The organism is Halomonas sp. TA22 (assembly GCF_013009075.1).
Classification (GTDB): domain Bacteria; phylum Pseudomonadota; class Gammaproteobacteria; order Pseudomonadales; family Halomonadaceae; genus TA22.
Window position 1 is genome coordinate 3,193,890 of sequence record NZ_CP053108.1, and the last position, 55,756, is coordinate 3,249,645.

The window sequence follows — 55,756 nt, forward strand, 5'->3', positions numbered from 1 at the left end:
GACCCGCTCAATGACAGTGACAAGCCGTTCTACCGTCTGCCCAGCCTGAGTGCCAGTGCCCGCTGGTCGCAGGACAACGGCTTCTATCAGCAGTGGCGCTCCAATGCGACCTACTTCTGGCGAGATGTGGACGAGAACCGGGTGCCGTTGCGTGAAGCGGCGACCGGCGGGCGGATGCATCTATCGCCGGCGTTGGGCTGGCGAGCCTCGCCCAGCTGGGGTTTTCTCGAGCCGCGCATGGAGATGCTGCACACCGCTTACGAGCTAGACTACGGCGATCGCGACACCGAGCGCTCGACCAGCCTGACCCGTACGGTACCGGTCACCTCGATCGATGGCGGCTTGGTCTTCGAGCGCGAGCTGGACCTCGGCCAGAGGAGCTATCGTCAGACCCTTGAGCCGCGGCTCAACTACGCCTATGTGCCGGCTCGCGATCAGCGCGAATTTCCCGATTTCGATTCCGATGAGCGGGCCTTCTCCTGGGATCAGCTCTGGTCGCCCCATCGCTTCTCCGGGGCGGATCGGATCGGTGACCTCAACCGTCTCTCCTACGGTGCGGCGACGCGTTTCCTGGAAGATGAGAGCGGACGCCAGCGGCTGTCGCTGGCGATGGGACAGGCCGTCTATTTCGACGACCGCCACATCGATCTGAATGGCGATCCGCACACCCTGCCCAATCCCGAGGAGGGCGGCGGCGAGCGCTACTACCAGGCCACCCGCTCGCGCTCGCCTCTGGTCACGCGCCTCGACTGGCAGATCAACCAGCGCTGGAGCACCGGCTACGAGTGGCTCTACGACGACAGTCGCAATCGCACCGAGCGCACCACCCTGGATCTTCGCTATCGCGATCCGCGCGGCCACGTATTGAACCTTGGCTATCGTTGGGAACTCGAAGGGTTCGATCCTTCCGGCGAGCCCGAGGATCGGCTCGATTACAATCGCGAGGAGTATGATGTCTCCTTCGCCTACCGGCTCAATCCACGCCTGGACGTGATCGGTCGCTACACTCACGACTACACCAACGATAGAGCGCTGGAGCAGCTTGCCGGGGTGCAGTGGAACGACTGCTGCTACGGCCTGCAGCTGGTGTGGCGTGAGTGGATCGACGATAACGATACCGCGCAGATCGAGGATGATTTCAATGATCGCGGGATCTTCCTGCGCTTTATCTTCAAAGGGTTGGGCGGGGTCGGTCAGGAAGCCGATAGCTATTTCGAACGTACCATTCCCGGCTACCGTCCGGTCAGCTTCTGAGGCCTTGCGGGCATGAGCGAACCATTAAGAGAATCACGATGAGAGCAAATGAGGTAACTATGCGCAGTCGATCAATCATCCAGCAAGGCAGGGCACTGCTCACTGCCGGTGTTCTGGGAGTGGCTCTACTCACCCTGTCGCAGGGGGCGCTGGCGCAAGCCATCCAGCCGCTGGATCGTATCGTGGCGGTGGTCAATCAGGATGCCATCATGGCAAGTGAACTCGAGGAGCGAGTCATCCAGACCCGTAGCCAGCTTGAGGCGCGTGGCATTGCCACACCTCCTATTCAAACCCTGCGTAGCCAAGTGCTCGAGCGCATGGTGGTCGAGGAACTTCAACTGCAGATGGCCGATGGTGCCAACCTGCGCATCGACGATACCGAGCTGAACCGCGCCGTGCGTAGCATCGCCGAGAGCAACAACATGACGCTCGAGCAGTTTGCCGATGCGCTGGAGGCCGATGGCCTGACGCTCGCCGCGATTCGCGAAGAGGTGCGCCGCGAGATGATCATTCGTGAGGTGCAGCAGCGCCAGGTGGCCAGCCGCGTCAATGTCAGCGACCGCGAGGTGGATCGCTTCCTCGATCAGCAAGGCTCGAGCCTCGGTGAACGCTACCGTCTGGCGCATATCCTGGTAGCGCTGCCGCAGTCGCCCTCTCCCGAGCAGGTCAGTGAGGCGCAGCAGAAGATTCAGCGCCTGGCCAACGAGTTAGACAACGGCGCCGACTTCGCCCAGCTGGCGGCGGCCGAGTCGGATGGCGGACAGGCCCTCGATGGCGGCGAGCTTGGCTGGAGAAGCGCCGGCGAGGTACCAAGCGTATTTGCAAGCGTCGTGCCCAACCTCGGGGTGGGCGAGGTCAGCGAGCCGCTGCGCAGCCCCAGTGGCTTCCATCTGGTCAAGATGATCGATCATGATGGCGGTACGCAGCAAGTGGGCGGCCCGAACCAGCGCGAACGCGCTCGCCAGGAGTTGTTCCAGCGCAAGGCCAACGATGAGCTGGATCTGTGGCTGCAGGAGGTGCATGCCGACGCCTTCATCCAGATGCGGCTCTGAGGCGCCGTATGACAGATCCTCTTACGATAGCGCCCCGGCCGCTCGCCCTGACCTGTGGCGAGCCCGCCGGTATCGGCCCCGATCTGGTGGTGCAACTGGCCTGCAAGGAGAGCCCGCTGGCCATGCCATGGGTGGCCGTCGGCGACCCCGAGCTGCTGGTGCAGCGCGCAGCGCGGCTCGGACTTTCGCTAGAGGTGAGGGTGCTAGCCCAGGGTGAGATGCCTGGGTCACCCCGGCGAGGCGTGCTGCCGGTGTGGCCGGTAGCGCTGCGCGCACCCTGCACGCCGGGTGAACTCGATCTCGCCAATGCCGGCTACGTGCTTGAGACGCTCGATGTGGCGATCGCCGCCTGTCGCGAAGGGCGCGCCAGCGGCATGGTCACGGCCCCTCTCCACAAGGGAGTGATCATCGAAGGCGGACATGCCGGCTTCACTGGGCATACCGAGTATCTGCGCGATGCCTGTGGTGTCGAGGAGGTGGTGATGATGCTCGCCACCGACAGCGCGCTGCATGCCGGTGACGCGCAGCGGCAGAGCAGTCGCGCCCTGCGGGTAGCGCTGGCCACGACCCATCTGCCCCTTCGCCAGGTCGCCGAGGCGATCACTTCTGCATCACTCTCCCGGGTACTGCGCATTCTCGAGCAGGATCTCAAGCGCTTCTTCGGCATATCCAACCCGCGCATCGTGGTGTGTGGGCTCAATCCCCATGCCGGGGAGGAGGGCCATCTCGGCCGCGAGGAGATCGAGGTGATCACGCCGACACTCGAGCGGCTGCGCAGCGAGGGGCTGAACCTGGTCGGCCCGCTGCCCGCCGACACGCTGTTCACGCCTCGCCATCTGGCAGGCGCCGATGCGGTGCTGGCGATGTATCATGATCAGGGACTGCCAGTGCTCAAGTACGCCGGGTTCGGGCGTGCCGCCAATATCACCCTGGGTTTGCCACTGGTGAGGACCTCGGTGGATCACGGTACCGCGCTCGATCTTGCCGGCACTGGCCGGGCCGATGCCGGCAGCCTCAAGGTGGCCCTGGCCCTGGCCGGCGACATGGCCGGTCACCGATGACCTCTTCGCCCTTTTGCTCGTGACTCAGTAAGGACACCCAATCGCATGTCATCACGCCCTCCCGTTCACCGGGCCCGTAAGCGTTTCGGTCAGAACTTCCTGCGCGATACGGGCATCATTTCCCGCATCGTGCGCGCCATTGCGCCACGTCCCGGTGAGCGGGTCGTGGAGATCGGCCCAGGCCAGGGTGCCTTGACCCAGCCGCTGCTGGAGGCTGCCGGCGCGCTTGAAGTGATCGAGCTCGACCGCGACCTGATTCCGGGGCTGCGTGTGCAGTTCTTCAACTACCCCGATTTCATCATTCATGAAGGCGATGCGTTGAAGTTCGATTTCGCGGCGCTGAAGGGGGAGGGGGCTGCGCTGCGGGTGGTGGGTAACCTGCCCTACAATATCTCCACGCCACTGATCGTCCATCTGCTCACCGCTGGCAACGCCATCTCCGACATGCACTTCATGCTGCAGAAGGAGGTGGTGGATCGCCTGGCAGCACAGCCCGGCGGTCCCGACTGGGGGCGGCTGTCGGTGATGGCCCAGTACCGTTGCCGGGTCGAATCGCTGTTTCTGGTGCCGCCGGAAGCCTTCGTGCCACGCCCCAAGGTCGATTCGGCGATCGTGCGCCTGATACCTCACGATGCCTTGCCCCATCCCGCCAATGACGAGAGGCTGCTGTTCGAGGTGGTGCGCGACGCCTTCGGCCAGCGGCGCAAGACGCTGCGCAACAATCTCAAGGGGCGCATCGAGGCCGCCGAACTGGAAACGTTGGGAATCGATCCCGGGCGTCGTCCCCAGACCCTGAGCGTCGAGGAGTTCGTGCGTATCGCCAATCATCTCAGCGGAGCAGAGGCATGAAACGGGACGACCTGGACGGCGCCGTGCGCGTGGATATCGAACCTCACTATCGTGAGGAGGAGTCCTCGCTCGGCGAGCAGCGCTTCGTGTTCAGCTACACCGTCACCGTGCACAACCGCTCGCCGGGCAGCGTCCAGTTGCTGGCGCGCTACTGGAAGATCACCCAGGGCAGCGGCAAGGTGCAGGAGGTGCGCGGCAAGGGAGTGGTGGGCAAGCAACCGCTTATTGGCCCTGGGCAATCCTTTCGCTACACCAGTCGCGCGGTGCTCGAGTGCCCGGTGGGGGTCATGGAGGGTGCCTATACCTGTATCGATACTACCGCGCAGCGCGCCTTCGATGTGGCGATCCCCCCTTTTCGCCTGGCCGGCCCCAACCAGGTGCACTGAATTGACGACCCGGATCGGTCCTGCAAGGCTGTAATATCACGACATGGAGAGCGAGCATATGGCGACCTATGCCATCGGCGATCTGCAGGGTTGCCATGCGGAGTTCATGGAGCTGCTCGAACGTCTGAATTTCGACCCGTTACACGACTGCCTGTGGCTTGCGGGGGATCTGGTCAATCGCGGCCCCGACTCCCTCGAGTGCCTGCGCACGGTCAAGGCGCTGGGCGATGCGGCGAAGGTGGTGCTAGGCAATCACGATCTGCACCTGTTGGCGGTGGCGCGTGGTGGCGCGGGGATGAAACGCTCGGATACGCTCGAGGCGATACTCAACGCCCCCGACCGCGAAGCGCTGCTTGATTGGTTGCAGGCACAGCCACTGCTGGTGACGCAGGATGAGTGGCTGATGACCCATGCCGGGTTGCTGCCCTCCTGGTCGCCCACCCAGGCCGCCGACTTGGCCGAGGAGGTGCGTCGCTGCCTGATTGGAGAGGGTGGCACGGCCTTTCTCGAGGCGATGTACGGCAACAGCCCGGCCCGCTGGCGCGACGACTTGGAAGGTCTCGATCGGTTGCGCGCCATCGTCAACGTCTTCACGCGCATGCGCTTCATCGATGCCGCGGGAACTCTCGACTTTGCCGCCAAGGAGGGGCTCGACTCCGCACCGCCAGGTTTTGCCCCCTGGTTCACCTTTACCCGCAAGGATGACCCGCATCTGCTATTTGGCCACTGGGCAGCCCTGCAGGGACAAACGCCGGGTAGCCGCGTGCATGCCGAAGCGCTGGATACCGGCTGTGTGTGGGGCGGAACGCTGACCGCGTTTAACCTTCATTCGGGTGAGCGCGTCAGCGTGCCCAGCCGCCAGCGCCACTGACCTCATCGATCCAGGAGCCTGACATGAGTCAATCCTTCGAACATCTCGACCACGCTACCCTGGCCAGTTGGCTCGATGCCGAGCAGCCACTGACCCTGGTCGATATCCGCGATCCGGTGAGTTTCTCCCAGGGACATATCCCCGGCAGTCGTCATCTCGACAATGCCACGGTGGGGGCGCTACTCGACGAAACCCCCGCCGACCAGCCGCTGGTGGTGGTCTGCTATCACGGCCACTCCAGCCAGCAGGCGGCGGCCTGGCTCGCCGGTCAGGGGTATCAACGCGTCTATAGCCTCGATGGTGGCTTTACCGACTGGTCGGTACGTCACCCGACCCGGGTCTCCTGACCGGCCATGGCCGCACCAGCGGATCGCCATATCGAGGGGCTCGAGGTCTATCGGGTCGGTGGCGCAGTGCGCGATGCTCGCCTTGGCTGGCCGGTGAAGGACAACGACTGGGTCGTGGTCGGCGCAAGCGTCGAGGAGATGCTTGCGCGTGGCTTCAAGCCGGTCGGACGCGATTTCCCGGTCTTCCTGCACCCCGTGACGCACGAGGAGTACGGCCTGGCGCGCACCGAGCGCAAGGCCGGACATGGCTATGCCGGCTTCGAGGTGCACGCAAGCCCGGAGGTTACGCTTGAGGAGGATCTCGAGCGACGCGACCTGACACTCAATGCCATGGCCGAGACCGCAGATGGCCAACTGGTCGACCCCTATGGCGGCCATCGTGATCTCGAGGCGCGGCGGCTGCGCCATGTGTCGCCCGCCTTCAGCGAGGATCCGCTGCGCGTGCTGCGTACGGCGCGCTTCCTGGCGCGCTATCGAGGGCTTGAGTTTACCATCGCCGAGGAGACCTGGGCGCTGATGCGAAAGCTCGCCGCGAGTGGCGAGATCGCGCATCTGGTTGCAGAGCGGGTCTGGGTCGAAACGGAAAAAGCGTTGGGTGAGCCGCACCCGGAGGCCTATTTCCAAGTGCTGGATGAGTGCGGTGCACTGGCTGTCTTGATGCCCGAGCTGATGGAAGCCCCCGAGGCGTTCGAGGTGGCACTGGCACGTTTGCATCAGGTGCCGGAGGAGTCGCTCGAGAGTGATGTCTCGACTACCTTGCCGCGCTGGCGCTGGGCACGCCTTGTCGAACATCTTGATGAGGCGCGGCGCAACTCGCTGGCCCAGCGTCTACGGCTGCCCAATGCCTATGTCGACCTGGCGCGTCAGGTAGCGCTGACGCGTCTGCTCTGGCAGGAGCCGGCCCCCGGAGCCGAGCGCATCGTGACCTGGCTTGATGGCATCGACGCCTGGCGTCGCAGCGAGCGGGTGGTGCCGCTGATCTCGCTGGTGAGCCTCGCGCATCCGCTACTGGCGCGAGACCTGGCGCAGGCCTGGCGAATGGCCCAGCAGATCGTGCCGCGTCAATTGCTCAACGAGGGGTTCAGCGGCAAGGCATTGGGCGAGGAGGTACGCCGCAGGCGCTGCGCAGTAATCGCTGCTGCATTAATCGAGGCTCGGGTGCCGGAGGAGACGCCGAAGCGCTGAGCGCTGGCTGGTTCAGGTGGGTTGCGAGATCGCTCGACCTTGCCAGATAAAGTCCACCGGCCACAGGGTCTGGGACTTGTCGGTAAAGCTAGCCCACAACTCGGCATAGCGCCGGCCACTGATGGGGTGGCGCTGATCGGGGAGCAGCTCGGCCAGCGGTTGCAGCACGAAGGCGTGCTTGTCGATCTCGTCGCGGGGCAGCGTCACTCCCTCCACGCAACCGACCTGATCGCCGACTGTCAGCAGATCGATATCCAGTGTGCGCGGGCTGAACTTGGCGCTCTGCCGGCTTCGCCCGTTGGCGAACTCGAGCTGCTTGCACCATGCCTGCAGCTCACCCACCGACAGGTCGCTTTCGAACACGGCGACCAAATTGTAGAAGTTGCGTCCATCCTCGAACCCCACCGGCTTGCTCTCGAACACCCTGGAGATGCGCAGGTCGCCGAAGCGTTCGGCGAGCGCATCGAGACATAGGCGGACATGGCGTTCGCGGTCGATGTTGCTGCCGATGCTCGCCGTGATCTGCGTCATGAGTTCTCGCCCCGTTCGATGATCACGCCGACTGCGGCGGCGGCGCGTACCGCACCGGGCTTGCGTACGCACAGACGCAGCCAGGCAATGGAGAACTCCTCCTGCAGCAGCCTGGCCAGGCGCTCGGCGAAGGTCTCCACCAGCGCGAAGGCATTCTCGTCGGCGAAGCGTGCGATGCGTTCGCAGATCGCGGCATAGTCGAGCGTGAGAGTGAGGTCATCACAAGCGGCGGCAGGGCGGATGTCGGTCGCCAGTTCGAGGTCGAGTGACAAACGTTGATGTATCTTGCGCTCCCAGTCGTAGACCCCGATCACGGTATCCACTTCCAATGCTTCGATGATGACGCGATCCATGGTCACGATGGCGATTTCCGTTACGGCGGATGCAGCGGCAATTATACTTAACCACTTCGGCTTGCGATAGGAAGGCGGTGGCTCCTCCCGCGCATGGCTGGCAGAATCGAGTCTTTACCCACTGGCGCCTGCCATGACCCACTCCGCTCTATTGGCCACGACGATGCTGATGCTGCTGGGCTATCTCAGCGGTAGCTGGCTGAGCGCACTGACGGTCTGCCGGCTGGCCGGGGTGCGCGACCCGCGCTTTGCCGGCTCGCGCAATCCTGGCTTTTCCAATGTGCTGCGCCTGTATGGCAGCCACCTGGCGCTGGTCACGCTGATGCTCGACGCTGCCAAGGGCATGCCGGTGCTGTGGCTGGCCAAGTGGCAGGAATTGCCTCCCTGGGCGCAGGGAGTGGTGGGATTTTGCGTACTGCTGGGGCATAGCTACCCCGTGTGGCATCGCTGGCGCGGGGGCAAGGCGGTCGCCAGCGCCTTCGGCGTGCTGCTGGTGCTGACACCCCTGGTGGCGCTGTGCTGTGCGGCGCTATGGTCACTGCTGGCCTGGCGGGTGCGCACCGCTGCGGTTGCCTCGCTTGCGGTAGCAACGCTGGCACCGCTGATGAGTTTGTGGCTTGCGCCCGAGTATGTCTGGGTCGTGACGGGGTTCGCGCTATTGGTGCTGGTTCGCCACGTGCTCAACATCCGCCGCCTGACACATGGGCGCGAGCCGCAGCTGTCGACGCGAAGCAGGCGCATCACGCCCCCGGAGGAGTGAGCTCGGCCAGCGGCCAGCGCGGTACTGCCAACATGGCGCTGTCGTCGCGCTCTCCGGCGGCTAGGCGCTGGGCACCGGCATAGGCGATCATCGCGCCATTATCGGTGCAGAAGCGCCCGCGTGGGTAGTAGGCACGAGCGTCGCGCTTGGCGGTCTCGGCATCGAGGCGTTCGCGCAAACGCACATTGGCGCTGACCCCGCCGGCCACCACGAGACGCTTGTGACCGGTAGCATCCAAGGCACGACGACACTTGATGACCAGCGTATCGACCACCGCCTCCTCGAAGGCTCGCGCGATATCGGCGCGATCCTGCTCGAGCAGGGCGCCCTTGTCATCGCGCAGGGCATTGGCAGCGGTCAAGGTGTGGGTCTTTAGGCCCGAGAAGCTGAAGTCCAGCCCCGGTCGGTCGGTCATGGGGCGTGGAAAGCGGAAGCGCGAGGGGTCGCCCTGTTCGGCGAGCTTGGCCACGTTGGGGCCGCCGGGGTAAGCGAGGCCGAGCATCTTGGCGGCCTTGTCGAAGGCTTCGCCGGCGGCATCGTCCACCGACTCGCCGAGCAGTCGATAGTCGCCTAACCCGAGCACCTCGATCAGTTGGGTGTGGCCCCCCGAGACCAGCAGCGCCACGAATGGAAACTCGGGTGCCTGATCCTCGAGCATGGGGGCCAGCAGGTGCCCCTCCATATGGTGCACGCCAAGTACCGGGATATTGAGGGCACGCGCCATGCCGTGAGCGGTGGCGGCACCGACCATCAGCGCCCCGACCAGGCCGGGGCCGGCGGTATAGGCGATGCCGTCGATATCATGGCGGGTCATGCCGGCCTCGGCCAGTACCTCGCCGATCAGTGGAAGCAGTTTGCGGGTATGGTCCCGCGAGGCGAGTTCCGGCACCACGCCGCCGTAGTCGGCATGCATGGCGATCTGGCTATAGAGCCGATCGGCCAGCAGGCCGCGTTCGGTGTCGAACAGGGCGACGCCGGTTTCGTCGCAGGAGGTTTCGATGCCCAATACGCGCATGAGGACGGCTCGAGGTCGGAGAGAAAGGCGCCATTCTACGTGTTTTGCCGGATCGGTGGCAGAGATCGTCCGGTAAATTTGCAAAGCCTACCCTGCACGACTAAACTACTGTGCGCTGTAAGACTGGGTCGTGCGCTCGGGCTCATTTTTCTTTCGCTTCTCCTTTCACTGCAATGGTTACCCGCTCCGGCGGCGTGCGTTCGGTGGCGAGACAAGTGAGAGGCGTGATTCTCCACGGGCGTGCGTTCAAACCGAACTCATGATTCCAAGGTAGGTGAGTGCTTAATGCCTTCTGTCAAAGTACGTGATAACGAGCCGTTCGACGTCGCCCTGCGGCGCTTCAAGCGTTCCTGTGAAAAAGCCGGTGTTCTCTCCGAAGTGCGTCGTCGCGAGCACTATGAGAAGCCGACGGCTGAACGCAAGCGCAAGGCTGCCGCGGCAGTGAAGCGTCACGCCAAGAAGCTGCAGCGTGAGCGCAAGCGTTTCGAACGGTTGTATTGATCCGTACTGGGGGCGGTCGAGACCTCGTCTCGCCGTTCCAGAGGGACGCCAAGCGGCCGCCTAACGGTGGCCGTTTGTTTTTCCCGCTCCCGCACGCCGTCACTTCGCAATGAGCGACACCTATGGCTGGCCAGATTCCGCAACGTTTCATCGATGACCTGCTGGCGCGGGTCGATGTGGTCGAGGTGGTCGGCGAGCGGGTGCAGCTCAAGAAGAGCGGACGCAACTTCTCGGGACTGTGTCCTTTTCATCAGGAGAAGTCGCCCTCGTTCACCGTGAGCCAGGACAAGCAGTTCTATCACTGCTTCGGCTGTGGCGCCCACGGCAATGCCCTGCGGTTCCTGATGGAGTACGACAACCTGCGCTTTCCCGAGGCGGTCGAGCAGCTGGCCTCCCGTCAGGGTATCGAGGTGCCGCGTGAGGGGGCCGACGACCCCCGGGCCCAGGCCCGCGAGAAGAAGCGCAAGGAGGGCGTGAACCTGCTTGAGGTGGCAGCGAGCTTCTTTCGTACTAGGCTGAAGATGGCCGAGGGGCAGGCGGCTCGCGCCTACCTCGAACGGCGCGGGCTCTCCGGCGATATCCAGGCCGACTTCGCCATCGGCTATGCGCCGGATGTGTGGGATGCCCTCAAGCGTCATCTCGTCGAACAGGGGATCGGCGAGGCGGTGCAGGTCGAATATGGCTTACTGGTGCATCGCGAGGAGAGCGGGCGCACCTATGACCGCTTCCGCGATCGGGTGATGTTCCCGATCCGTGATATCAAGGGGCGTACCATCGCCTTCGGCGGGCGGGTACTTGGGGATGCCAAGCCCAAGTACCTCAACTCCCCCGAGACCCCGGTGTTTCACAAGGGGCGGGAGCTGTACGGCCTCTACGAGGCGCGCCAGGCCAATCGTCAGCTCGAGAGGATGCTGATCGTCGAGGGCTACATGGACGTGGTGGCGCTTGCCCAGTTCGGCATTCGCAACGCCTGCGCCACGCTTGGTACCTCCACCAGCGAGGAGCATCTGCAGCGGTTGTTTCGTGTGGTCAGCGAGGTGGTGTTCTGCTTCGATGGCGACCGCGCCGGACGCCAGGCAGCCAGCCGAGCGCTGGAGACCGTGCTGCCGCTGATGATCGATGGACGCCAGGCGCGGTTCCTGTTTCTGCCCGAGGGCGAGGATCCCGATACCTTGGTCCGCGATGAGGGGGCCGAGGCGTTCCAGAAGCGGGTGACCTGCGCCACGCCGTTATCGGAATTTCTGTTCGACCAGGCGGCGACGGGGCGTGACCTGGCGCGCATCGAGGATCGCGAGCGCTTCGCCAGCAGCGTGCTCAAGGCGCTCGGCAAGCTTCCCGAAGGCGTGCTCAAGTCGCTGATGCTCAGCGAACTTGCGTCGCGTACCGGTGTCGATCAGTCGCGCTTCGAGGCGCTGATGGTGCCGCCATCCGAGCCGGAACCGCCGCCTTCGCCGCCCGATGAGACGCCATGGTCCTCCGCCGATTCGGAGATGATAGCAGCCGATGCCAGGGAGAGCCGGGGCAAGGGTGGCGCGTTGAGCCTGGCCGCCAGAGCGCTGCAGTTGCTGGTGCATGAGCCGGCACTGGCCGGGCGCTTGCCGGAAAGCGACGACTGGTGTCCGGAGGATGCGGATGGGACCCTGTGCCGCGAGGTGATCAAGCTGCTGAAGGCCGGCCGTTATCGCAGTGGCCAGGTACTGCTGGCGCACTTTCACGGCAGCCGTGAGGGGGAGCGTCTGGCGCAGCTGGCCAGGCGCGAACTGTTGATTCCTAGGGCGGATCGCGGCACCGAGCTCGATGGTCTGGTGGAGTATTTCGTGCAACGCCGCTCGCGGATGACGCCGCGGCATGAGTATGACGCACTGCTGGCGAAGGAGCGTCAGGGTGAGCGATTGAGTCGGGAAGAGAAGCAGCGTTTGCTTGAATTGCTGCCCCTGCTGGGTCGCTGACTCAGGGACGAGGAGAGGGGCCGAGAGTGCCGGGGTTGAATTATTGCCCATCGCCGCCATCTAAAGGGGCAGGGCGAAACCGCGGCAACAGGCCTAACCGGATAAACTAACACACCTAAACGTCGGCGCAAATGGAGCGCTGGCGGATTGGCATGGCAAGCCGCTATAATGGTTGGCTTTATGGATGCTATCGCCTACACGTTTGGGTGCTTCATTCTTCTTCGTCGAGATAGGGTTTCTATGGCTGGAAATGCGCAGCAGCAGTCACGTCTGAAGGAGTTGATCGCGCGCGGCAAGGAGCAGGGTTACCTGACCTATGCCGAGGTCAACGACCACCTTCCCGAGGATATCGCCGACCCGGATCAAGTGGAAGACATCATCGGCATGATCAACGACATGGGGATCAGTGTCGTTGAGGAAGCGCCCGATGAAGACACCTTGATGATGGCCGATCACTCCACCGATGAGCACGCCGCTGAAGAAGCGGTTGCCGCGCTCGCCGCCGTGGAGAGCGACGTGGGCCGCACCACGGACCCCGTACGCATGTACATGCGTGAGATGGGCACCGTCGAGCTGCTGACCCGCGAGGGCGAGATCGAAATCGCCAAGCGCATCGAGGAAGGGACCCGAGAGGTGATGTCCTCCCTGGCGTTCCTGCCCGGTGCGGTCGATTCGATCCTTGAGGCCTACGATGCTACCCAGGATGAGGAGGCGCCGGGGCGTCTTTCCGATCTGTTCTCGGGGTTCATCGATCCCGACGAGGGGATTCCTGGCGTTGCCGAGGCCGAGGTGCCCGAACCCGAAATCAGTGACGAGCTCGACACTGACGACGAGGGCGATGGCGACGACGATGACGGGGACGAGGAGGAGACCAACACCAACGAGGGTGGTCCCGACCCCGAAGAGGCCAAGGCGCGCTTCGAGCAGATTCGCGAGCAGAACGAGGTAGTCAAGGCGATTCTCGCCAAGCACGGTCGCGGCTCCAAGGAGGTCTTCGAGGAGCAGGCGCGCCTGGCGGAGCTGTTCTCGCCGATCAAGCTGGTGCCCAAGCATTTCGAGCGCTTGGTCAGCCAGGTGCGGATCAGCGTCGAGCAGGTTCGTGAGCAGGAGAAGATGATCATGCAGGTCTTTGTCAAGAAAGGCAAAGTCCCGCGCAAGACATTCATCAAGTCGTTCCCGGGCAATGAGTCGCGTGCCGACTGGATGGATGACTTCCTGGCGGCCCACGCCAAGTATAGCGAACGCCTCGGACCGTTCCGTAGCGATATCGCCCGTGCCCAGCGCAAGATTGCCTTCGAAGAGCAGATGGTCCAGCTGCCGGTCACCGAATTGAAGGAGATCAATCGTCGCCTGTCGATCGGTGAAGCCAAGGCGCGCCGGGCCAAGAAGGAGATGGTCGAGGCCAACCTGCGACTGGTGATCTCGATCGCCAAGAAGTACACCAACCGGGGGCTGCAGTTCCTCGACCTGATTCAGGAGGGCAATATCGGCCTGATGAAGGCGGTGGACAAGTTCGAATACCGTCGCGGTTACAAGTTCTCGACGTATGCCACTTGGTGGATTCGTCAGGCGATCACGCGCTCGATCGCCGACCAGGCACGCACCATCCGCATTCCGGTACATATGATCGAGACCATCAACAAGCTCAACCGCGTTTCTCGGCAGATGCTGCAGGAGATGGGCCGCGAGCCGACGCCTGAGGAGCTCGGCGAGCGCCTCGAGATGCCGGAAGACAAGGTTCGCAAGGTGCTCAAGATTGCCAAGGAGCCGATCTCCATGGAGACGCCGATCGGTGATGATGACGACTCCCACTTGGGTGACTTCATCGAGGACGGTACCATGCTGTTGCCGATCGACATGGCCACCGGCGAGGGCCTGATCGAGGCCACGCGCAATGTGCTGGGCGGCCTTACGGCTCGTGAAGCCAAGGTGCTGCGCATGCGCTTTGGCATCGACATGAATACCGATCACACGCTGGAGGAAGTCGGCAAGCAGTTCGACGTCACCCGCGAGCGCATTCGGCAGATAGAAGCCAAGGCGCTGCGCAAGCTACGCCACCCCAGCCGCTCCGAACCGCTGCGCTCGTTCCTAGACGATTAAGCGCAAGCAAGGCTGGAAACACCAACGCCCGCAGGTGATGCCTGCGGGCGTTTTTATTGCCGAGCGCCTGGAGGCCGGCGTTTAGAGCGTATAGTGAGTGGCCGAGCCGGGGCCGACCGGCAGACCAAGCACGAAGACCCAGATAAAGAACAAAAGACTCCAACCTATCAGCATGAACAGCGTGTAGGGGAGAATCAAAGCGACTAGCGTGCCGATGCCGAGATCCTTTCGATAGCGTGCGGCCACCGCCATGATCAGCCCAGTGCGAACAGCGCCGGGCCGCGTAACCCATCGACTCGAGCGCATCGGCACCGGCCACCACGATCACCACGATGCCGCTCAGGAAGGGCGAGCCGCTGATCGCGCCGGTCTCGGGTGGCGCAGCCCCCCCACTCGGGTACCACCATGATCGCCAGTACCGCAACGACTGTGAGGGCCGCCAGGCCGGAGCCCTTGAGTGCCCGTTTCTCACCGTCAGTGAGGCCTTCCAAGCGCTGGTCGTCGATATCGCCCTCGGCGTAGGTTGCGTCGAACTTGCCGAGCTTGGGTTCGACGATACGCTCGGTGACCAGATCGCCGATCAGCGTGACCACGAAAGTACTGACGATCATGCAGAACCAGTTGGCCTCGGCGCCGACGTGTAGGTCGGGTCGAGCAGGCGGGCCGCTTCCTGGGTGATGCCCGAGAGCAGCGGATCGACGGTGCCGATCAGCAGGTTGGCGCTATAACCGCCGGAGACACCGCAGAAGGCGGCCGCCAGACCGGCCAGTGGGTGGCGGCCGAGCGAGTGGAAAAGCATTGCTGCCAGCGGGATCAGTACCACGTAGCCCAGTTCGGCGGCCATGTTGGACATGATGCCGGCGAATACCACCGCATAGGTGACGATACGCGGCGAGCGGTTCAGCACCAGGGCACGCATGCTCGAGGAGAGCAGTCCCGAGTGCTCGGCCACGCCAACGCCGAGCATCGCCACCAGCACTGTGCCGAGCGGGGCGAAGCCGGTGAAATTACCGACCATTTCGGTGACCAGGCAGCGAAGCCCCTCGGCGTTGAGTAGGAGGTTGTCTCTTTTATCGAATGGTTTTTAGTTGATTGGTTTGCCTGTTACGGCATGGCGCGGGACATTGCGTCGAATGCGCGTCAACTGCAAACGTCTTCCCGGAGATATCGCGATAAAAATGAAAACGGCCTCCCGCAGGTGGCCGTCTTGGCAGGGCGGTGCATGGGATCAGCCGGGCTGGCGGGCCAGGGTCCAGCGCCTTGCAAGCAACGTAAGCTCGATCACGGCAATCAAGATCAGCGCGTAGCCGAGCAGTTCCACCACCTCCTCGGCGGCATCCTTGAAGGTGCGCACATAGCTCTCCTCCAGTACCGCAAGCCAGAAGTCCTGGCGGCCGTAGAGGCGCGAAAAGACGTAGGTCACCAGTACGCCGGCGGCAAACAGGCCGAAGGAGAAGCTGTTGCTGTAGTGGGCAAACTCCTCGATGAAGCGGCGCCGATGGCGGATGACCCAATAGAGGCTGGGTAGGACCACCAAGGCGACCAGCACCTTCCAAGTATGCCGAGCCACATAGGTGTCCAGCCAGTAGTCCTGCTCGCGGATCAATGAGCTGAAGACGAAGGCGAACATCAACAGGGTCAGGGTGGGCATCACCTTCAGCACCTGGCGCGTGTAGAGCAGCAGCAGCGATGCGCTCAGCAGCAGGGCGCTCTGCGCGAGCTCGGTGAAGCCATACTCGGTAAAACTCACCTCCGGGAAGTGCAGTGCCTCGATATAGGCCCCCTGGGCCAGGGCGGCGATAAGCAGCATGTAGAGTCCTGCACGAATGCAGGCGGCAGTGAAGCTGATGGGGCGGGTGACGGGTTCCGGGGGCATAGACTTTCCCTAGGTGAGATACATACAAAAGCGAATGTTATTTTATCGCTATTCCATTTGGCTTGCCAGCCTACCACTGCGGTTGGCCTCTTCGACCAGCCAGTCATGCACGGCCTTGATGCGTCGGTCGTCGAGCGCGCCCGGCACGTGGACGATACCGTAGCGCTTGCCAGTGGCGACACGTTGAGCAAAGGGGGCGATCAAGACACCATTCTTGAGCTCGTCGGTGATCAATGCTTGGCGGGCGATCGCCACGCCCATGCCGGCAATGGCGGCATCCATGGTCAATTGATGGCGATTGAAAGTATAACCGCGGCGGACATTGATATGCTCGGCATCGCAGGCATCAAGATAGTGCTCCCACTCCGCGTAGTCACGGCTGCCGCGCCAGGCGGTGACATCATGCAGCAGTGGGTACCAGGCGAGATCCTCCAGACGGCGAAGTGGCGGCTTGCCACGCATCAGCCCAGGAGCACAGACGGGGAAGATCGTTTCATCGATCAGCGGCGTGATCGCGAGTCCAGGATAGTGGCCGTCGTTGAGATCGAGGGCGAGATCGTAATCGCCATCGCGCAGCGAGATATTGCTGTCCTCGGCGATCAGGTCGAGTTCGATGTCGGGAAAGCGTGCCTGCAGCCGGGGCAGGCGTGGCATCAGCCACTTGGCAAGAAAGGCCGGCACCGAGCGTAGCCGGATGATGCCGCTCATCACGCCACTGCGCAGACGGCGCACTTCGAGTCCTACGGAGAGATAGGCTTCGTCGACGACAGCAGCTAGTCGTTGCCCCTCGTCGGTCAGCTGCAGCTGGCGGGGCAGGCGGCGAAACAGCTTGAACCCCAGACGCTCCTCGAGCTGCTTGATCTGCTGGCTGACCGCGCCGGTGGTCACGTGAAGCTCCTCTGCAGCACGGGTGAAGGAGAGGTGGCGTGCACTCACCGCGAAGACTTTCAGCCAGGCATGCGTCTGGGCGTTGAGATGTCGGCTCATGGTTAAGCTATTCTAAACTAAGGGCGAGATATTCTGGATTGAGAAGCGTTGGTGACTTGCCCAACATAGCGGAAAAGCGCTGTCGGGGCACGCTTCCTTTTTAGACAGTTTAGTTGTCTTGATTCGTCGTCCCGCCACGCGCCACTTCTTCAGCCTGCTTCGAGGTGATTGCATGGCGATCAGCGTCTTCGATCTGTTCAGAATCGGCATCGGGCCCTCGAGCTCGCATACCGTTGGCCCGATGCGGGCGGCGCACGATTTCGTCGCCGCGCTCGATGAAAAAGGTGAGCTTGCACAGGTGAGTCGAGTCGAAGTGCATCTGTATGGCTCGCTTTCGGCGACCGGCAAGGGGCACAGCACCGATCGTGCGATTCTCATGGGGCTGATGGGAGAGCTTCCCGAGCGTATCGATCCGGCGAACATCGATCCGGCGATCGAGGCGCTTCACTCCTCCGCCACGCTGTGCCTGGGCGGCACCCAGACGGTCGAGTTTCGCTGGGAACGCGATCTGCAGTGGCATGAGGAGTGCCTGCCGCACCACCCCAACGCCATGCGCTTGATCGCCCACGGCCAGGAGGGGGAGTTCTACCGCAATACCTACTACTCGGTGGGGGGCGGCTTTGTCATCGACGAGCAGCAAGTGCAGTCGGGAAAGCTCGATAGCGACACCACGCAACTGCCCTACGACTTCAACAGTGCGGCCGAATTGATGACGCTGTGCCGAGAGCACGACATGCGCATCAGCGAGCTGATGCTGGCCAACGAGAAGGCCTGGCGTAGCGAGCAGCAGATTCGCGATGGCCTGGCCGAAATCTGGCAGGCGATGCAGGCGTGTGTCGAGGTTGGTCTTGCCGGAGAGGGGGTGCTGCCGGGCGGGCTTAATGTGAAACGGCGCGCCGCGGCGCTCTACCGACGCCTGCAGGCGATGGAGGGGGATCGTGGGTTGATCGCCACCACCTTCTCGGCAATGGATTGGGTCAATCTCTTCGCGCTGGCGGTCAACGAGGAGAATGCCGCCGGAGGACGGATGGTGACGGCGCCGACCAACGGCGCGGCGGGCATCATCCCGGCGGTGCTGCACTACTACATGAAGTTCCAGCCCGGCGCCTGTGCTCGCGATGTCGTCGATTTCCTGCTGGCTGCCGGTGCAGTGGGCATCCTGTGCAAGAAGAACGCCTCGATCTCCGGCGCCGAGGTGGGCTGCCAGGGCGAGGTGGGCTCGGCCTGTGCCATGGCCGCGGCGGGGCTCGCCGAGTTGATGGGTGGCAGTGTCGAACAGGTGGAAAACGCCGCCGAAATCGGCCTCGAGCATAATCTGGGGCTGACCTGCGACCCGGTCGGCGGACTGGTGCAGGTGCCCTGCATCGAGCGCAACGCCATCGCCTCGGTGAAGGCGATCAATGCCGCCCAGATGGCGCTGCGTGGCGATGGCGAGCATTTCATCTCGCTGGACAAGGCGATACGCACCATGCGCGATACCGGACGTGACATGCAGGATAAGTACAAGGAGACCTCGCGCGGCGGTCTGGCGGTGAATGCCATCGAGTGCTGAGCCGGGGTTGTTCACCGTTTTGCTGGGGCGCCGTTCGGCGCCCTTGGCGTTTTCACGGCCCGGTTGCGTCTACTCCATTGGTCGAGTCGGGCCAGGGAACGATTGCGAGGTCGTCTAAGCTGCTCTAGCTTACGTTAACGTAAGCTTCTTCCGAGGCACTCGCCCCGGAGATGACAATAACGACAACGACTGCACGGGGTGTGTCGCGCCCCGGAGGACGCCACATGACCCAAGAGTTGATTCTCGAGACTCGCGGTCTGACCAAGACGTTTCGCGGCTTTACTGCCGTGGATAGCGTCAATCTCAAGGTCAGGGAGGGCCACATCCACGCCTTGATCGGCCCCAACGGGGCCGGTAAGACCACCGTCTTCAATCTGCTCACCAAATTTCTGCCGCCGAGCCAGGGGGAAATTCTCTACCGCGGCAAGCCGATCACCCGCCTCAAGCCCAATGAGATCGCACGTCTCGGGCTGGTGCGCTCGTTTCAGATTTCCGCGGTATTCGCGCATATGACCGCACTGGAGAACGTGCGCGTGGCGTTGCAGCGCAGCCTGGGTACCTCCTTTCACTTCTGGAAATCGGAACGCAGCCTCGAACCGCTCAACGAGCGGGCCATGGATCTACTCGAACAGGTGGGCCTCAAGGAATACGCCAATGTGCTGACCGTGGAGATGCCCTACGGTCGCAAGCGGGCGCTGGAAGTGGCCACCACCCTGGCGCTCGAGCCCACGGTGATGCTGCTCGATGAGCCGACCCAGGGCATGGGTGCCGAGGACGTCGACCGTATCGTCGAGCTGATCCGTCGCGTCTCGCTGGGGCGCACGGTGCTGATGGTAGAGCATAACCTCAGCGTGGTCAGCCGGCTATGCGACCGGATCACCGTGCTGGCGCGCGGGGCGGTACTCGCCGAGGGCGATTACGAGACGGTCTCGTGCGATACCCGTGTCAAGGAGGCCTACATGGGGCGCGAAGCGGCAGCCGAGGAGGCCAGCGCATGAGTGCACAAGCAGCAGCGATCTACGATTACGACGGTGCAGAGCAGCTCAGAGTCGCCGATCTGCACGCCTTCTATGGTGAGTCGCACATTCTCCACGGGGTCAATTTCTCGGTCAGCCGGGGTGAGCTGGTCACCCTGCTTGGGCGCAACGGCGCGGGGCGCAGCACCACCCTCAAGGCAATCATGAACATGGTCGGTCGGCGTACCGGCTCGATCGTCATCAACGGCACCGAGACGCTTGGCGTGCCGGCACACCATATCGCCCGGCTCGGAGTGGGTTATTGCCCGGAGGAGCGAGGCATCTTCGCCAGTCTCGATGTCGAGGAGAACCTGCTGCTGCCCCCCACGGTGCGCAGCGGCGGCATGAGCCTGGACGAAATCTACGAGATGTTTCCCAACCTCTATGAGCGGCGGCGCAGCCAGGGCATGCAACTCTCCGGCGGTGAGCAGCAGATGCTGGCGATGGCGCGGATTCTGCGCACCGGCGCGCGCCTGCTGCTGCTCGATGAGATCACCGAGGGGTTGGCACCGGTCATCGTCCAGGCGCTGGGCGAGGTGCTGGTCAAGCTCAAGGCGCGTGGCATGACCATCGTGCTGGTGGAGCAGAACTTCCGCTTCGCCGCACCGCTCGCCGACCGCCACTATCTGATGGAGCACGGACGTATCGTCGAGCAGATTAGTGCCGCCGAGCTGCCCGGACGCCGCGACCACCTGCACAGGATGCTCGGCGTGTAGTGGCCCGTAGCCACTGCAGTCTTATCCCGTCACTACAACAACAAGGCCCACTTGGGCCGTGGAGAAATGCATGAACTCACCCAAGCAAGCCAACAAAATGACCTCCAAGTGCCTCCTGCTCAAGCGCGCCCTGGTCAGCGGCATCGTCTTGGCCGCTGCCGGTGGCCTGGTGACTGCGGCTCACGCCGAGATCAGCGATGGCGAAATCCGCATTGGCTATCTGGCCGACATGTCCGGTACCTATCGTGACCTGGCTGGCCCCGGTGGGCTGGCGGCACTCGAGATGGCGGTGGAGGATTTCGGCGGCAGTGTCGATGGCGCGCCGATCGTGCTGTTCAGCGCCGACGATCGCAATAGCGCCGACGTTGGTGCCAATACCGTGCGCGAGTGGATCGACCAGCGCAACGTCGACATGGTCGCGGGGCTGGTCGCCTCGTCGGTGGTGATCGCCGTCACGCGGATCCTCGAGGAGAACGACGGGCTTGGCCTGGTCTCGGGGTCGGCGGCGTCGAGCATCACCAACGAGCACTGCACCGCCAACCATATCCACTGGGCCTACGACACCTATCCGCTGGCCAACGGCACCGCCAAGGCGATCGTCGACCAGGGTGGCGACAGCTGGTTCTTGCTGACCGCCGACTACGCCTTCGGCCATGCCCTAGAAGGGGACGTCGAGAAGGTGGTCAACGACAATGGCGGCAGCATCGTGGGTAAGGTGCGCCACCCCTTCCCGACCAGCGACTTCTCCTCTTACATCCTTCAGGCCCAGGGCTCCGGTGCCCAGATCGTCGGGCTGGCCAATGCCGGGGCCGATACCGTCAACGCGATCACGACGGCAAGCCAGTTCGGCCTCGTCCAGAGTGGCCAGCAGCTCGCCGGTCTGCTGGTGTTCCTCAATGACGTGCATGCCATGGGTCTCGAGTCGACCCAAGGGCTGCTGCTCACCACCGGCTGGTACTGGGACATGGACGACGAGAGCCGCGAATGGGCCGAGCGCTACTACGAGCGTGTGGGACGTATGCCGACCATGGTCCAGGCGGGCATCTACTCCAGCACCATGCACTACCTCAATGCGGTGCAGGCGATTGGCAGCGACGATACCGCCGCCGTGCGCGAGCAGATGATGGCGACTCCGGTGGAGGACTTCTTCTCCCGCAATGGCCGCATTCGCGAGGATGGCCGCATGGTGCACGACATGTACCTGGCCCAGGTCAAGACGCCCGGTGAATCGACCGGTGAGTGGGACCTCTACGAGATTCTCAGCACCATCCCCGCCGAAGAGGCCTACCGACCGCTCTCCGAAAGCGCGTGCAATCTGGTCGGCAACTGAGACGAACGGCAGCGGCGATGTCGGCTGCTGTCGGGTTTCGTGAGGCGAGGAGATTCGCGCAATGACAATGATATTCGGAGTGCCCTTGGCGGTTTTCATGGGACAGCTGCTGCTGGGGCTGATCAACGGCGCCTTCTATGCGCTGCTGAGTCTGGGACTTGCGGTGATCTTCGGATTGCTGAAGATCGTCAATTTCGCGCATGGTGCTCAGTACATGCTGGGCGCCTTCGCCGCGCTGCTGGGCTTTCGCTACTTGGGAATCAACTACTGGCTGGCGCTGGTGCTGGTACCACTGGTGATCGGCGCGCTGGGCGTGGTGCTCGAACGCTTGCTGCTGCGCCGCATCGCCCATCTCGATCATCTCTATGGGCTACTGCTCACCTTCGGTCTGGCGCTGATCTTCGAGGGAACGCTGGTCAACTTCTTCGGCGTCTCCGGCGCCAGCTATCCAATTCCCTCTGCACTGCAGGGCGGCTTCCAGCTTGGCTTCATGTTCCTGCCCACCTATCGGGCCTGGGTTTTGGTCGCCGCACTGCTGGTGTGTCTGTTCACCTGGTTCATGATTGAGCGCACGCGGCTGGGTGCCTACCTGCGTGCCGGGACCGAAAACTCGGCGTTGATGCAGGCCTTCGGCGTCAATGTGCCGCTACTGGTCACCCTGACCTACGGCTTCGGCGTGGCCCTGGCAGCCTTCGCCGGGGTACTCGCCGCACCGCTCTACCCGGTGTCGCCGACCATGGGCTCGAGCTTGCTGATCGTGGTCTTTGCGGTGGTGGTGATCGGCGGGATGGGCTCGATACTGGGGGCCATCGTCACCGGGCTTGCCATGGGGCTAATCGAGGGATTGACCAAGGTGTACTACCCCGAGGCGGCCAACACGGTGATTTTCCTGGTGATGATCCTGGTGTTGATGCTGCGTCCCGCAGGCCTGTTCGGCAAGGAGACATGAGATGATCAATAGTGCACAAATCCTGAGCCCGGCCATGCAGCGCCGCCGCAATGCGCGGCTGCGCCGGGGGCTGCTCTACGCAGCACTGATCGTGTTGGGGCTGGTGGCACCACTGCTGGCCTATCCGGTCTTCCTGATGAAGGTCCTGTGCTTCGCTCTGTTCGCCTCTGCCTTCAACCTGTTGCTGGGCTATGCCGGGCTACTCTCCTTCGGTCATGCGGCGTTCCTGGCCACTGGCGGCTATGTGACGGGCTACCTGCTGTCGAGCTATCCGGGCCTGACGCCGGAACTCGGCATCCTGGTGGGCACCCTGGCCGCCGTGGTGCTGGGCGGACTGTTCGGCGCCTTGGCGATACGCCGCCAGGGGATCTACTTCGCCATGGTGACCCTGGCACTTGCCCAGATGGTGTTCTTCTTCTATATCCAGGCTCCCTTTACCGGCGGCGAGGATGGCCTGCACGGGGTACCCCGGGGCCAGCTGTTCGGGATGATCAATCTGCGCAGCAATCTGGCGATGTACTACTTCGTCTTCGCGATCTTCCTGTTCGGCTTCGCACTGATCCAGCGTACCGTGCACTCGCCCTTTGGCCAGGTGCTCAAGGCGATCCGCGAAAACGAACCCCGGGCGATCTCGTTGGGCTATAACGTCGATGCCTACAAGCTGGTTGCCTTCGTGATCTCGGCAGGCGTGGCGGGTCTCGCGGGTGCCACCAAGACCGTGGTATTCCAGCTCGCCTCGCTGACCGACGCTCACTGGCACATGTCGGGTGAAGTGATCCTGATGACCCTGCTGGGTGGCGTGGGGACCCTGTTTGGACCAGTGGTCGGCGCCGGGTTGGTGGTCAGCTTGCAGCATCAGCTTGCTCAGTCGCCGCTGGGTGACTGGGTCAATGTGATTCTGGGCGCCATCTTCGTCCTCTGCGTGCTGAGCTTTCGCAGCGGTATCGTCGGCGAGGCGCTCAAGATGATCGGCAAGAACTTCAAGTAGTGAGCGATGAGTGGTAAACGTGTCTCGCGATGGCTCTCTCCTGGGGACATTCATGGCATGCCGACAATCGAAGGTTACACCATCGATGGTAGGTGCTTTCTTGCGCGGCTTGACATACCATGCGTGTTTTCGAAAAAGAAAAACGGTTGGTGAAAGAAGGCTTTACCGCCGTCAAGGCGCTGATTTCTTCGATACCGCCTTAACCAGGAGGGGGACTATCGTGGACGACCAGGGCAGCTGCATTATTCGCCATTTTAGTTATTACGGTTCCCTGTCGAAGCAAGACAAGGCGTTGTTGGAGGAGCTGGAAAAGAGCCCGAATGAGGTCAAGGGCGGCACGCAGCTATGGGCAGAGGGCGATCTCGCCAACGAGTTCTGTACCCTGAGAAGTGGCTGGGCCTTCTCGTTTCGCCACCTGGAGAACGGCAGTCGCCAGATCCTCGAGATCTACCTCCCCGGCGATATCATCGGCCTGAGCGAGTTCGCCTTCCACAAGCGGTTGTCCGGCGTCGAGATGATCGAGGATGGGGTGATATGCCGCTTCCCCCACGAGCGCCTGCTGGAGCTATTCCAGGCATCGCACACCCTGACCTCGGTGGTGTTTGCCGTGGCCAGCCGTCACCAGGTGATGCTGACCGAGCGCCTGGTCAATCTTGCCAGGCGCAGTGCACGCGAGCGGCTCGCCAACTTCCTGCTCGAGATGTACCTGCGCGTCAACCAGTTGGAGCCGGAAGCGGGCAACCACTTCAATCTGCCACTCTCCCAGGAGCAGCTGGCCGATATCATGGGATTGAGCCCGGTGCATGTCAGTCGCACCTTCTCGGCCTTGAGCGAGGCCAACCTAGTGCACCGCGATCGTCACCATGTAGAGATCCCCGACATCGATGCGCTCGCCTGCGAAGGCGACTTCGACGACTGCTATCTCAACGGCAACATGCGTTCTCTGTATAGCCTGGAGTCAGCGGAGCGCTCTTCCGCCTGAGACGTTCACGAAGGTGCTCCGCTAGATGGTCGACCAGCAAGCGCACCTTGGGTGAAAGATGGCGGTGTCGGGGGTAGACGGCCCACACCGCCGTATCGCTGTGCTGGTAGGCATCGAGTACTGAAACCAGCTCCCCGCTGCGTAGATAGGGCTTGACGTAGTAGTCCGGCAACTGGGCGAGCCCCAGCCCCTTGAGTGCTGCATCCAGTAGGGCAGGGCCGGAATTGGCCTGCCAGCGACCACTGATGCGTACCTCGCGGCGTACCCCCTCGATATCGAACAGCCAGTAATCCCTCGAGCCGGCCAGACACCGGTGCGTGGCCAGCTCGGCCAGCGAGTGGGGACGCGAGACCTGATCGAAGTAGGCCTTAGAGCCGACCACGTATTCGCGACGCTCGCAGAGCCGCTTGGCGATCAGTGTCGAATCCTTGAGCACCCCCATGCGGATGGCGATATCGAAGCCTTCGTCGATCAGCTCGACGCGGCGGTTGGTGAAGTGCATCTGCACCTCGAGCTGCGGATGCTGGCACTGGAAATCGTTGACCAAGGGGGCGATGTAGCGCTCGCCGAAGGTGGTGGCCGAGGTCAGACGCAGCAGCCCCCTGGGGCTTGCCTGCAGATCGTTGATGGCCGCCTCGGCGTCGCGAAAGCCATCGAATAGCGCGTGGCAGTGCTCGTAGTAGAGGGCGCCGGCATCGGTCAGGCGCGTCTGGCGGGTGGTGCGATAGAGCAGCTGGACACCAAGCTGGTTCTCCAATTGGCCGACCAGACGGCTGACGTGAGAATTGGAGACCTTGAGCTGGCGCGCCGCGGCGGAAAACGTGCCCAGGCGTACCACTTCGACAAAGGCTTCGATTCGATTCCAGCGTTGCATTGGATAGGCTCTCTTGATTATTGCTCATGGGCAACAATCTTATGCTGCCTGCCCGGTTTATCCCAGCGACCGCGCTCGCCTAGACTAGTCTATGTACCAAGGGTGACGCGCCTAGGCCGTTAAAGGTCGGCGCTGCGCGTCCACTACCTGCCAACAGGAGCGTCAGAAATGAAATCACGAGCCGCCATTGCACTGGAAGCCGGCAAGCCGCTGGAGCTGGTCGAAATCGATGTCGAGGGTCCCAAGGCCGGTGAAGTACTGGTGCGCATCAAGGCCACCAGTGTCTGTCATACCGATGCCTTCACGCTCTCCGGCGCCGACCCGGAAGGGCTATTTCCCTCGGTGCTGGGCCATGAGGGGGCCGGAGTCGTCGAGGAGGTGGGCGAGGGCGTCACCAGTCTCAAGCCCGGCGATCACGTCATCCCGCTCTATACCGCCGAGTGCGGCAAGTGCAAGTTCTGTCTCTCGGGCAAGACCAATCTCTGCCAGGCGGTGCGGGCGACCCAGGGCAAGGGGTTGATGCCCGATGGTACCTCGCGTTTCTCGCTGGAGGGCAAGACACTGCATCACTACATGGGCACCTCGACCTTCTCCGAGTACACCGTGGTTCCCGAGGTGTCGCTTGCCAAAGTCTCCAAGGAGGCGCCGCTGGACAAGATCTGCCTGCTCGGCTGCGGCGTGACCACCGGCATCGGTGCCGTGATGAACACCGCCAAGGTTGAGCCCGGCGCGACGGTGGCAGTGTTCGGTCTCGGCGCCATCGGTCTGGCGGTGATTCAGGGTGCGCAGATGGCCGGCGCCTCGAAGATCATCGCCATCGACGTCAATCCCGACAAGTTCGACATGGCGCGTCAGTTCGGTGCCACCGACTTCGTCAACCCCAAGGACTACTCCGATCCGATCCAGCAGGTCATCGTCGACCTCACTGACGGCGGGGTCGACTACTCCTTCGAGTGCATCGGCAACGTCAACGTGATGCGCTCGGCCCTGGAGTGCTGCCACAAGGGCTGGGGCGAATCGATCATCATCGGTGTGGCCGGCGCCGGCGAGGAGATCTCCACGCGGCCGTTCCAGCTGGTCACCGGAAGGGTCTGGAAGGGTTCGGCATTCGGCGGCGTCAAGGGCAGAAGCGAGCTGCCGGGCTATGTCGACCGCTACATGAACGGCGAGCTCAAGATCGACGAGTTCGTCACTCACGACATGCCGTTCGAACAGATCAACGAGGCCTTCGAGCTGCTGCACGCCGGCAAGAGCATCCGTACGGTGCTTCATTACTGAGCCGCTCTGGCACCGCCGGATGGCGGTGCCGCACGATGCCGTGCGCATGTCACAAGGAGGAGTTATGACCATGACCGAACACCTGGAGCTGGTCTCCGCTACCAAGAGCTTCGGGGGCTGGATCAAGCGCTACAAGCACCACTCCCGGGCGCTGGGTTGCGAGATGATCTTCGCCATCTACCTGCCGCCCCAGGCCGAGGAGGAGCGCGTGCCGCTGCTCTGGTGGCTGTCGGGACTCACCTGCAACGATGAGAACTTCATGCAGAAGTCCGGGGCTCAGCGCGTCGCCGCCGAACTCGGCATCGCCATCGTCTGTCCCGATACCAGCCCGCGCGGCACCGACCTGCCCGGCGAGCATGACGACTACGATTTCGGCAGTGGCGCCGGCTTCTATCTCAACGCCAAGCAGGAGCCCTGGGCGCGCCACTACCGGATGTACGACTATATCAACGATGAGTTGCCCTCAGTGGTGCGCCAGCACTTCCCTGTGAATGGTCGTGAGTCGATCAGCGGCCACTCCATGGGCGGGCACGGTGCACTGATCCTGGCGCTGCGCCAGCCGGGACGCTTCGCTTCGGTGTCGGCCTTCGCTCCTATCGTCAACCCGATGGGCGTGCCTTGGGGGCAGAAGGCGTTCAAGGGCTACCTCGGCGAGGAACGAGGCGATTGGCGCCAGTACGATGCCTGCGAGCTGGTCGCCAAGGGCGTGTCGCGCCAGCCGCTGTTCATCGACCAGGGCGAGGCGGATAATTTCCTCGAGGATCAGCTCAAGCCCGAGCGGCTGGAGACGGTGTGCAAGACCCACGATCATCCGCTGACCTTGCGGCGCCAACCCGGCTACGATCATAGCTACTTCTTCATCGCCACCTTCATCGAGGAGCACCTGCGCTACCACGCCGATTACCTATTCCGCTGAATGGTCATCCATCGCTCGGTCGGCGCCTGCCACGGGAGCCGGCCGATTGAATCCATGCAGACTGCATGCAACCATGGCATCGGAGGGAGCCGTTGCACATGGCCGATTAACTTGAAAACGCTGCAGGTAGTGGCCGTTTGGGCCATCTCATATGCTTCCGGCAAACGGGAATGGTGAATGATGCGACATGTGGTGTATCGCTCAGTACGCATCTTTGCCATCGCGCTGCTGGGTTTCGTGGGGATCTCCATTGTGCTGGTGCTGATGCTGCGTGTGGTACCGGTATTTGGCTCGATGGTGATGGTCGAACGCAAGGTGCAGTCGTGGGTGGCCCGCGAACCCATCAGCATCCAGCAACAGTGGCGCCCCTGGTCGGAGTTGTCGAGCCACGCCAAGCTGGCGGTGATCGCTGCCGAGGACCAGCGCTTCCCCTTTCATCGCGGTTTCGATCTCGATGCCATGCGCAGCGCCTGGGAGTCCAACCGCGCCGGTGGAAGCCTGCGTGGGGCGAGTACCATCAGCCAGCAGACCGCCAAGAACCTCTTCCTCTGGACCGGGCGTAGCTGGCTGCGCAAAGGCTTGGAAGCGTGGTTTACGGTATTGATCGAGCTGCTCTGGCCCAAGGAGCGCATCCTTGAGGTCTATCTCAATATCGCCGAATGGGATAGTGGCGTGTTCGGCCTGGAAGCGGCAGGTCAGCACTATTTCGGCGTGGACGCCCATCAGCTCACCGAAGTGCAGGCCAGCCGCCTGGCAGCCATCCTCCCCAACCCACGGGCCTGGGATGCCGCTCGCCCCGGGCCGCATGTCGAGCGGCGCAGTGGCTGGATTCGCCAGCAGATGCGCAACCTCGGGGGGGCGGCTTACCTCGAGCGTCTATAAATAAAGGCGCATGTCTTCAACGCTTCGGTAAGCAAGCCGGTGAATCCGTGTCAGAATGCCAGCGCCGAATATGCCTCTCTCCGATCACAAGGGCGCTATGGCTGCATGGGTATGCGGCGTTTAAGCATAATGTGACTTATTCCTATCTATCAAACCTTCGGCTATCGATTGATTGATCATCGTCATGATCGATGCGCCGGGACAGGGTAGACTCATGGCTCGCGAGCGAGTCGTGCTCGTCTTGAATCACCGTTGTGAAGGGGGAGAGGATGAGAGTGGATGTGGCCATTGTCGGCGCAGGCCCGGTGGGGTTGAGTTTTGCAGCCGCTCTCGCTGCCGACGGGGTGTCGGTGGCGCTGATCGAATGCCAGCCCCTCGATGCGCTGCATGACCCTCAGCCTGATGGCCGCGAGATCGCGCTGACCCATGCAACCCGCTCGCTGCTGCAGCGTCTGGGGATCTGGCAGCGAATCTCGCCGCAGGAAGTGTCTCCGCTGCGCGATGCGCGAGTCTTCAATGGCGCCTCGCCGTTCGCGATGACCATCTCCAGCGGACGCAGCGAGGAGCGTACACCGCTGGGCTTTCTGGTCTCCAACCACCTGATTCGCCGGGCGGCCTTCGAGGTGGCCTCGTCGTGCAAGGGGATTCACTGGCATCAGGCGAGCGTCGAGCGTATCGATAGCGATGACCGTTGCGCGCGGCTATGGCTGAGCGACGGCACGCATATCGAAGCGGCACTGGCGGTGGCCGCCGATAGCCGTTTCTCCGAGACTCGCCGCCAGATGGGCATCGCCGCACAGATGCGCGATAACGGCAGGACCATGCTGGTGTGCCGCATGACCCATGACAAGGCCCACGACCAGAGTGCCTGGGAGTGGTTCGACCATGGCCAGACGCTGGCGCTGCTGCCGCTTGGCGAGCACTGCTCGTCGGTGGTACTGACCCTGACCAAGCACGAAATGGATGAGCTGCAGGCGCTTGACGATAGCGCTTTTGCGGCGCAGATTGCCCGGCGCTTCGATTACCGCCTGGGCGAGATGCGCAAGCAGGGCGAGGCACACACCTATCCGCTGGTGAGTGTCTATGCCGAGCGCTTCGTGGCCCGGCGCTTCGCACTGATCGGTGATGCCGCGGTGGGCATGCACCCGGTCACGGCGCATGGCTTCAACCTGGGGGTGCAGGGGCAACAGCGGCTGGCGGACCGAGTGCTCGATGCACGCCGGCGTGGCCTCGACATCGGCGCATCGCGAGTCCTTTCCGGTTACCAGCGCGAACATCGCCTGGCGTCGCGTCCGCTCTATCTGGCGACCCAGGCGATCGTCTCGCTGTACACCGACGACCGGCTGCCGGCACGGCTGCTGCGCTACGCTGGACTGCGCCTCGCCGAGCATGCCGCGCCGCTCAAGGGCGCCATCGCCCATCACCTCATACAGGATAGTGGGACCCGCTAACCCTACTGCTCAGCAATGTCAATATGTTGACTTGCTCGCCATATGCACTACCATATCTGGTAACCGGTGCCTGCGATGTCGTCTATGCATCGCAGGCACCGGTTACGCTTCCTACGCGCCATTTCCGGCGTTTTTGGGCATGTGCCGATGATCGATTCGGCGCTTTTGTCATCCTCATTATTCGGAATGATGAACATGAAGATCGAGATTTACAGCAAGCCCGCCTGCGTGCAGTGCACCGCTACCTACCGCGCCCTGGACAAGCAGGGTCTCGACTACACGGTCATCGATCTCACCGAAGAGCCCAGCGCCCGTGAGACCGTGGAGAGCCTCGGCTATCGCCAGCTACCGGTGGTGGTGGTGGGTGAAGAGCACTGGTCGGGCTTCCGTCCCGATCGCATTCGCGAACTGGCCTGAGATAATCGGCCTCCGAGCGAGGCTTGGGAGCGACCGATGGGCGAACTCGTCTACTTCTCGACCAAGTCGGGCAATACGCATCGCTTCGTGGAGAAGCTCGGCTTGCCCGCCCAGCGCATCCCGCTCAGCCGCGAGGAGGAGGCGCTGCGAGTGGAGACACCCTATATCCTGGTCGTCCCCACCTACGGCGGCGGTAGTGCACAGGGCGCGGTGCCGGGCCAGGTGATCCGCTTTCTCAACGACGAGCACAACCGTGGCCTGATCCGCGGGGTGATCGCCTCGGGAAATACCAATTTCGGGGCGGCCTACTGCCTGGCAGGCCGCATCATCGCCGACAAGTGCCGGGTACCGGTGCTCTATCAATTCGAACTGCTTGGCACCGCCGAAGACGTGGCCAAGGTTCGCACGGGAGTGAACACGTTTTGGAAACAACAAGCCTAGCCGTGCCAACCCGGCACGCCAGCAGCGAGAAGAGCGCGCGGACGATGGACTACCATGCACTCAACGCGATGCTCAACCTCTATGGCCCGAACGGCGAGCTGCAGCTCGACCGCGACCGCGAGGCGGCGCGCCAGTACTTCCTGCAGCACGTCAACCAGAACACGGTGTTCTTCCACTCGCTGGAGGAGAAGCTCGACTACCTGGTGGAGGAGGAGTACTACGAGGCGCAGGTGCTGGAACAGTACGAGCGTGCCTTCATCAAGTCGCTGTTCGAGCAGGCCTACGCCTACAAGTTTCGTTTCCCGAGCTTTCTCGGTGCCTTCAAGTACTACACCAGCTACACGCTCAAGACCTTCGACGGCAAGCGCTACCTCGAGCGCTACGAGGATCGCGTGTGCCTGGTGGCGCTGACCCTGGCGCGGGGCGACGAGACCCTGGCCCGGGCGCTGGTCGACGAGATCATCAGCGGCCGCTTCCAGCCGGCCACGCCGACCTTCCTCAATTGCGGCAAGCGTCAGCGCGGCGAGCTGGTGTCGTGCTTCCTGCTGCGCATCGAGGACAACATGGAGTCGATCGGGCGTGCCATCAACTCGGCACTGCAGCTCTCCAAGCGCGGTGGCGGTGTGGCCTTCCTGCTCAGCAACATCCGTGAGTTCGGGGCTCCAATCAAGCGTATCGAGAACCAGTCGTCGGGCATCATCCCGATCATGAAGCTGCTCGAGGATGCCTTCTCCTACGCCAACCAGCTCGGTGCACGCCAGGGGGCGGGCGCGGTCTATCTCAATGCCCACCACCCGGACATCCTGCGCTTCCTCGACACCAAGCGCGAGAACGCCGACGAGAAGATCCGTATCAAGACACTGTCGCTGGGCGTGACCATCCCCGACGTCACCTTCGAGCTTGCCAAGCGCAACGAGGACATGTACCTGTTCTCGCCCTACGACGTCGAGCGCGTCTATGGCGTGCCGTTCGGCGATATCAGCGTGACCGAGAAGTACCACGAGATGGTCGCCGACGGGCGCATCAGCAAGCGCAAGATCAAGGCACGCGAGTTCTTCCAGATACTCGCCGAGCTGCAGTTCGAGTCCGGTTATCCCTACCTGATGTTCGAGGACACGGTGAACCGGGCCAACCCGATCGCCGGGCGTATCAACATGAGCAACCTCTGCTCGGAGATCCTGCAGGTCAACACCCCCACCGAGTACGATGCCGACCTCGGCTATCGTCATACCGGCGAGGACATCTCCTGCAACCTGGGCTCGATGAACATCGCCAAAGTGATGGACTCCGGCGATATCGCTACCAGCGTCGAGATCGCCGTGCGCGGCCTCACCGCCGTCTCGGAGATGAGCAACCTGAGTTCGGTGCCCTCCATTGCCAAGGGCAATGCGCAGTCGCGCGCCATCGGCTTGGGTCAGATGAACCTGCATGGCTATCTTGGCCGCGAGAAGATCTTCTACGGATCGGACGAAGGGCTGGATTTCACCAATCTCTATTTTTATTGCGTGGCTTATCACGCACTGCGCGCCTCCAACCGTCTGGCCATCGAGCATGGCGAGAGCTTCGCCGGCTTCGCCGACTCGAAGTACGCCAGCGGCGAGTTCTTCGACAAATACACCGAGCAGGCGTGGCTGCCGCGTACCGAGAAGGTGCGCGAGCTGTTCGAGAAGGCCGGCATCGCACTTCCCGACCAGGACGACTGGCGCGCGCTGAAGGCATCGGTGATGGTGCACGGGCTCTACAACCGTAATCTGCAGGCGGTACCTCCGACCGGTTCGATCTCCTACATCAACCACTCCACCTCGAGCATCCACCCGGTGGCCGCCAAGATCGAGATTCGCAAGGAGGGCAAGCTGGGACGCGTCTACTACCCGGCGCCGTTCCTCTCCGACGATAACCTCGAGTACTACCAGGACGCCTACGAGATCGGGCCTGAGAAGATCATCGACACCTACGCCGAGGCATCCAAGCACGTCGACCAAGGGCTGTCGCTGACGCTGTTCTTCCCCGATACCGCCACGACACGGGATATCAACAAGGCGCAGATCTACGCCTGGCGCAAGGGCATCAAGACGCTCTACTACATCCGCCTGCGTCAGTCCGCCCTGGAAGGGACCGAAGTTGAGGGCTGCGTCTCCTGCACCCTGTAACGGCCGAATACGAGAGTGACCGATGAACTCCATGCATGACACCCAAACGCCAGCATCGCCGTTCAAGCGCATCGATGCGATCAACTGGAATCGCCTCCCGGACGATAAGGACCTGGAGGTGTGGAACCGCCTGACCAGCAACTTCTGGCTGCCGGAGAAGGTGCCGCTCTCCAACGACATCCAGTCGTGGAACACATTGACGCACCATGAGCAGCAGCTCACCATTCGTGTGTTCACCGGGCTTACGCTGCTCGATACCATTCAGAGCAGCATCGGAGCGCCGGTGCTGATCGAGGATGCGCGAACCCCTCACGAGGAAGCGGTCTACGCCAATATCGCCTTCATGGAGGCGGTGCATGCGCGCTCCTACAGCTCGATCTTCTCGACGCTGTGCACGACTCGCGATGTCGACGACGCCTTCCGCTGGAGCGAGGAGAACCCCTCGCTGCAGGCCAAGGCGGAGCTGATCCTCGAGCGCTACCGTGCCGACGATCCGCTGATGCGCAAGGTCGCCAGTGTGTTCCTCGAGTCGTTCCTGTTCTACTCCGGCTTCTATCTGCCGATGTACTGGTCAAGCCACGCCAAGCTGACCAACACGGCAGACCTGATCCGCCTGATCATCCGCGACGAGGCGGTGCACGGCTACTACATCGGCTACAAGTTCCAGCAGGCACTGGCCGAGGCCTCGCCGGAGCGTCAGCAGGCGGTCAAGGATTACGCCTACGACCTGCTGCATGAGCTCTACGATAACGAGGTGAAGTACACCGAGTCGCTCTACGACGAGGTGGGGCTGACCGAGGACGTCAAGAAGTTCCTGCACTACAACGCCAACAAAGCGCTGATGAACCTGGGCTATGAGGCGCTGTTCCCGGCAAGCGTCACCGATGTCGATCCGACCATCATGGCCGCGCTCTCGCCGAGTGCCGACGAGAACCATGACTTCTTCTCGGGCTCAGGTTCCTCCTATGTGATCGGCAAGGCGGTAGCCACCGAGGACGAGGATTGGGCGTTCTGATTCAAGACATGTGTGTACCGCAAACGGCCCGAATGGGCCGTTTGCGTTTCTGCGTCAGTCGGTCACGAGGAGCGTGGCCAGCCCTGGCGTAGACGCCGCGTGGTGGCCGCCCAGAAGCCATGCCCCGAAGTGCTGGGGGTAGACGACAGCATGGCAGAAGCCTGCTGGAGCGGTGCGAGAATCGCATCCAGATGATGGTGACAGAGCTTGCTGGTCAGCGCGCCCGGGCACTGGGCCAGCAGCAGGCCGCAATGGTAATAGGCATTGTCCAGGGCCTGGCGCAGCTCGCCGCTGGGGCCGACCGCCATGCGGCAACTCTCGAGCTCTCGGGAGAGCATCAATAGCAGGGTACTATCCAGCCAGCAGGGTTGGGTATCATTCTTCTTGCCGGCCAAGGAGCGCTTGATGGCCTGGAAGGAGATGTGGAGAAAGATGGTGGTGTAGTACACCCTGGAACGTTCGGACATGGCGGTGCAGGCTCGTCAAGTCGTAATTGATAATGACATTCATTCTCAAATTAGGCGAAACCCTGCCGCCTGTCAAATTCCTGGTGGTCAATCAGGAGCGCAGCTTCGTTGCCCGTCTCGGTTTCACCACGCCCCAGGAGCAGATCCTGATGCTCGCCGTGCTGACCTTCTTCATCTGGGCCGGCGAGTCGATATTTGAGTATCTCTACAAGATCCTGTGGCGCAACCTGGCCCAGCGTCTCCAGGCCGACCTGCGCCAGGATACCTACGAGCACGCCCAGCGCCTCGACATGGGCTTCTTCGAATCGAAGAGCTCGGGCCAGCTGGTGGCTACCATGAACGACGACGTCAACCAGCTCGAGCGCTTCCTCGACGGCGGCGCCAACGCCCTGATCCAGGTCGGCGTCACGGTGGTGGCGGTGGGTGCGGTATTCTTCGTGATCTCGCCGCTGATCGCACTGCTCGCCTTCACGCCGATCCCGCTGATCATCTGGGGCGCCTTCTACTTCCAGCGCAAGGCGGGCCCGCTCTATGCCGACGTGCGCGAAAAGGTCGGCGACCTGTCGAGCCGGCTCTCCAACAATCTCTCCGGCATCGCCACCATCAAGAGCTTCACCAGCGAGACGCGCGAGGCCGAGCGGCTGCGGGCGGCGAGCGAAGCCTACGTCGAGGCCAACCGCCGTGCGATCCGCATCAGTTCGGCGTTCATCCCGGTGATCCGCATGGCGATCCTGGCCGGCTTTTTGGCCACCTTCACGGTGGGCGGCATGATGGCACTGCGCGGCGATCTCAACATCGGGGCCTACGGCGTGCTGGTGTTCCTCACCCAGCGCCTGCTGTGGCCGCTGACGGGGCTAGCCGAGGTGATCGACCTGTTCGAGCGCGCCATGGCCAGTACCCGGCGCATCCTCGACCTGCTCGAGGTGCCGATCACAGTCAAGGACAACACCGGCCGCGAACTCGTCCAGCCAGTGGGCGGGGCAGTCTGCTTCGATACGGTGAGCTTTCACTATCCGAGCAGCGGGGTGGGAGTGGAGGGCATCAGCCTGACGGTGCCGGCGGGCAATACCCTGGCGCTGGTGGGAGCGACCGGCTCCGGCAAGTCGACGCTGATCAAATTGCTGCTGCGCTTCTACGACCCCGAGCAGGGCGAGGTACGCATCGACGATCAGCCGATCGGCGAGGTCAGTCTCGCCTCGCTGCGCCAGGCCATCGGTCTGGTCAGCCAGGACGTCTACCTGTTCGAAGGCTCGATTCGCGACAATATCGCCTATGGGCGTCCCGAGGCCAGCGATGCGCAGATAGAGGAGGCGGCCAGAACCGCCGAGGCTTGGGAGTTCATCGAGGCATTGCCCCAGCGACTCGACACGCCGGTGGGCGAACGAGGCGTGCGCCTCTCCGGCGGCCAGCGCCAGCGTCTGTCGCTAGCCAGGGCGCTGCTCAAGGACTCGCCGATCCTGGTCTTGGATGAGGCGACCAGTGCGGTGGACAATGAGACTGAGGCGGCGATCCAGCGCTCGCTCAAGCGTATCGCGCACGGGCGCACGGTGATCATGGTCGCCCACCGCCTCTCGACTATCGTGCATGCCGACGAAATCGTGGTGATTCATCAGGGCAGGGTGGCAGAGCGGGGATGCCATGCCGACCTGCTGGTCCGCGACGGCTATTATGCCGCCCAGTGGCGGGTGCAGACCGGCATGGCGCGAGCCGAGGATGCACCGCTGGTCTAGCCGTTGCCTGCGAGGGAGAGGCAGCGTTCAGACGGCGCTGCGCAGCTCCTGCAGGAAATCGCCAAGCCCGGCATCGCATATCGATTCCAGCGCCGGGCGGGCAAAGTGGAACCCCTGCTGGCGAGTGATGCCGAGGTGCGCCAGCCACAGCGCTTCCTGGCGCGTTTCGATGCCTTCGGCGATCAGCGCAATGCCAAGCTCGTCTGCCAGACCATACACGGCGCGCAGGATCGCCTGACGGCGTAAGTCCTGATCGCAGCCCATGACGAGTTCACGGTCGATCTTGACGACATCGGGCTTGAGGTCGGCAAGCAGGTCGAGATTGGCGAAGCCGTTGCCGAAATCGTCGATCGCGGTGGTGAATCCCAGATTGCGGTAGGTGTCGATGATATGGCGCAGGTGCTGGCGATCCTTGACCATCTCGCTCTCGGTGATCTCGAAGGTGATGCGCTCGATGGGCCAGCCGACCCGCTGCGAGACGGCCAGCGTGGCCTGAATGCACGCGCTCGGCTCATAGACGGCGTTGGGCAGGAAATTGATCGACAAGTTCTCCTGCATCTCCAGCTGGCTGGCAAGCTCGATCGCCTTGATGCGGCAGGCCTGGTCGAAGCGGTAGAGATACTCCGGCGTGATTCTCGAGAGGATCTCGTAGGCAGATTCCCCGTTGAGCCCGCGCACCAGAGCCTCATAGGTGGTGACCTCGGCAGTGGAAATGTCGACGATCGGCTGGAAGGCCATGGTGAAGTCGAACGGCAGGGGCGCATCGCAGCGTCCGCAGTGGGCATCGTGCCGTGCGCAGTGGCTCATGGAAGCCTCCCGGAGTGTCATTTGGCATTGGCAAAGCGAGTACCAAGGCCATGATAACAGCCTAGCTCACCACAGATGAGGGGATATCGGCGGCAGTAGTGGTTTTCTTAATGCCGAACTCTCTTGCCCTTGGCCACCATCACCACGCCAGCGAGAGCCAATGCCATGCCCAAGATGGCCAGCGGCGGTAGTGCTTCACCGAACAGCCACCATGCCTCGAGTGCAGTCACTGGGGGAACCAGATAGAACAGGCTGGCGACACGCGAGGCCTCACCGCGCTTGATCAGCGCCATCAGCAGCAGGATGGCGGCGATCGACAGCACCACCACCAGCCAGCCCAGCGTCAGGATGAAGGTCAGGTTCCACTCGATATCGCGGGTCTCGAAGAGCAGGGCGCAAATACCCAGTACCGCTCCTGCAGACAGATACTGCACCAGCGTGCCGGAGAGCAGGGGCATGCCGGTGCAGTAGCGCTTCTGGTAGAGCGTGCCGAGGGAGATACCCAGCAGGGCAATGAAGACGCTTGTCAGTGCCCCAAGGCCGAACCCCTCGAACACGTGGGTACCGCTGGGATCGAGCTTGCCGCCAAGCACCAGCGCGATACCCAGCAGGCCGAGCGCCAGCCCGGCCCACTGCAGCAGGGTGAGACGCTCGTCGAGCAGCGGTCTTGCCAGTGCAGCGGTCAATAGCGGTTGCAGTCCCACCAGCAGCGAGGCGAGCCCCGCCGGCATGCCCAGTGAAATGCCATAGAAAACGCCTGCCAGATAGGCTCCATGCACGAGCAGACCGGTCACTGCGATATGGCCCCACAGCCGGCTGCTACGCGGCCAGGGAGCCCTGATCATCAGTACCAGCGGCACCAATAGGGCCAGTGTCAGCATGAAGCGCACGAACAGAAAGGTGAAGGGTTCGGCATAGGGCAGACCAAACTTGGCGCCAATGAAGCCGGTGCTCCACATCAGGACAAAAAGCACGGGCATGGCGGCAAGCCAGAGCGTTTGGCTGCGGGAGGAGGCGTTGACGCTCTTCATGAATTCTTCTCGTAGAGGTGTCAGGACTGCAATCAGGGATGAGCGAGTTTACGGAGATCGGCAGGGCTTAGAAAGGAGGGTAACGCTGGCTTGATGAGTTCGGTAAGTATGCATTCGGCGCTTGAAGCGTAGCGTCTATTAAAATCGTCGCTCGGTGGCGACGAACGTGTGGTTTTTTATCGATAAATATTACATTTCGATACAATAAAATTATGAACCACGAGGGAACGTTGTCGTCACACGTTTGCACACACACAGCTCTACTAGGAGATATCATGAAACGGATAACTGCTCTCTTTTCTACCGCTCTGCTGACCGCTGGCCTGATGTCTGCTCAAGGCGCATTCGCTCAGGATCCTGCCCAGGACCCGGCCGCAGCTCAGCAGCCGCCGCAAGCAGCTGCCCCTGCGCAGCAAGATTTTTCCGACGAGCAGCTGCAGCAGTTCGCTGATGCCTCTCTGGAAATCGCTGTGATCTCCCAGGAGTACACTCAGCGTCTTCAGGGCGCCGAAGATGAAGCGACCCAGCAGGAAGTTCGCATGGAAGCCAACGACAGAATGGTCGAAGTCGTTGAAGATAGCGGCCTCGATGTCGATACGTTCAATGCCATCGGCTACACCATCCAGCAGGATCCGGAAATGATGCAGCGGGTTCAGCAGATGGCCGAAGAGCAGTCCTAAGGAGCCGTCCCAAGGCCGCTCTCCCGACCGATTCGGTTGGACGACAAACCCTGCCCAGCGTGGCGGGGTTTGTGCGTTTTGGGAAGCTCAAGATGCACATGTCATTGCTTTCTTTACAGCGTCTTGCGGGATAAGCAGAATCTCGATGATGAGTCGCTTGCGGGGAGAAGAACATGGATGTCGAACTACTGGAAATCCGCGAGCACATGGGGCGTTTTTCGCCCTTTGACGGGCTCTCCGAGGAGCTGCTCGATGAGATGGTGAATCAGGTCGAGGTGGCCTATTTCAAGGCGGACAGCGTCATTCTGGAGGCGGGCGGCAAGATCGGCGATCTGCACTATATCCGCAGTGGCGCCGTGGAGATCCGGCGTCGCAACGGTGATCTCTACAATCGGCTTGGCGAGGGCGATATCTTCGGTCACTTCAGCCTGCTGCGTCACCATCCGGTACGCTTTCCCGCCAGAGCCATTGAAGATACGCTGATCTACTTCATTCCCAAGTTCATCTTTCTGAACCTGTGCGAGGCGGACGAGGACTTTGCCGATTTCGTCGAGCTGGGTCGCCCACGCCTTGAGTCGGCGGTCGAGAAGCAGCAGAAGAGCAACAACCTGATGACCACCCGGGTACGCAAGTTGCTCTCCCGGCGCCCTCTACTGGTCGAAGCCGACATGACGGTACAGCAGATCGCCCAGCGCATGAGCGAGGAGTATGTCTCCGCTGCCCTGGTGATCACCCCGGTGGAGGGAGGTGAGCCGAGTTTCGTTCATGAAACGCGATCCTGGCAGCTACAGGGGATCATTACCGATCTCGACTTGCGTAACCGCGTGCTCGCCCAGGGGTTGCCCGCGGCAACACTGGTCGGTGACGTGGTCAGCCCGCGGCTGATCACCATCCAATCCGATGAGTCGGTACATGAAGCGATGCTGTGCATGCTGCGCTGCAATATCCATCACCTGCCGGTGCTCAATCGGCGCCAGCCGGTGGGCGTGCTCTATCTCTCCGACATCATTCGCTACGAGACGAACACCAGCCTCTATCTGGTCAGCAACATCTTCAACCAGACCGACGTGCGCGGTCTGGCGGCGTTGGTGCCCGATGTGCGCAACGCCTTTGCGCATATGGTCAAGGAGGGGGCCAATTCGATGATGGTCGGCAGTGCCATGTCCACCATCGGCCGAAGCTTTACCCGGCGGCTGCTGGAACTTGCCGAGGAGGAGCTAGGTCCGCCCCCGGTACCTTACTGTTTCATGGCGCTGGGTTCGATGGCGCGCAATGAGCAGAGTCTGGTGACGGATCAGGACAATGCGCTGATACTTGACGACCGTTTCGATCCCACCGAACACGATGCCTACTTCGCGGCACTGGCCAAGCGAGTCAGCGAAGGGCTGGATGCCTGTGGCTATACCCTGTGCAAGGGAGACGTGATGGCCACCAACACGCGCTGGCGTCAGCCGCTTCGGGTCTGGAAGCAGTATTTCAGCGACTGGATCGAGGATCCGACCCCCGAGCGGTTACTGCACAGCTCGATCTTCTTCGACCTGGACAGCGTCCACGGTGAGGAGGCGTTTGCCGAGCAGTTGCAGGATCTGGTGGCCGCCAAGGCCTCGCAACATCCGCTGTTCCTGGCCGCCATGGCGCGTAACGCGCTAAACCGCAAACCGCCGCTGGGCTTTTTCCGCACCTTCGTGATGGAGAAGGATGGCAAGCACAACGACATCATCAACCTCAAGCGGCGCGGGACTGCCCCGCTGGTCGAGCTGATTCGCGTGCACGCCCTGGCATGCGGCTCCCGGGCCCAGAACTCCTTCGATCGCCTCGACGACATCGCCAAGACGCAGCTGCTGCCCGAGGGGAGCGGCGAGAGGATCCGCTACGCCTTCGAATTCCTCTCCATGGTGCGTATCCGTCACCAGGTGATCGATATCGAACAGCAGCAGACGCCGGACAACAACATCGAGCCGGGTAATGTCTCCGACAGCGAGCGTCACCATCTCAAGGACGCCTTCCAAGTGCTCAGTAACGCGCAGAAATTCCTCAAGTTTCGCTATCCCATTCCCACGACGCGGTCCCGCTGAGTCATGCTATCCAGGCGCCACCGAAGCAGCGACAGCCCCGGCTGGCAGGAGTACTACACGCAGCAGGCCCGCAAGGCAGGCGATACGCGTCTCCGCGAATTCTATGCCGCAGGTAGCGTGGCACCGCAGACACCAATCGCCGATGCGCCACTGATCGCGCTGGATATCGAGACCACCGGCCTCGATTCGCGGCGTCATTCGATCGTCAGCATCGGCCTGGTGCCGTTCACCCTGCAGCGCATTCATCTATCACAGCGGCGTTACTGGGTCGTCTGCCCGCCGCGCCCATTGAGCGAGCAGTCGATCACCGTGCATCGCCTCACCCACTCCGACGTGGCGGACGCGCCGGACCTGGGCGAGATCCTCGATGAGTTGTTCGTAAGCCTGAGCGGTCGGCTGGCGGTGGTGCACTTTCGCCATATCGAGCGTCCATTCCTGGATGCGGCGATCAAGCGGCGACTAGGGGAGGGGCTCAAGTTTCCGGTCATTGATACCATGTCGCTGGAGGCGCGGCGGCATCGTCAGTCATCTTGGGCGAGACTGCGCCGCTGGCTGGGCAGGCCACCGGTCTCGATCCGCCTGCACAACAGCCGCCTGCGCTATGGCTTGCCGCCCTATGCCGCGCACCATGCGCTGGTCGATGCGCTGGCAACGGCGGAACTGCTGCAGGCGCAGATCGCGCGTCACTACTCCCCCGATACGCCGGTCGGCGAGCTCTGGTCATAAGTCATAATGCGTGAATACGACGAAGGCGGCCCAGGGCCGCCTTCGCTGATCGGGCAAGCAGTTACGTCAGGCTGCGCGCGGCTCGCTCATCAAGCCCTTGACGATGGCGTAGCAAGCCGCCAGCAGCACCACGGTGAAGGGCAGGCCGGTGGTGATCACCGCCGCCTGCAGCGCGGTCAGGCCGCCGCCGAGCAGTAGCGCGATGGCGATGGCACCCTCGATGATCGCCCAGAACATGCGCTGGGGCTTGGGCGCATCGACCTTGCCGCCAGCGGTGATGGAGTCGATCACCAGCGAGCCGGAGTCCGACGAGGTGATGAAGAACACCAGCACCAGCACGATGCCGACGAAGGAGGTGATCGCTGCTAGCGGTAGCTGGCCGAGCATGACGAACAGCTGCAGCTCGAGTACCGCGTCCTGTACGCCTTCGAACCCATTGAGGTACTGGTCGATGGCGGTGCCACCGAAGGCGGTCATCCACAACACCGAGACCAGCGAGGGAACCAACAGCACGGCGATCAGGAATTCACGCACGGTACGGCCACGGCTGACCCGGGCGATGAACATGCCGACGAAGGGCGACCAGCTGATCCACCAGGCCCAGTAGAAGGCGGTCCAGCCCTGGCTGAAGTTGGCATCCTCGCGTCCGAAGGGGTTGGAGAGCGCTGGCAGGTTGACGGCATAGGCCAACAGGTTCTCGAAGAAGCCGGTCGCGATCATCAGGGTCGGGCCAACGATGATCACGAAGGCCAGCAACAGAAACGCCAGGACCATATTGATCTGCGAGAGTCGCTGTACCCCTTTTTCCACCCCCGCCACGACGGAGACCAGGGCGATGGCCGTGACCGCCGAGATCAGCAGCACCATGGAGACGGTAGTGTCTGGCAGACCGAAGAGGTGGCTCAGACCGGCGGTTGCCTGTGAGGCGCCAAGACCGAGCGAGGTGGCAAGCCCGAACAGCGTGGCAAAGACCGCCAGGATGTCGATCACATGCCCAGGCCAGCCCCAGATACGCTCCCCAAGGATGGGGTAGAAGATCGAGCGCATGGTCAGCGGCAGGCCCTTGTTGAACGAAAACAGCGCCAATGCCAGGGCGACGATGGCGTAGATGGCCCACGGGTGCAGGCCCCAATGGAAGATCGTGGCCGCCATGCCCAGGCTGACGGCGGCGGACTGATCGCCTTCGGCAGCTCCAAGCGGGGCCCAGTCGGTGCGCGCCCCATTTTCTGTGGCGATGCCGTCAAGTGCGGTGCCGAAGTGGGTCATGGGCTCGGAGACGCCATAGAACATCAGCCCGATGCCCATGCCCGCGGCGAACAGCATCGCAAACCAGCCAGCGTAGCTGAAGTCCGGCGTGGCGTCGGCGCCACCGATCCGAACCTTGGCCAGTGGCGTGAAGATCAGTACGACCGTCAGGATCACGAAGATGTTCGCCGAGAGCAGGAAGAACCAGGCCAGATTGCTGGTCAGAAAGGCGAAGGCGCCATCGAAGATAGGTGCCACCTGCTCCTGCAGGGCGAGGGTGATGATAACGAAAAACAGGATCACCAGGGCCGAGAAAGAGAAGACCTTGCTGTGCAGATCCAGATTCACGCCGAACTTGCTGGCGGTAACGTTATCCTGGCCAATGACATAATCCGTGTCGATCAGGTTCGCCGGTCCTTCCGGGGCCGGAATGCCCTCAGAGCTTGCTTGCGGCTCCTGGGCGGATGAGTCTGATGAATTGTCGCTCACAGAACGCTCTCCGTTATTAGGGCCTCGAATATCCTTGCCCGGTGTAGCGGCGGGCAGTAGAACAAGAAGCGTTGTTAATGTAATTCAAGGGAATTGCTAAAACCCTCTTATATTGTGACGCTTTGTCGCTAAAATTCCACAACTCTGTCGCCCTTTATCGACAATCGGGACCAATGCAAAAGGCCCACCGCTACAAGCAATGGGCCTTAGAGCAGCGATCTCACTTTACGCGATCAGTTGCTGTCGTTCGTCTCGAACGCCTCGCGGGTTCGCTGCCAGGCACTTTCGGCCCCCTCGCGGGTGGTCTCCCAGGCGGCTCGCGCCTCTTGGCTCGCCTGATTCCACCAATCGGCATCATATTCCGGCAACTGCTCGATCTCCTCCTGAGTCGCATCGACCAGCAGCCGATGTACCGTTCTGCCGTGTTCATCGGTCTCGGTGGTCAGCTGAAACGACTGGTTCTCGAGCACTACCTCTCGTCCCCCCAGCCCGAGCGTTGCGCCGCTAACGATGATGATGGCCTGCACGCTCATGTTGTCATCAAGCAGGATGTCGCCGACTTCGCCGATGCTCTCCTCGGGGCTTGCCTGCAAATAGACATCGGCGTTGGTGATGTCATTTGCCGAGTAGAGCCCCTGCGCCATGTGGCTTTCGGCGAGGGCCGGCCCGCCGAGCATCAAGCTCCCGGAGACCAGCGACAGGCTCAAGACCAGTGCTCTGCTACGCATGACATCTCCTCCACTAAAGTGATTGTTTAACCATGGCAGTTCCCTCGCTGATGTCAACTTGCCACACACTGTGGCCTTCTGCCCTGCATATATGGCGCATGTGTCATTTTTCGCCATTGGATATGGGCTTGTCGAGGGCGTGTAAGACGCTCTGCCTTGGCCCCATCCTCTTGTTTTAACAAAAAAATAATAGGGGGTTGAGGGTTTGGCATAAAACCAGCTAAGTTAAGGAAGCACGATCAGTAAATCCAAGGATGCACCGGAGGCAAGGATGACTATTCGATACAAGGCAAGTCGCCGACTGACGGCAGCCGCTTCCATCACCGCCATGGTGCTGGGCAGCTTTGCGTTGACGGGTTGCGGAAACGATGACGAAGACGTTCCACCCGTGGGTAACGAGCCGGCAATGGAACAGCCCACCGATGATGATCTGGGAATGGATCAGGAGCAGGGCGTCGACAATCAACCCGTGGATCAGCAGCAGGCGATCGGCGATCCCGAACCTGCCGACCAGGCGGGAGATGAGGATGAGCGTGTTCCCGGCACGGCACCTGGTGGCGGTGAGGATCCCATGATGCAGGAAGAGCCCGCACCTACCGATGGCACGGGCGGCGGTATGTGACCCGCTGATGGCCAGCAACCTCACGTAAGCGAGAGCGCAACATCGCGCAAGTAGTAGTGCATAGAGACAGTACCCCTCTGGGGTACTGTTTTTGGTGAAACGCAGCAAACGCCAAAGCCCGCTAATCGCTGCAGGAGAGAGACATGATGTCTATACGTACACATGGATTGGCAATCGTTGGCTTAACACTCGTTTTTCTGAGTGGCCAGGCTACTTGGGCGGAGCAGGAGATGCTCGAAACCAACGAGACCGAAGCGCAATCCGCCGAGGTTCAGGAAACCGAGAGCACCGAGCCGGAGGATGAAGCGGGTCTTCCGGAGCAGGAGGAGGCGGGATTCGGTGATGGCGGCGAAGCCATGCCGGGCATCGAGAATTCACCAGCCGAGGACGATATCGAGGAGCCAACTACGTCAGAGGAGTGAGGCAGCGCGCCGGTGCAGGGCCCCAGAGCGTGCCTCACCGTGAGGTGGGCCAGCTCAGCTCTCGCTATCCTCCAGGCGTCGATAGAGGGTCTTGCGAGCAATGCCGAGAATGTCGGCGGTACGCCGCTTGTTGCCCCCCGTGGCTTCCAGCACCTTCTGGATATAACGCTTCTCCACATCCTCGAGGCTTGGCCAGTTGGCTTCCTGGGCGGCGGGGACCATCTCGCTGCTGACCGAGACACGGCTGGCCTCGCTATGGGTTCTGAGGCGTTCGGGCAGGTCGCCAAAGCTGAGGATGCCCTCTTCGGCCAGTGTCACGGCGCGCATGACGGCATTCTCGAGTTCACGGACGTTGCCCGGATAGCTATAGCTAAGCAGCGCCTTGAGTGCCAGCGGCTCCACCTGCTCGATGCTTTTCGCTTGCGTGCCGGCGTGCTTGGCAATCAAGGCCGCGATCAGGCATTCGATATCGCCCTCGCGCTCACGCAGCGGTGGGATGCGCAGCGAGAAGGTTTCGAGGCGATAGAAGAGGTCGCTACGGAAATTCTCGTTTCTGATCTCCTCTTCCAAGTCGCGGTGCGTGGCGGCAATGATCCGCACATCGACCTGCTCCTCCTTCTCGGCCCCTACGGCTCGAACCGACTTTTCCTGCAGGGCGCGCAGCAACTTGGCCTGTAGCGCCAAGGGCATCTCGCCGATTTCATCGAGAAACAGGCTTCCCCCTTGCGCGGCATGGAACAGGCCCTGGCGCGCTTCGTTGGCGCCGGTGAAGGCGCCCTTTACATGACCGAAAAACTCGCTCTCCATCAAATCCATGGGAATGCTGGCGCAATTGACCGCCACGAACGGCCCTGCGTTGCGCTCGCTCTCTGCATGGATGGCGCATGCCAGCAGCTCCTTGCCGGTGCCGCTCTCGCCGAGAATCAAGATCGGCGCCTCGCTTTTGGCCAGACGAGCGGCGTCATGGAACAGCGATTGCATGCACTCGCTCTCGCCGACGATGCCGTGGAAGTGCGGGCGGTCGCTGCCGGCCTCTTCCAGGCGGGCCGCCAGGCGGTGGTTCTCCAGTACACGAAATACGGCGTCGCGAACGTTCTCCAGATCGAGAGGTTTGGTCAGAAAATCGTCCGCGCCGATCTTCAGCGCCTCCACTGCTTGGTCGATGGTGCCGAAGGCGGTGATGACGATGAAACCAGCCTTGTTGCCATCGGCACGTACTCTCTCCAGTAGCTCCATGCCAGTGATGCCCGGCAGGCGCACATCGCTGATGATCAGCTCGAACGATTCGTGGCTAAGCGTGGCGATCGCCTCTTCGGCGCTGCCGACGCCAAGCGTGGCATAGCCGGCGTCCTGAAGCTCCTCCTCGAGGAGTTCAAGGATCGCGGCGTCGTCCTCTACGATCAGGATGGGGGGGTGCACGAAAGCCTCCTTGTCATGCATCTGGCTTCTTCAAGAAGCGTGTTCGTCTTCCGCCGGGAGTACTAGCTCGAAACCGGCACCACCCAGCGCACTATCGAAAACGCCCACCGTGCCGCCATGGTCGTTGATGATGCGATGGACCATCGACAAGCCCAGGCCGCTACCTTGACCCACGGGCTTGGTAGTGTAAAAGGGGTCGAAGACCTTGCCCTTGTCGGCATCCCGGATGCCCGGACCATCGTCCTCGACGCTCAGGTGGAGCTCATGGTTGATCCATCGGGCGCTGAGTCTAATCCTGCTGGCACCTGCCTGAAGGGCATTGTGCAGCAGATTGGTCATGACCTGAATCAGTTGTTGTCCATTGGCGGTGATCTGCGGGTCGGGAGCGGGAAGGTCGATCTGAAGCGGCACACCCTGGCGCTCGAACTGCTCTTCGAGCAGCTGCGTGGCTGCGGTGACCAGCTCGCTGAGGGCGCGGGTCTCCTTCTCCACGTTGTGCTGACGGCCAAGCTCCATCAGTTGGCGCACGATGACCACGATACGCTCGACTTCGGTGCGAATCCGTGCCAGCTTGCTGCGCTCTTCGTCGCCAATCCTGTCCCGCCGCGCCAGCCGCTGGGCCTGGCCATTGATCACCGTGAGCGGAGCGCCGATCTCATGGGCGACGCCGGCCGCCAGTACTCCAAGCTCCGCGAGTTTCTTCGACTTGCGCAGGCGCTTCTCGAGTTCCACCTCCTTGCGCCGCCTGACCTCGATATCGGCATCCTTCTCGGCCATGGAGTCGAGCATGCCGTTGAGGGCAAGCGAGAGCTTTCGATATTCGGCGGGTCCCTCGTTCACTGCCCGCTGGCTGCGATCCCCCTTCTCGACCTTCTCCATGACCGCCAGCAGTTGATTGAGGGGACGCTCGATGTAGTGCCTAAAGCCCCACCAGATCATGAATACGATGCCAGCGGCACCAATGGTGAAGACCAGCACCGCGAGAATGCTGATGAAGCCGGTGTAGTTCTCGATGCCGGTATTGAGCCGATTGACCTGCAGCACGCCGCGGATTTCGCCGCTGGGTGTGGTCAACGGCATCAGCGTGGAGTAGTAGTTCCAGCGCTCGTGCTGGCGGTAGGCGCCGGTGCGTTCGCCGCTCTCGGCCACGGCGCGGATGTGCTCGGTCTCGAAGAGCTCCTCGCCAAGCCCCAGGCCATAGATCTTGTCGCCGTCTGTGTCAAAGACGTAGGCGCCATAGATCTGGTGAAAGGAGAACGCCGAATGCAACGAGTCCTGAAGCGCCTCGGGCGTGTCCTGGGCGATTGCATAGCCAAGCGAGGTGCCAATGGCGTGGGTGATGATCTGCACTTCGCTCTGCAGCTTGGAGCGGACGTTGTCCTCGAGCGCCTTGATCGCGACCAGGCTGAAGACCAGCAGAATGAAAAACAGCGGCACGATGACCGTGATGATGATGATATTGCGCAAGCGCATGACTGGCCTCGTGGTGGACGGCGTCACTTAGGATGCCATATCCCACCATGTTGGTCGGCCGGGGTCCAGTTTCCCCCGGCCTCGCACCATCGAGCGGCGTCTCAGTCGGCGGGTTCGAGGCGGTAAAGGCCGCCGTCGCCTGCATCGTTGAGAAGGTAGAGGTAGCCATCCGGGCCCTGGCGCACATCGCGGATACGGCCGATCTGCCCCTGCAGCACTCTTTCGCGGTAGACCACCTCGCCATCCTCGATCACCAGCCGCTTGAGTTCCTCGCTGCGCAGGCCCCCGGCGAGTAGGTTGTCCTGCCATTCGCCGAACCGCTCGCTGTCGACCTGGGCGAGACCCGAGGGGGCGAAACGGTCGGCGTAGACGTAGACGGCATCGCGCATCTCGGGCAGGGACTCTACGCCGATCGGCTCGCGCGTGCCATAATCAACGCCGCGGCTTGCCTCGGGCCAGCCATAGTTTTCGCCCGCCTCGATGAGGTTGAGCTCGTCGCCACCCAGCGGGCCATGTTCGCTGGCCCAGATGGCGCCATCGGCGGCCACGGCCAGGCCTTGGATGTTGCGGTTGCCGAGGGTGAAGATCTCGTCGAGTACCCCGTCGTCATCGACAAAAGGGTTGTCGTCGGGCACGCCGCCGGTATCGGTCAGGCGCAGTACGCTACCGGCATGATCGTCGCCAGCCTGGGCACGCTCAGGCTCGACACCGCGATCGCCCACGGTCATCAGCAGGGTGCCATCCTCCTGCCACGCCAGGCGCGAGCCATAATGGCGCCCGGGGGAGGAGTTTCGGTCCTGCTCAAAGAGCTCCTCGACGTCGGTGAGCGATTCGCCCTCGAGTCTTGCCCTGGCCAGCGCGCTGGCCGTGCCATCATCCCCAGGCTTCGAGTAGGCGAAGTAGATCCAGTCGTTATCGCCTTCGCCCCCGTTTTCCTCTCCATAGCGGGGGTGCAGCACCACATCGAGCAGCCCGCCCTGGCCCTGGGCGGAGACCTCGGGCACGCCGTCGAGCTCGGTGACCTCGCCGCCGTCGATCAGTACCATCTGCCCGGTGCGTTGGGTCACCAGGAAACGACCGTCGGGCAGCACGGCCATACCCCACGGATGTTCGAGGCCGGATACCATGCGTACCAGGCGCAGGTCATGCTCCTCGCTCTCGATACGCTCATGGATGATCTCTTCGGCGCTGGCCACATTCAGTGCCAGGACGCCCCCCAGCAGCAAGGCGCCGGGCCGGCGCCAGGAACGGGTCGAGCAGGTGGGTTGTGTCATGATCATCTCCCAGTGGCTGACTCCCTTTACCCTAGCAGAGCCTGTGCAAGCGTGGCTTATCTCAGCAGCGCCAGCAGGATAGGTAGGTAGATGAACGAAAGCAGGGTGGAGCAGAACACCAGACCGGCGACGAACTTTGGCTCACGTCCGGAGCGCTGGGCGAACAGATAGTTGAAAACCGCCACCGGCATGCTCATCTGGATGACCAAGATGCTGTGCGCCATGGGTGGCAGGGCCAGCCAATACCCCACCGCATAGGCCAGCAGGGCAGCGGCCAGGGTGCGTAGCAGACTGAAGCCCACCGCGGATCTGAGATTGCGCGCCTGGATGCTGGCAAGTGACACGCCAAGGGTGATCAGCATCAGCGGTACGGTGAAGCCTGAGATCAGGTCGACGGTATTGTCCAGCCAGCTTGGCAGCGAGGTTTCGGTCACCAGCAGGGTGAGGGCGATCAGGATGGCGTAGACGGTGGGGGTCTTCGCTAGGGTCTTCAGCGGGTTGGCACTGCGGCTCGCCATGGCGGTACCGAAGGTGAACTGCACCAGCGACACCGTGACCATGGTGGCGATGGCGAACACGAAGCTGGCGCCGCCGAAGGCATAGAGCACCACGGGCAGGCCCATGTTGCCGGTGTTGGGATACATCATGGGCGATATGAGCACTCGCCAGGGCTTGCCTATCAGCGGCGCGAAGGCGAAGGTCAGCAGGCCCATGGCGGTGAGTACCATCAGTGTGCCGAGCATGGTCATGCCGAAGGTGGCGGCATCGATATCGGCGCCGGAGAGCGAGGCGAGGATCAGCGAGGGAGTGCCGATGTTGAAGACTAGCTTGGTGACGAAATCCACCGGGTAGTCATGCCCCAGACGAATCCACATGAAGCCGAGACAGGCCCCCACGAACACCGGAGCCATTACCGCAAAAAGTTCGACAAGCATGGATTATCCTTGGGCAAGAACGAGATGAAAATCGATAGGGTGCTATTGTGCTCGATTGAAAACGCGGCGCAACTTCTCGTCTGATCGGCGTGGCGAGCAGCAGTGGTATCCGCTAATCCCGCACCTTGGCACCAGGCGCGGGATTAGCATCAAGGCCGATACTCTGCCATCATCTTGTGTGGGCAACACCAGGTTGCACTCTTGTACATCCTTTCAAGGAGGAGTCTTTATCATGCCGCATACCCTACCTGAGCTGCCGTATGGTTATGACGCACTGGAACCGCATATCGATGCGATGACCATGGAGATTCACCATTCCCGGCATCATAAGACTTATGTCACCAACCTCAATGCCGCGCTCGAGGGAACTGGCCTGGAAGACATGCCGATCTTCGAGCTGATGAGCAACATCGATCGCGTGCCCGACGACAAGCGTCAGCCGGTGATCAACAACGGTGGCGGCCATGCCAACCACTCCATGTTCTGGACGATGATGTCACCGCAAGGTGGTGGCAATCCCCAGGGCAAGGTGGCCGAGGCCATCGACAGCGAGCTGGGTGGTTTCGAGGCGTTCAAGGAAGCCTTCCAGAAGGCAGCAGTGGGCCGTTTCGGCAGCGGCTGGGCCTGGCTGAGCGTCACTCCGCAGAAGAAGCTTGTAGTGGAAAACACCCTGAATCAGGATAGCCCGCTGATGCACGGCAATACACCCGTGCTGGGACTGGACGTTTGGGAACACGCCTACTATCTCAAGTTCCAGAACAAGCGTCCTGACTACATTGCAGCCTTCTTCAATGTCATCAATTGGGAAGAAGTCGAACGTCGTTATCAGGAAGCCGTGGCCTGATTCTCAACGCCGCAGTCAGCCCTGGCTGCGGCGGCGTTCTCCCAACTCCTGATTGATCGATCTTTAGCGATCAATCAGGGTGGCATTCAGCCGCACCGGCACCTCATCGCCGATATTCTCGTAACCGAGCATCGTCAGCACGGTGCGTGCCGTCGAGTTGGCCATCAGTTCCCTACCATCCAGTGCGATACGCTCGGCGGTGGTCACGCGAATCACATCGCGTGCATCGCGCGTGAAGCGCAGCGCCAGCGGTTCACGCTGAGTATTGCCCTCGGACTGGATGCTGAACATCAGCGTCTCGACCATCGACTCCCCCACGGCCAGCGCATCGAGGCGCTCCGGCGGCAACTGGGTCACCAGCGTGGCAATTGGCGTATTGGTCAGGCCCGTCAGCCACGGCGGCAGGGGGCCGAGCTTATCCAGCGCATCGGTTTGGTTCAGGCGCAGCGGCAGGCGCAGGGTGCCGTCGGCACTCACATCGCCCTGCAACTGACGCACTTGGTGCTCGTGCGGTACCGGACCGGTCGGTGTCATCTCGATAATGGTGGCCTCGACCCGCGACTGTTTGGGGTCGAGCTGCCAAGCGGCCATGGCCGGCAGGGCGAAGGGAAGAGTAAACAGCAGAGCGCTTGCGGCCAGATGTGCTTTCAAGGCATTGTCTCCAGGAAATGAATACACAGCAGACACGCCTCAGGCCGGAAAGTGCCCGCGGCGCGTTTAAGGTCAGCCGGGGGTGGTCTCGCTCATCGGCTTTCGCTATCATACGGCGGCGCAATGCAGGGCCTATAGCTCAGTTGGTTAGAGCAGGGGACTCATAATCCCTTGGTCGCAGGTTCGAGTCCTGCTGGGCCCACCATTTAAAACAGTGACTTAGCAATTATCTCTGGTGAGTCCCATGTTCCAAGGGTACAGTTTCGGTACAGTGCCGATCCTTCAGCCCCCTGGAGATTTTCATGGCCACCATCGTCAAGACCCCCTCTGGTAGCTGGAAAGCCGTCATCCGCAAGACCGGCTGGCCGACCACCGCCAAGACCTTTCGTACCAAACGTGACGCTCAGGATTGGAGTCGCCGCACCGAAGACGAAATGGTGCGTGGCGTCTATATTCAGCGCAGTGCCTCAGAGCGCATGACACTGGAAGCAGCTCTAAAGCGTTATCTGGCCGATGTCACCCCTACCAAGAAGCCCAGCACGCAGAAAAGCGAACGCCACAAAGCCACTACGCTCATCGAGCACTTGGGCAAGTATTCCCTTGCGGCCCTGACGCCGGAGCTAATTGCGAAATTCCGCGACACGCGGCTGAACAGCATCGGGCACCGGGGAAAGCCCATCAGCCCCAATACCGTGCGCTTGGAGCTTGCCCTGCTTGGGCACCTCTACACCGTGGCCATCCAGGAGTGGGGCCTAGGCTTGACCTACAACCCCGTCCAGAACATCCGCAAGCCAAGCCCGGGTGAGGGGCGCGACCGGCGCTTGAGCCCCGACGAGGAGAAGCGACTTTTCGCCGTGCTGCGGCAGCACAGCAATCCCATGCTCAACTGGATCGCCAGAATCGCCCTAGAGACAGGCATGCGCTCCTCGGAGATCCTGACCCTCACCCGTTCCCAAGTTGACGTGAAACGCCGCGTGGTGCGACTCACAGACACCAAGAACAACGAAGCCCGCTTGGTACCGCTGAATCTGGCTGCAACGGAGGTGTTCAAGCAGGCGCTGAGCAACCCGGTACGCCTGCTTGACTGTGACTTGGTGTTCTTCGGTGAGCCTGGCAAAGACGGCAAGCGAGGCCCCTACGCCTATACCAAGGTTTGGAATGAGGCAAAGAAGCAGGCAGGGCTCTACGATTTTCGCTTTCACGATCTAAGGCATGAGGCAGTTAGTCGGCTGGTGGAGGCGGGCCTATCCGACCAGGAGGTTGCTGCGATTAGTGGTCATAAGTCGATGCAGATGCTGCGTAGATATACGCACTTGAGAGCTGAGGATTTGGTTGCGAAACTAGATCAATTGGGGGCTGGCGACTGCTAGTGCATGTGGCTAGGAATGTCGTGTGTTGGGTTAATGTGTTTTATCCTGGATAAGGATATATAATTACGTGCGCATAAATGCAGCATGAATTTTAACGAATTATAACGCAATATTATTAAGGGAATGACGTGAGCTTTGTAAAAAAACTAGAATTTGGGAATTATACTCTTAAATTTGGCGAGGACAAAGTTTTACTGGATCTGTTTTCTGAAGTAGTGATGCCATCTTTTCATGAGATGAAATATGTTAGGAGGATTAAGGATAAAGGTGAATATTTCTTTATCGATACCAAGCTTTTAACCTTAGACGATTCTAGCGTACATCCTGTGGTTGGCATTGCGGGAAGGATAGTAAAAAATACAAAGCTAAGAAGAGAGCAAGTATATAGAACTCAAGGGGGTATAATCGAAGACAAGAGCGAGCTTGAAACTGCCCCAAGTTCAACTTTTTTGTTGATTCTTAATACGCATCGCTTAGTTCTGTGCAAAGAAGTTCCTGGAGCACCAACGATCCAAAACTTTCAGAGCACTAGCCAGTATTGCTTAAAACAGAGGCATGGCGAATTCATTAATGAAATTTTGAAAAAGCTAAGCAAGAAAGGGTGGAAAATCCTGACATAGAGCGCGTTACTAAAAAATCTCTGTTAATTAAATACCCTCCTCCAGATCTGCGTGTAACCCCCCTTTCAGATAAAGAGTCGCTGAGATCCTTTGTAAATCGTTTGCAGCATATAGATAAACTAACAATAAAATTGCTGCCTACTAACAAAGAAGAGATTGATAACGATGACTTTTGGGTGGATTTGGGGCGTCGCCGCGAGGAAATGAATAGTTCTAGCGCGAAAGTGGATTTTTCTAACACAAAGGAAGGATTAAATGGTGATAAGGTCTATGAACAAGCAAAGTCTGCATCAAGTTTTGGCAATTCAGAGTTAAAGTTCAAAGGTTATGATGCCCAGGGCGATACAATTCGGGGTAGTAACGAAGATTTTAGCTTGACAGTGGAAATGGATTCTTTGCCCAGAAGTGCTGAGCTTGCTGGAAAGCAAAAGTACCTTCAGTTTTTGAGTTTGGTAGGGGACGGTGTAATCTCGTTGCCAAAAGTCCATGAGGGTGTAATTCAGAAGCTGAAAGCTATAATAGGAAAGCAGTAATATGTCATATTCTTTTAAGGACACTGACCTTACTAGCGAAAAATCTCTTTGGGATGTTTATAAGTTATCAAGGAGAATTCTTCCTGGGAAATTTCAGGTCTTCGTGGTTTTAGGATCTGTAGCTCTGCTTATTGCAAATGCTATGTTTTTTGCGCGGGAAGAATCGGTCCTTCTGGCTGATGTTAGGAAATGGTCTGAAATGGGGTTCGAATTTGCAATCACAACATTAGGTTTCTTGATAGCTGGTTTTACCATATTTGCAACACTATCCAAGCCCAAAATGATGTTGGCTATGATGGGCCATATTAATAAAGAGACAGGGTTGCCTACCCTCAAGTACAATTTTTTTGCCTTCATGAAAGTCTTTATTGCATATATTGCTTTTTCTTTGGTTTATTTGCTGATAGTTTTATTTGGACAGCAAGGCGGCTTGGTGTCAAATGTGGTAAGCGTTCTCCCTCATTCTGATTGTATACGAATGATTTTGATCAAGACTTCATATGCAATTATAGGCGGGAGCTTTGTTTATCTTTTGATGTTGCTAAAGTCATTTGTGTTCAATATTTATGCGATAGTTATGAACTTTCTGCGATGGGAGTATCATCAAGAATAATTGTTTAGATAGATTATTTGACAACTATGCGCGGCTAAATTCGACGCTACGTAGCGATTTAGTATTGCATCAGTCGTTTGGAAGCAGGCTTTCCCAAGCTTCTAATCCTTCAGGGTCAGTTGGGTAATGTGATGTGTTAAGCTTTTCCCAGAGCAGTGCGATGTCCTTATATTTGGCAACGTTCCTTGATACGCTTTGCCTAGATACGCCAAAATGAGAAGCTATACTCGACTGCGTCTGACCAGATAAAATCATATCAAACAACCTGAAGTGATAATCCCTTATGTTTAGGCGCGCCAGCTTATAAGCTACCCACCTTAGATGCTCTTTTTGCTTGGGTTCTAAAATATTGTAGTAGTAACCGGTGCGCTTTAGCTTTCGTATATTATCGTCGAAGAGCTTCCTTTTGTTATGATCCGTCCTGTAAAGTGAGTGTGGTTTACTAGGGTCGTGCTCTTCGCAAAAACGCATACTTGCTAGTGTATAGGGCTCCCCTGAATTTAATTCTACTGCTCCTTGCGTTTTTCGCCAGCATAGTTCGCAAAATAAGGATCTAGGTTTATTTTTACCGAAGGTAGTTCTCTGCTTAGCGAAAAACTTAGATTCTTGGTGGGATGGGGCGCAGGAATGGCAGAACCTTAGAACCCCTCGTAAGACGTCTATGTCAAAAACTAAGTCCGTGTTGCTATATGGCTTGCAAATGGCGCTAAGATGAATATCCGCTTCCTTTAAATCTCGCTTTTTCATGAAGTCAGAGAATGAGTCGCCAACGAAAGGGTTCTGTAGGCCTTGATTGCAAAGGGCCTGCTTAGCAGCTGAATCTAAGTGAGCTTTGACAGCGGACCAAATAGACCAGCGCCTAGAACGAGTGGTATGTGATACCGTGACATTGTCCCGAAAACTGCTCACGGCTGCCGCTAGTTCAGACGAACAACCCTTCACCACCTCTAATTCTTCAAGGTCCATAG

The 55,756-nt window shown here is 61.2% G+C and carries 56 protein-coding genes, 1 tRNA gene and 1 pseudogene (1 of these 58 running past the window's edge); 39 read left to right on the forward strand and 19 right to left on the reverse strand.

Features of this window, described 5'->3' with window-relative positions; genetic code table 11:
- The 8 genes in view from HJD22_RS15105 to HJD22_RS15140 are tightly spaced (at most 59 nt apart) and all read left to right on the forward strand, a layout consistent with a single transcriptional unit that may run on beyond the window.
- On the forward strand, positions 1-1,254 hold the 3' portion of the coding sequence (locus HJD22_RS15105) for an LPS-assembly protein LptD (protein ID WP_208654505.1). It extends 1,185 nt beyond the left edge of the window; the window shows 1,254 of its 2,439 coding nt (coding positions 1,186-2,439); its start codon lies off the left edge, out of view; it ends in the stop codon at positions 1,252-1,254.
- A gap of 59 nt (positions 1,255-1,313) precedes the next feature.
- Positions 1,314-2,306 (forward strand): peptidylprolyl isomerase, encoded by a 993-nt coding sequence (locus tag HJD22_RS15110; protein ID WP_208654506.1) that lies wholly within the window; start codon positions 1,314-1,316, stop codon positions 2,304-2,306.
- Positions 2,307-2,314: 8 nt separating this feature from the next.
- Positions 2,315-3,367 (forward strand): 4-hydroxythreonine-4-phosphate dehydrogenase PdxA, encoded by a 1,053-nt coding sequence (gene pdxA, locus HJD22_RS15115; RefSeq protein WP_208654507.1) that lies wholly within the window; start codon positions 2,315-2,317, stop codon positions 3,365-3,367.
- 45 nt (positions 3,368-3,412) lie between these two features.
- On the forward strand, positions 3,413-4,216 hold the full coding sequence (gene rsmA / locus HJD22_RS15120) for a 16S rRNA (adenine(1518)-N(6)/adenine(1519)-N(6))-dimethyltransferase RsmA (RefSeq protein ID WP_208654508.1): 804 nt from the start codon (positions 3,413-3,415) through the stop codon (positions 4,214-4,216).
- A complete protein-coding gene (gene apaG / locus HJD22_RS15125; protein ID WP_208654509.1) occupies positions 4,213-4,602 on the forward strand; it encodes a Co2+/Mg2+ efflux protein ApaG in 390 nt (129 codons plus the stop codon). The genes rsmA and apaG overlap by 4 nt, the downstream gene beginning before the upstream one ends.
- A 58-nt stretch (positions 4,603-4,660) precedes the next feature.
- Positions 4,661-5,473, forward strand: a complete 813-nt coding sequence (locus HJD22_RS15130; protein ID WP_208654510.1) for a symmetrical bis(5'-nucleosyl)-tetraphosphatase — start codon at positions 4,661-4,663, stop codon at positions 5,471-5,473.
- Between the two features lie 23 nt (positions 5,474-5,496).
- Positions 5,497-5,820 carry a thiosulfate sulfurtransferase GlpE gene (gene glpE, locus HJD22_RS15135; protein ID WP_208654511.1) on the forward strand — a complete coding sequence of 108 codons (324 nt, stop codon included), beginning with the start codon at positions 5,497-5,499 and terminating at the stop codon, positions 5,818-5,820.
- A gap of 6 nt (positions 5,821-5,826) precedes the next feature.
- Positions 5,827-7,005, forward strand: coding sequence for a polynucleotide adenylyltransferase (locus tag HJD22_RS15140; protein WP_208654512.1), 1,179 nt, complete (start codon positions 5,827-5,829; stop codon positions 7,003-7,005).
- Between the two features lie 12 nt (positions 7,006-7,017).
- Here HJD22_RS15140 and folK read toward each other — a convergent pair whose 3' ends face one another.
- Positions 7,018-7,536 (reverse strand): 2-amino-4-hydroxy-6-hydroxymethyldihydropteridine diphosphokinase, encoded by a 519-nt coding sequence (gene folK, locus HJD22_RS15145; protein ID WP_208654513.1) that lies wholly within the window; start codon positions 7,534-7,536, stop codon positions 7,018-7,020.
- On the reverse strand, positions 7,533-7,889 hold the full coding sequence (gene folB / locus HJD22_RS15150; protein WP_208656772.1) for a dihydroneopterin aldolase: 357 nt from the start codon (positions 7,887-7,889) through the stop codon (positions 7,533-7,535). The genes folK and folB overlap by 4 nt, the downstream gene beginning before the upstream one ends.
- 133 nt (positions 7,890-8,022) lie before the next feature.
- Between folB and plsY the strand changes: the two genes are divergently transcribed.
- Positions 8,023-8,649, forward strand: a complete 627-nt coding sequence (gene plsY, locus HJD22_RS15155; RefSeq protein ID WP_208654514.1) for a glycerol-3-phosphate 1-O-acyltransferase PlsY — start codon at positions 8,023-8,025, stop codon at positions 8,647-8,649.
- Here the strand turns inward: plsY and tsaD are convergent.
- The gene (tsaD, locus tag HJD22_RS15160) at positions 8,630-9,664 is read right to left on the reverse strand and encodes a tRNA (adenosine(37)-N6)-threonylcarbamoyltransferase complex transferase subunit TsaD (RefSeq protein ID WP_208654515.1); all 1,035 of its coding nucleotides are present in this window, start codon (positions 9,662-9,664) and stop codon (positions 8,630-8,632) included. The genes plsY and tsaD overlap by 20 nt on opposite strands.
- A 285-nt stretch (positions 9,665-9,949) precedes the next feature.
- Between tsaD and rpsU the strand changes: the two genes are divergently transcribed.
- From rpsU to rpoD, 3 genes are all read left to right on the forward strand, one after another.
- Positions 9,950-10,165: a 30S ribosomal protein S21 gene (gene rpsU, locus HJD22_RS15165; RefSeq protein WP_016416934.1), complete on the forward strand. Its 216-nt coding sequence runs from the start codon at positions 9,950-9,952 to the stop codon at positions 10,163-10,165.
- Positions 10,166-10,287: 122 nt separating this feature from the next.
- Positions 10,288-12,114, forward strand: coding sequence for a DNA primase (gene dnaG / locus HJD22_RS15170; protein WP_208654516.1), 1,827 nt, complete (start codon positions 10,288-10,290; stop codon positions 12,112-12,114).
- Positions 12,115-12,354: 240 nt separating this feature from the next.
- Positions 12,355-14,214, forward strand: a complete 1,860-nt coding sequence (gene rpoD, locus HJD22_RS15175) for an RNA polymerase sigma factor RpoD (RefSeq protein WP_208654517.1) — start codon at positions 12,355-12,357, stop codon at positions 14,212-14,214.
- Between the two features lie 81 nt (positions 14,215-14,295).
- Here rpoD and HJD22_RS17915 read toward each other — a convergent pair whose 3' ends face one another.
- The 4 genes and pseudogenes from HJD22_RS17915 to HJD22_RS15190 all read right to left on the reverse strand — a co-directional run bounded on the left by HJD22_RS17915 (position 14,296) and on the right by HJD22_RS15190 (position 17,077).
- Complete coding sequence (locus HJD22_RS17915; RefSeq protein WP_248730275.1) at positions 14,296-14,466, reverse strand: AbgT family transporter; 171 nt, start codon at positions 14,464-14,466, stop codon at positions 14,296-14,298.
- A 2-nt stretch (positions 14,467-14,468) separates the two neighbouring features.
- Positions 14,469-15,232 (reverse strand): annotated as a pseudogene (locus tag HJD22_RS18120) (AbgT family transporter).
- Between the two features lie 210 nt (positions 15,233-15,442).
- Positions 15,443-16,090 carry a hypothetical protein gene (locus HJD22_RS15185; RefSeq protein WP_208654518.1) on the reverse strand — a complete coding sequence of 216 codons (648 nt, stop codon included), beginning with the start codon at positions 16,088-16,090 and terminating at the stop codon, positions 15,443-15,445.
- Positions 16,091-16,138: 48 nt separating this feature from the next.
- Positions 16,139-17,077, reverse strand: coding sequence for a LysR substrate-binding domain-containing protein (locus tag HJD22_RS15190; protein ID WP_208654519.1), 939 nt, complete (start codon positions 17,075-17,077; stop codon positions 16,139-16,141).
- Positions 17,078-17,249: 172 nt separating this feature from the next.
- On the opposite strand from HJD22_RS15190, the gene HJD22_RS15195 reads away from it, so the two are divergent.
- The 7 genes from HJD22_RS15195 to HJD22_RS15225 all read left to right on the forward strand — a co-directional run bounded on the left by HJD22_RS15195 (position 17,250) and on the right by HJD22_RS15225 (position 24,610).
- Positions 17,250-18,629 (forward strand): L-serine ammonia-lyase, encoded by a 1,380-nt coding sequence (locus HJD22_RS15195; protein ID WP_208654520.1) that lies wholly within the window; start codon positions 17,250-17,252, stop codon positions 18,627-18,629.
- Positions 18,630-18,853: 224 nt separating this feature from the next.
- Complete coding sequence (locus HJD22_RS15200; RefSeq protein ID WP_208654521.1) at positions 18,854-19,627, forward strand: ABC transporter ATP-binding protein; 774 nt, start codon at positions 18,854-18,856, stop codon at positions 19,625-19,627.
- The gene (locus HJD22_RS15205; protein WP_208654522.1) at positions 19,624-20,361 is read left to right on the forward strand and encodes an ABC transporter ATP-binding protein; all 738 of its coding nucleotides are present in this window, start codon (positions 19,624-19,626) and stop codon (positions 20,359-20,361) included. The genes HJD22_RS15200 and HJD22_RS15205 overlap by 4 nt, the downstream gene beginning before the upstream one ends.
- A gap of 70 nt (positions 20,362-20,431) precedes the next feature.
- Positions 20,432-21,691 carry an ABC transporter substrate-binding protein gene (locus tag HJD22_RS15210; RefSeq protein WP_248730278.1) on the forward strand — a complete coding sequence of 420 codons (1,260 nt, stop codon included), beginning with the start codon at positions 20,432-20,434 and terminating at the stop codon, positions 21,689-21,691.
- 61 nt (positions 21,692-21,752) lie between these two features.
- Complete coding sequence (locus HJD22_RS15215) at positions 21,753-22,640, forward strand: branched-chain amino acid ABC transporter permease (RefSeq protein ID WP_208654523.1); 888 nt, start codon at positions 21,753-21,755, stop codon at positions 22,638-22,640.
- A 1-nt stretch (position 22,641) separates the two neighbouring features.
- Positions 22,642-23,628, forward strand: a complete 987-nt coding sequence (locus HJD22_RS15220) for a branched-chain amino acid ABC transporter permease (protein ID WP_208654524.1) — start codon at positions 22,642-22,644, stop codon at positions 23,626-23,628.
- A 220-nt stretch (positions 23,629-23,848) separates the two neighbouring features.
- Positions 23,849-24,610: a Crp/Fnr family transcriptional regulator gene (locus HJD22_RS15225; RefSeq protein ID WP_208654525.1), complete on the forward strand. Its 762-nt coding sequence runs from the start codon at positions 23,849-23,851 to the stop codon at positions 24,608-24,610.
- Here HJD22_RS15225 and HJD22_RS15230 read toward each other — a convergent pair.
- A complete protein-coding gene (locus HJD22_RS15230; protein WP_208654526.1) occupies positions 24,552-25,484 on the reverse strand; it encodes a LysR substrate-binding domain-containing protein in 933 nt (310 codons plus the stop codon). The genes HJD22_RS15225 and HJD22_RS15230 overlap by 59 nt on opposite strands.
- A 168-nt stretch (positions 25,485-25,652) precedes the next feature.
- Between HJD22_RS15230 and HJD22_RS15235 the strand changes: the two genes are divergently transcribed.
- The 8 genes from HJD22_RS15235 to nrdF all read left to right on the forward strand — a co-directional run bounded on the left by HJD22_RS15235 (position 25,653) and on the right by nrdF (position 34,034).
- On the forward strand, positions 25,653-26,762 hold the full coding sequence (locus tag HJD22_RS15235) for an S-(hydroxymethyl)glutathione dehydrogenase/class III alcohol dehydrogenase (RefSeq protein ID WP_208654527.1): 1,110 nt from the start codon (positions 25,653-25,655) through the stop codon (positions 26,760-26,762).
- Between the two features lie 64 nt (positions 26,763-26,826).
- Complete coding sequence (gene fghA / locus HJD22_RS15240; protein ID WP_208654528.1) at positions 26,827-27,678, forward strand: S-formylglutathione hydrolase; 852 nt, start codon at positions 26,827-26,829, stop codon at positions 27,676-27,678.
- 177 nt (positions 27,679-27,855) lie between these two features.
- The gene (mtgA, locus tag HJD22_RS15245; RefSeq protein WP_208654529.1) at positions 27,856-28,560 is read left to right on the forward strand and encodes a monofunctional biosynthetic peptidoglycan transglycosylase; all 705 of its coding nucleotides are present in this window, start codon (positions 27,856-27,858) and stop codon (positions 28,558-28,560) included.
- Between the two features lie 275 nt (positions 28,561-28,835).
- On the forward strand, positions 28,836-30,011 hold the full coding sequence (gene ubiM / locus HJD22_RS15250; RefSeq protein WP_254280823.1) for a 5-demethoxyubiquinol-8 5-hydroxylase UbiM: 1,176 nt from the start codon (positions 28,836-28,838) through the stop codon (positions 30,009-30,011).
- A gap of 195 nt (positions 30,012-30,206) precedes the next feature.
- On the forward strand, positions 30,207-30,428 hold the full coding sequence (gene nrdH / locus HJD22_RS15255; protein WP_208654531.1) for a glutaredoxin-like protein NrdH: 222 nt from the start codon (positions 30,207-30,209) through the stop codon (positions 30,426-30,428).
- A gap of 36 nt (positions 30,429-30,464) precedes the next feature.
- Positions 30,465-30,869 carry a class Ib ribonucleoside-diphosphate reductase assembly flavoprotein NrdI gene (gene nrdI, locus HJD22_RS15260; RefSeq protein WP_208654532.1) on the forward strand — a complete coding sequence of 135 codons (405 nt, stop codon included), beginning with the start codon at positions 30,465-30,467 and terminating at the stop codon, positions 30,867-30,869.
- A gap of 44 nt (positions 30,870-30,913) precedes the next feature.
- Positions 30,914-33,019, forward strand: coding sequence for a class 1b ribonucleoside-diphosphate reductase subunit alpha (nrdE, locus tag HJD22_RS15265; RefSeq protein WP_217267766.1), 2,106 nt, complete (start codon positions 30,914-30,916; stop codon positions 33,017-33,019).
- Positions 33,020-33,050: 31 nt separating this feature from the next.
- Complete coding sequence (gene nrdF, locus HJD22_RS15270) at positions 33,051-34,034, forward strand: class 1b ribonucleoside-diphosphate reductase subunit beta (RefSeq protein WP_208656774.1); 984 nt, start codon at positions 33,051-33,053, stop codon at positions 34,032-34,034.
- 62 nt (positions 34,035-34,096) lie between these two features.
- Here nrdF and HJD22_RS15275 read toward each other — a convergent pair whose 3' ends face one another.
- Entirely contained in the window at positions 34,097-34,501 is a 405-nt protein-coding gene (locus tag HJD22_RS15275) for a hypothetical protein (protein WP_208654534.1), read from the reverse strand.
- 32 nt (positions 34,502-34,533) lie between these two features.
- Here HJD22_RS15275 and HJD22_RS15280 point away from each other — a divergent pair, with 32 nt between their 5' ends.
- Entirely contained in the window at positions 34,534-36,231 is a 1,698-nt protein-coding gene (locus tag HJD22_RS15280) for an ABC transporter ATP-binding protein (RefSeq protein ID WP_208654535.1), read from the forward strand.
- A 27-nt stretch (positions 36,232-36,258) separates the two neighbouring features.
- Here HJD22_RS15280 and HJD22_RS15285 read toward each other — a convergent pair whose 3' ends face one another.
- The gene (locus HJD22_RS15285; RefSeq protein ID WP_208654536.1) at positions 36,259-37,038 is read right to left on the reverse strand and encodes an EAL domain-containing protein; all 780 of its coding nucleotides are present in this window, start codon (positions 37,036-37,038) and stop codon (positions 36,259-36,261) included.
- Positions 37,039-37,145: 107 nt separating this feature from the next.
- Complete coding sequence (locus HJD22_RS15290; protein ID WP_208654537.1) at positions 37,146-38,069, reverse strand: DMT family transporter; 924 nt, start codon at positions 38,067-38,069, stop codon at positions 37,146-37,148.
- Between the two features lie 275 nt (positions 38,070-38,344).
- On the opposite strand from HJD22_RS15290, the gene HJD22_RS15295 reads away from it, so the two are divergent.
- The 3 genes from HJD22_RS15295 (at position 38,345) to HJD22_RS15305 (ending at position 41,550) form a co-directional block, all read left to right on the forward strand.
- On the forward strand, positions 38,345-38,749 hold the full coding sequence (locus HJD22_RS15295) for a DUF4168 domain-containing protein (protein WP_208654538.1): 405 nt from the start codon (positions 38,345-38,347) through the stop codon (positions 38,747-38,749).
- A 173-nt stretch (positions 38,750-38,922) separates the two neighbouring features.
- Entirely contained in the window at positions 38,923-40,824 is a 1,902-nt protein-coding gene (locus tag HJD22_RS15300; RefSeq protein WP_208654539.1) for a DUF294 nucleotidyltransferase-like domain-containing protein, read from the forward strand.
- A 3-nt stretch (positions 40,825-40,827) separates the two neighbouring features.
- Positions 40,828-41,550 carry a 3'-5' exonuclease gene (locus tag HJD22_RS15305; protein ID WP_208654540.1) on the forward strand — a complete coding sequence of 241 codons (723 nt, stop codon included), beginning with the start codon at positions 40,828-40,830 and terminating at the stop codon, positions 41,548-41,550.
- Positions 41,551-41,616: 66 nt separating this feature from the next.
- On the opposite strand, the gene HJD22_RS15310 is transcribed toward HJD22_RS15305, so the two are convergent.
- Both HJD22_RS15310 and HJD22_RS15315 read right to left on the reverse strand, forming a co-directional pair.
- Complete coding sequence (locus HJD22_RS15310) at positions 41,617-43,284, reverse strand: BCCT family transporter (protein ID WP_208654541.1); 1,668 nt, start codon at positions 43,282-43,284, stop codon at positions 41,617-41,619.
- A 233-nt stretch (positions 43,285-43,517) separates the two neighbouring features.
- Positions 43,518-44,012: a PRC-barrel domain-containing protein gene (locus tag HJD22_RS15315; protein WP_248730279.1), complete on the reverse strand. Its 495-nt coding sequence runs from the start codon at positions 44,010-44,012 to the stop codon at positions 43,518-43,520.
- Between the two features lie 271 nt (positions 44,013-44,283).
- On the opposite strand from HJD22_RS15315, the gene HJD22_RS15320 reads away from it, so the two are divergent.
- Positions 44,284-44,634, forward strand: coding sequence for a hypothetical protein (locus HJD22_RS15320; protein WP_208654542.1), 351 nt, complete (start codon positions 44,284-44,286; stop codon positions 44,632-44,634).
- Between the two features lie 143 nt (positions 44,635-44,777).
- Positions 44,778-45,056 carry a hypothetical protein gene (locus HJD22_RS15325; RefSeq protein ID WP_208654543.1) on the forward strand — a complete coding sequence of 93 codons (279 nt, stop codon included), beginning with the start codon at positions 44,778-44,780 and terminating at the stop codon, positions 45,054-45,056.
- A 54-nt stretch (positions 45,057-45,110) separates the two neighbouring features.
- Here HJD22_RS15325 and HJD22_RS15330 read toward each other — a convergent pair whose 3' ends face one another.
- The 4 genes from HJD22_RS15330 to HJD22_RS15345 form a co-directional block, all read right to left on the reverse strand.
- Entirely contained in the window at positions 45,111-46,496 is a 1,386-nt protein-coding gene (locus HJD22_RS15330; protein ID WP_208654544.1) for a sigma-54 dependent transcriptional regulator, read from the reverse strand.
- 9 nt (positions 46,497-46,505) lie between these two features.
- Entirely contained in the window at positions 46,506-47,948 is a 1,443-nt protein-coding gene (locus HJD22_RS15335; protein WP_208654545.1) for a sensor histidine kinase, read from the reverse strand.
- Between the two features lie 101 nt (positions 47,949-48,049).
- A complete protein-coding gene (locus HJD22_RS15340; protein ID WP_340163047.1) occupies positions 48,050-49,222 on the reverse strand; it encodes a PQQ-dependent sugar dehydrogenase in 1,173 nt (390 codons plus the stop codon).
- 56 nt (positions 49,223-49,278) lie between these two features.
- Positions 49,279-50,157 (reverse strand): AEC family transporter, encoded by an 879-nt coding sequence (locus tag HJD22_RS15345; protein WP_208654547.1) that lies wholly within the window; start codon positions 50,155-50,157, stop codon positions 49,279-49,281.
- 232 nt (positions 50,158-50,389) lie between these two features.
- Here HJD22_RS15345 and HJD22_RS15350 point away from each other — a divergent pair, with 232 nt between their 5' ends.
- Positions 50,390-51,001 (forward strand): superoxide dismutase, encoded by a 612-nt coding sequence (locus HJD22_RS15350; RefSeq protein ID WP_217267767.1) that lies wholly within the window; start codon positions 50,390-50,392, stop codon positions 50,999-51,001.
- Positions 51,002-51,064: 63 nt separating this feature from the next.
- Here the strand turns inward: HJD22_RS15350 and HJD22_RS15355 are convergent, their stop codons facing one another.
- The gene (locus tag HJD22_RS15355; protein ID WP_340163048.1) at positions 51,065-51,652 is read right to left on the reverse strand and encodes a hypothetical protein; all 588 of its coding nucleotides are present in this window, start codon (positions 51,650-51,652) and stop codon (positions 51,065-51,067) included.
- Between the two features lie 128 nt (positions 51,653-51,780).
- Here HJD22_RS15355 and HJD22_RS15360 point away from each other — a divergent pair.
- The 5 genes from HJD22_RS15360 (at position 51,781) to HJD22_RS15375 (ending at position 54,788) form a co-directional block, all read left to right on the forward strand.
- Positions 51,781-51,857 (forward strand) — tRNA-Ile (locus HJD22_RS15360).
- Positions 51,858-51,954: 97 nt separating this feature from the next.
- Positions 51,955-53,022 carry a site-specific integrase gene (locus HJD22_RS15365; RefSeq protein ID WP_208654548.1) on the forward strand — a complete coding sequence of 356 codons (1,068 nt, stop codon included), beginning with the start codon at positions 51,955-51,957 and terminating at the stop codon, positions 53,020-53,022.
- Positions 53,023-53,150: 128 nt separating this feature from the next.
- Positions 53,151-53,642, forward strand: coding sequence for a hypothetical protein (locus HJD22_RS17695; RefSeq protein ID WP_217267768.1), 492 nt, complete (start codon positions 53,151-53,153; stop codon positions 53,640-53,642).
- Positions 53,624-54,175 (forward strand): DUF4747 family protein, encoded by a 552-nt coding sequence (locus HJD22_RS17700; RefSeq protein WP_217267769.1) that lies wholly within the window; start codon positions 53,624-53,626, stop codon positions 54,173-54,175. Before HJD22_RS17695 ends, HJD22_RS17700 begins: the two co-directional genes overlap by 19 nt.
- Before the next feature lies 1 nt (position 54,176).
- Positions 54,177-54,788 (forward strand): hypothetical protein, encoded by a 612-nt coding sequence (locus tag HJD22_RS15375; RefSeq protein WP_208654549.1) that lies wholly within the window; start codon positions 54,177-54,179, stop codon positions 54,786-54,788.
- A gap of 69 nt (positions 54,789-54,857) precedes the next feature.
- Here the strand turns inward: HJD22_RS15375 and HJD22_RS15380 are convergent, their stop codons facing one another.
- Positions 54,858-55,754 carry a hypothetical protein gene (locus HJD22_RS15380; RefSeq protein ID WP_208654550.1) on the reverse strand — a complete coding sequence of 299 codons (897 nt, stop codon included), beginning with the start codon at positions 55,752-55,754 and terminating at the stop codon, positions 54,858-54,860.
- Positions 55,755-55,756: the final 2 nt, after the last annotated feature.

Bases quoted from the DNA above. Each gene is read 5' to 3' on its own strand.
- HJD22_RS15350 (WP_217267767.1), top strand. From the start codon at position 50,390: ATGCCGCATACCCTACCTGAGCTGCCGTATGGTTATGACGCACTGGAA.
- HJD22_RS15365 (WP_208654548.1), top strand. From the start codon at position 51,955: ATGGCCACCATCGTCAAGACCCCCTCTGGTAGCTGGAAAGCCGTCATC.
- mtgA (WP_208654529.1), top strand. From the start codon at position 27,856: ATGATGCGACATGTGGTGTATCGCTCAGTACGCATCTTTGCCATCGCG.
- HJD22_RS17915 (WP_248730275.1), bottom strand. From the start codon at position 14,466: ATGGCGGTGGCCGCACGCTATCGAAAGGATCTCGGCATCGGCACGCTA.
- nrdE (WP_217267766.1), top strand. From the start codon at position 30,914: ATGGACTACCATGCACTCAACGCGATGCTCAACCTCTATGGCCCGAAC.
- nrdH (WP_208654531.1), top strand. From the start codon at position 30,207: ATGAAGATCGAGATTTACAGCAAGCCCGCCTGCGTGCAGTGCACCGCT.
- HJD22_RS15290 (WP_208654537.1), bottom strand. From the start codon at position 38,069: ATGAAGAGCGTCAACGCCTCCTCCCGCAGCCAAACGCTCTGGCTTGCC.
- HJD22_RS15275 (WP_208654534.1), bottom strand. From the start codon at position 34,501: ATGTCCGAACGTTCCAGGGTGTACTACACCACCATCTTTCTCCACATC.
- HJD22_RS15300 (WP_208654539.1), top strand. From the start codon at position 38,923: ATGGATGTCGAACTACTGGAAATCCGCGAGCACATGGGGCGTTTTTCG.
- fghA (WP_208654528.1), top strand. From the start codon at position 26,827: ATGACCATGACCGAACACCTGGAGCTGGTCTCCGCTACCAAGAGCTTC.
- HJD22_RS15375 (WP_208654549.1), top strand. From the start codon at position 54,177: ATGTCATATTCTTTTAAGGACACTGACCTTACTAGCGAAAAATCTCTT.
- HJD22_RS15305 (WP_208654540.1), top strand. From the start codon at position 40,828: ATGCTATCCAGGCGCCACCGAAGCAGCGACAGCCCCGGCTGGCAGGAG.
- HJD22_RS15335 (WP_208654545.1), bottom strand. From the start codon at position 47,948: ATGCGCTTGCGCAATATCATCATCATCACGGTCATCGTGCCGCTGTTT.
- HJD22_RS15130 (WP_208654510.1), top strand. From the start codon at position 4,661: ATGGCGACCTATGCCATCGGCGATCTGCAGGGTTGCCATGCGGAGTTC.
- apaG (WP_208654509.1), top strand. From the start codon at position 4,213: ATGAAACGGGACGACCTGGACGGCGCCGTGCGCGTGGATATCGAACCT.
- HJD22_RS15230 (WP_208654526.1), bottom strand. From the start codon at position 25,484: ATGCAACGCTGGAATCGAATCGAAGCCTTTGTCGAAGTGGTACGCCTG.
- HJD22_RS15185 (WP_208654518.1), bottom strand. From the start codon at position 16,090: ATGCCCCCGGAACCCGTCACCCGCCCCATCAGCTTCACTGCCGCCTGC.
- nrdF (WP_208656774.1), top strand. From the start codon at position 33,051: ATGCATGACACCCAAACGCCAGCATCGCCGTTCAAGCGCATCGATGCG.
- HJD22_RS15315 (WP_248730279.1), bottom strand. From the start codon at position 44,012: ATGCGTAGCAGAGCACTGGTCTTGAGCCTGTCGCTGGTCTCCGGGAGC.
- nrdI (WP_208654532.1), top strand. From the start codon at position 30,465: ATGGGCGAACTCGTCTACTTCTCGACCAAGTCGGGCAATACGCATCGC.
- glpE (WP_208654511.1), top strand. From the start codon at position 5,497: ATGAGTCAATCCTTCGAACATCTCGACCACGCTACCCTGGCCAGTTGG.
- HJD22_RS15295 (WP_208654538.1), top strand. From the start codon at position 38,345: ATGAAACGGATAACTGCTCTCTTTTCTACCGCTCTGCTGACCGCTGGC.
- HJD22_RS15380 (WP_208654550.1), bottom strand. From the start codon at position 55,754: ATGGACCTTGAAGAATTAGAGGTGGTGAAGGGTTGTTCGTCTGAACTA.
- HJD22_RS15195 (WP_208654520.1), top strand. From the start codon at position 17,250: ATGGCGATCAGCGTCTTCGATCTGTTCAGAATCGGCATCGGGCCCTCG.
- pdxA (WP_208654507.1), top strand. From the start codon at position 2,315: ATGACAGATCCTCTTACGATAGCGCCCCGGCCGCTCGCCCTGACCTGT.
- HJD22_RS15220 (WP_208654524.1), top strand. From the start codon at position 22,642: ATGATCAATAGTGCACAAATCCTGAGCCCGGCCATGCAGCGCCGCCGC.
- HJD22_RS15340 (WP_340163047.1), bottom strand. From the start codon at position 49,222: ATGACACAACCCACCTGCTCGACCCGTTCCTGGCGCCGGCCCGGCGCC.
- rpoD (WP_208654517.1), top strand. From the start codon at position 12,355: ATGGCTGGAAATGCGCAGCAGCAGTCACGTCTGAAGGAGTTGATCGCG.
- HJD22_RS15235 (WP_208654527.1), top strand. From the start codon at position 25,653: ATGAAATCACGAGCCGCCATTGCACTGGAAGCCGGCAAGCCGCTGGAG.
- HJD22_RS15215 (WP_208654523.1), top strand. From the start codon at position 21,753: ATGACAATGATATTCGGAGTGCCCTTGGCGGTTTTCATGGGACAGCTG.
- rpsU (WP_016416934.1), top strand. From the start codon at position 9,950: ATGCCTTCTGTCAAAGTACGTGATAACGAGCCGTTCGACGTCGCCCTG.
- HJD22_RS15190 (WP_208654519.1), bottom strand. From the start codon at position 17,077: ATGAGCCGACATCTCAACGCCCAGACGCATGCCTGGCTGAAAGTCTTC.
- HJD22_RS15210 (WP_248730278.1), top strand. From the start codon at position 20,432: ATGAACTCACCCAAGCAAGCCAACAAAATGACCTCCAAGTGCCTCCTG.
- plsY (WP_208654514.1), top strand. From the start codon at position 8,023: ATGACCCACTCCGCTCTATTGGCCACGACGATGCTGATGCTGCTGGGC.
- folB (WP_208656772.1), bottom strand. From the start codon at position 7,889: ATGGATCGCGTCATCATCGAAGCATTGGAAGTGGATACCGTGATCGGG.
- HJD22_RS15320 (WP_208654542.1), top strand. From the start codon at position 44,284: ATGACTATTCGATACAAGGCAAGTCGCCGACTGACGGCAGCCGCTTCC.
- HJD22_RS15205 (WP_208654522.1), top strand. From the start codon at position 19,624: ATGAGTGCACAAGCAGCAGCGATCTACGATTACGACGGTGCAGAGCAG.
- HJD22_RS15330 (WP_208654544.1), bottom strand. From the start codon at position 46,496: ATGCATGACAAGGAGGCTTTCGTGCACCCCCCCATCCTGATCGTAGAG.
- HJD22_RS15200 (WP_208654521.1), top strand. From the start codon at position 18,854: ATGACCCAAGAGTTGATTCTCGAGACTCGCGGTCTGACCAAGACGTTT.
- HJD22_RS15345 (WP_208654547.1), bottom strand. From the start codon at position 50,157: ATGCTTGTCGAACTTTTTGCGGTAATGGCTCCGGTGTTCGTGGGGGCC.
- tsaD (WP_208654515.1), bottom strand. From the start codon at position 9,664: ATGCGCGTATTGGGCATCGAAACCTCCTGCGACGAAACCGGCGTCGCC.
- HJD22_RS15285 (WP_208654536.1), bottom strand. From the start codon at position 37,038: ATGAGCCACTGCGCACGGCACGATGCCCACTGCGGACGCTGCGATGCG.
- HJD22_RS15325 (WP_208654543.1), top strand. From the start codon at position 44,778: ATGATGTCTATACGTACACATGGATTGGCAATCGTTGGCTTAACACTC.
- HJD22_RS15140 (WP_208654512.1), top strand. From the start codon at position 5,827: ATGGCCGCACCAGCGGATCGCCATATCGAGGGGCTCGAGGTCTATCGG.
- dnaG (WP_208654516.1), top strand. From the start codon at position 10,288: ATGGCTGGCCAGATTCCGCAACGTTTCATCGATGACCTGCTGGCGCGG.
- rsmA (WP_208654508.1), top strand. From the start codon at position 3,413: ATGTCATCACGCCCTCCCGTTCACCGGGCCCGTAAGCGTTTCGGTCAG.
- HJD22_RS15110 (WP_208654506.1), top strand. From the start codon at position 1,314: ATGCGCAGTCGATCAATCATCCAGCAAGGCAGGGCACTGCTCACTGCC.
- folK (WP_208654513.1), bottom strand. From the start codon at position 7,536: ATGACGCAGATCACGGCGAGCATCGGCAGCAACATCGACCGCGAACGC.
- HJD22_RS15280 (WP_208654535.1), top strand. From the start codon at position 34,534: ATGACATTCATTCTCAAATTAGGCGAAACCCTGCCGCCTGTCAAATTC.